The organism is Variovorax defluvii (assembly GCF_039541515.1).
Taxonomy (GTDB): Bacteria; Pseudomonadota; Gammaproteobacteria; order Burkholderiales; family Burkholderiaceae_C; genus Variovorax; species Variovorax defluvii.
Window position 1 is genome coordinate 110,813 of the sequence record NZ_BAABGJ010000021.1, and the last position, 55,396, is coordinate 166,208.

Below are 55,396 nucleotides of genomic sequence, written 5' to 3' on the forward strand. Positions count from 1 at the left end.
TCGTCAACCACGGCACCTGGATGATCGTCGGCCCGGCCTTCGATCCCGCCCGCGTCGCGCCCAGCGAGGACGCCGAGTCGGACTACGACCCCTTTGCCGATCCGCTGCGCGGCCACGGCCTGCGCCTGGCCAGCGACGACCTCTACGACTGTCGCTGGGAGGCCACGCACGAATTCCGCCTGCCGGAGAATGCCCGGCCCGGCATTTACGTGGGCCGAATCCGCTTCGAACACGAGGGCCGCGAGGCCGACTACGACATCAGCTTCGTCGTGCGGCGCCCCGCGCACGCCGCGCCGGCGCCCATCCTGGTGCTGTGCGCCGTCAGCAGCTGGCTTGCCTACGCGAGCACGCCCTTCGCGAAGAATCGGGTCGACGATCCCGTCTGGCCCCGCCGCGCGGAGGGCCTGGAGAACTGCCACCCCGACGCGCCCGCCTTCTGCAGCTATACCTACCACCGCGCCGGCCAGCCCTGCTACCAGGTCGGCCTGCGCATGCCCTGGCCCAACGCCAGCCCCAATGCGCTCTACGACCCCGCGGGCAGCGGCTTCTGCCAATGGGTGCGGCTGGAGCGCCACCTGCACGTCTGGCTGGAGCGCGAGGGCTATGACTTCGACATCGCCGCCGATATCGACCTGCACCGCGATCCGGCGATGCTCGCGCGCTACCAGACCGTCTTCGTCAACGGCCACAGCGAATACTGGTCCACGCCCTGCGTCGATGCCCTCGACGACTATCTGCGCCGCGGCGGCAGCGCCGTCGTGCTCTCGGGCAACACCATGTACCTGCGCGTGAGCTACGACGAGGACATGACGGTGATGGAGCAGCGCAAGGTCAATGGCCCCGCCCACGACGAGAGCGCGCCGCCGCTGGGCCCGCCCGCCGGACCCTTCGGCGAGCAGTACCACAGCCAGGACTGGGCGCGCGGCGGCCGGCTCAAGGCCACGGGCCGCGCCGCCGGCGCCCTCATCGGCCTGGAGACGGCGGGCTGGGGCTTTGCCGACGGCGAGGACTTCGGCGTCTACCACGTGGTGCAGCCGGCGCATGCGCTCTTCAACGAGCCGCAGCCGCTGGGCCTGGCCCACGGCCAGACCTTCGGCCACGCGCCGGGCGGCGGGCTGCCGCGCGCGATCGGCCACGAATGGGACCTCACGCTCGCCACCCTCGCGCGCATGACGCACACCGTGCCGCCCGGCGCCATGCTGCCCGATCCGCCGGCGGGCATCGAGGTCATCGCCCACGGCATCCGCCGCGTGCCGGGGCGGCTCGACGCCTACCTCGACTACTTCTCGAACCTGAGCGAGTCGATCGACGGCCTCTCGGCCGAGATGATCTACTGGGAGCGCCCCCAGGGCGGCCGTGTCTTCCACGCCGGCGCCGTGGGTGCGGCCTGGGTGGTGGACTGCGATCCGGTCTTCGGCGGGCTGCTGCGCAACGTCCTGCACCGCTTCGGCGTGACATGACGCTCTCCCCCAGGCTCCCCCACTTCGTGTGGTCCGCCAACCCCCTCACCGGGGGTGCACCCAGAGGCCCGGCAAAGCCGGTTCCTCGGAGGATGTCGCTCTCCCCCAGGCTCCCCCACTTCGTGTGGTCCGCCAACCCCCTCGCCGGGGGCGCACCCAGCGGCCCGGCAAAGCCGGTTCCGCGGGTGCTCCCGAACGGGCCGGCTTCGCGGCCTGGGTGTCTGGTGCGTCGCGGGCTGCGCGATGGCGCGGTGGAAAAGCGGGTCTGTCCGGAATCTCAGCCGGCGAGCAGCGTCCCCAGGCGCTCCAGGTCCACGTTGCCGCCGCTGATCAGCACGCCCACGCGCAGCCCGGCCAGCTGCGCCTTCATCGCGCGCGCCGCCGCGAAGCCCAGGCAGCCGGTGGGCTCCACCACCAGCTTCATGCGCGAGGCGAAAAAGCGCATGGCCTCGATCAGTTGCGCGTCGGTGGCGGTCAGCACGTCGTTCACGTCGCGGCGGATCACCCCGAAGGTGTACTGCCCCAGGTGCTGCGTCTGCGCGCCATCCGCGATCGTCTGGGGTGTGTCGATGTGCACGATCTGCCCGCTGCGGAAGGACTGCTGCCCGTCGTTGCCGGCCTCCGGCTCCACGCCGTAGAGCTTGCACTGCGGCGACAGCGCGTGCGTCGACAGCGCCGTGCCCGACAGCAGCCCGCCACCGCCCAGCGGCACGAACAGCGCGTCCAGAGGACCGACCTCCTCGAACAGTTCCTTCGCCGCCGTGCCCTGCCCGGCCATCACGTCCGGATGGTCGTAGGGCGGGATCAGCGTCATGCCGTGCTTGTGCGCCAGCTCGCGGCCGATCTGCTCGCGGTCGTCCTTGTAGCGGTCGTAGATCACCACCCGGCCGCCATAACCCTTGGTGGCCGCGACCTTCGCGGCCGGCGCGTCGTGCGGCATCACGATGGTGGCCGGCATGCCCAGGATGCGCGCGGCCAGCGCGATCGCCTGCGCGTGGTTGCCCGAGGAGAAGGCCACCACGCCGCCCTGGCGCTGGCGCGCGTCGAACTTGGACAGCGCGTTGAAGGCGCCGCGGAACTTGAAGGCGCCCATGCGCTGCAGGTTCTCGCACTTGAAGAAAACCTGCGCACCGAGCTCTTCATCCGCCGTGCGCGAGCGCAGCACCGGCGTGCGGTGGGCATGGCCTTCGAGGCGCTGCGCGGCGGCGATGACGTCGTCGTAGGTGGGAAGGATGGGAGTGCTCATCGTCGAATCCTGTGTGCCTGAAAATTTCGTCAAAGCCCCTCGAACCAGCGGTCCGCCCACTGGTTCAGCGGCTTGAGGCGCTTCACCAGCTCGGCGCCCGATTCGGTGAGCGCATAGCCCTGCTCGACCAGCGCGACGATCTGCAGCGCGCGCAGCTCCTTGAGCCTGTCGTTGAGCACGGAGGGCGACATCTCGTCGGCGTTGCCCTGCAGCAGCCTGAAGCTCTGCGGCGTGCCGTCGCGAAGCTCCCACAGGATGCGCAGCGTGCCCTTGCGGCCCAGCTGCTCGAGCAGGGCCATGATGGGGCGGCGGGCCGTGAGATGGGCGCCGTCGGGCGCGGAGGCGGGCATGGTCGCAAAGGTGACGAAGATGTTCTTGCGCTACGGAATCCGTAGCGATAGAGTGCATCGAACGCTACGGATTCCGTAGCGAATTCGACCGCCATTCTAGTCAAAGGAGCAGCCCATGGAAGCGCTGACGGAACACACGGCCTCGCCCCGCATCACGCCGCTGGCGCCCCCCTATCCCGAGGCACTCGGCGCCCTGCTCCAGAAGATGACGCCGCCCGACGCGCCCGACATCCTGGCCCTGTTCCGCGTACTGGCGCTCAACCCCGCGCTGGCCGAGCGCTCGACCGCCTGGGGCGGCTACCTGCTAGGCCGCAAGGCCAGCCTGCCGCTGCGCGACCGCGAGATCGTGATCCTGCGCGTGTGCGCGCGCTGCGGGGCGGAATACGAGTGGGGCGTGCACTGGACGGCCTTCGCGCAGGCCGCGGGGCTGGGGGACAGGGAGCGCGAGGCGATCGTCGCGCACGAGGCCCGTCGCGATGGATTGGCAGCGCGCGATCGACTGCTGATCGAGATGGTGGATGCATTGCACGACAAGTCCGACATCGACGATGCCCTGTGGGCCGCTCTCGCCGCCGAATGGACGCCGCCGCAGCTGATCGAACTGCTGATGCTGGTGGGGTGGTACCACGCGATCTGTTATGTCTGCAATGTCGCGAGGGTGCCGTTGGAAACATGGGGCGAGCGTTGGTGAACCGGCGCTGAGCCCACGGCGGCATATTCAATGGCTGAATCCATTGCGACGTCGGGGAATGGGTAGCGGACGCGCATACCTCTTGTCCTGCGGTACTTGCAGGTCGGAGTAACAGGTCCACGCCGCCGGCAGGGATGTGCGCTTCAGGCGGTGCCGCCCGTTCCCTCCAGCAACCGTCGCAACACCCCGTGGCGCATCGTCTGCGGCCGCGCCTGCTCACCCGTCAAAGCTTGCGTCATGAGTTCACGGCTGGTGGCCTGCTGCAGATTCACCTCCCGCACCACCTGCCCGTGCTCGTAGACGAAGGCCACGTCGGCCAGGGCGATCACGTCCTCGGCGTCGTGCGTGATCATCAGCACCGGGATGTTCCAGCGCTGCCGCACCTGGGCCAGCTCGGCCCGCAGGGCGCTGCGCAGCATCGGGTGCAGGGCAGCGAAAGGCTCGTCGAGCAGGAGCACCTGCGGCCGGCAGGCCAGCGCACGTGCCAGCGCCACGCGTTGCTGCTGCCCGCCGGAGAGCTTGGCCGGCCGGCTCGCGGCCAGGCTTTCCAGGCCGAAGTTCTCGAGCAGCGCCTGCACCTGGGCGTCCTCCTCGCGGCTCAGGCGCCGCCGGTGCCAGGACTTCAGGCCGAAGGCCACGTTGTCCCGCACCGAGAGGTGCGGAAAGAGCGCGTAGTGCTGGAACAGGTAGCCGATGCGGCGCTCCGGCGCCGGCACGTCGATGCCGCGCGCGGCGTCGAACATCGTGCGGCCATTCAGGCGCACGTGGCCCGCATCGGGCCGCAGCAGCCCGGCGATGGCCTGCAGCGTGAGCGACTTGCCGGCACCGGACGGGCCGTACAGCGCCGCGAAGGGCGCATCGGTCGAGAAGCGCGCCGCCAGCTCGAAGCGGCGGCTTCGGTCCTCGACGGCCAGGCGGATGTCGACGTCGATCATGGCTTGCCGAACCCGTAGCGCGCCAGCGTCTGCTGCGCGGCCTCGCCGCCGAGGTAGTCGACGAAGGCGCGCGCCAGCGCCTTGTTCCTGCTGTCGGCCACCACCGCCACCGGGTAGGTGACCGGCGTGTGGCCGCCGGGTGCGAGCGCGATCTTCACCTTGTCGCCGGCGATGGCGGCATCGGTGCGGTAGACGAAGCCGGCCTCGGCCTCGCCGCGGCCGACGTAGTCCAGCACCTGGCGCACGCTGTCGGCCTGCACGAACTTCGGCTCCAGCGTGCTCCAGAGCTTCGCGTTGTCCAGCACCTCCCTGGTGTAGCGGCCCACCGGCACGGTGGCGGTCTTGCCCACCGCGATCCTGCGGACCGCCGGCCCCGCCAAGTCCTTCAACGACTTCAGGCCAGAGCCGCCCTGCGCCGGCTCGACCATGACCAGGCTGTTGCTCACGAAGTTGCGCCGGCTGTCGGTCTCGATCAGCTTCTGGCCGGCGGCGCGGTCCATGGTCTCCTGATCGGCGCTGGCGAACACGTCCACCGGCGCGCCCTGGCTGATCTGCTGCAACAGCACGCCCGAAGCCGCGAAGTTGAAGCGCACGGTGGCACCGGGCCGGGCCGCCTCGAACTGGGTGCCGATCGCCTTCAAGGCATCCGTCAGGCTGGCCGCGGCCGAGACGGTCAGCTGCTGGGCGGCGGCGGCGCAGGGCAGGGCGGCGGCGAGGGCGAGGGAGGCAACACGGCGGGACAGGCGCATGGCGAGGATTCCTTGGCAGCTCAGCGAAGCGAGAAGAAGCGGTTGGACAGCACCAGCACCGTGATCGACAGCGCCGAGGTCACGATCACCAGCACCAGCGCGCGCTCGTCCTGCCCGGCCTGGGCGGCGTCGTAGATGGCCATCGACAGCGTCTGGGTCTGCTTCGGGATCGAGCCCGCCACCATCAGCGAGGCCCCGAACTCGCCCATGGCGCGCGCGAAGGCCAGCAGCGTGCCCGCCAGGATGCCGGGCCAGGCCAGCGGCAGCGTCACACGCAGGAAGACGGAAAAGGGCGACTGGCGCAGAGTGCTGGCTGCAGCCTCCAGCGCGCGGTCCACGCCTTCGAAGGCGGCGCTGGCCGACTTCAGCACCAGCGGCAGCGCCACCACGGCGGAGGCCACCACGGCGCCGTGCCAGTTGAAGATGATGGTGTAGTCCAGGTGCTCGCGCAGCCAGGCGCCCAGCGGACTGTGCCGGCCCGCCGCCACCAGGATCGCGTAGCCGATCACTGTGGGCGGCAGCACCAGCGGCAGCATGAACATCGACTCCAGCACCGAGCGGCCGAAGAAGCGCCTGCGGGCGAACACCCACCCCAGCGCCACGCCGGCCACCAGCGCGAGCACGGTGGCCACGCCGGCGACCTTCAGCGACAGGACCAGGGGCGACCAGTCCATCGCTTCGAGCAGGGATTTCGTTGTGTTCATCGGAATACTGCGCATTCTTGCACAGGGAACCGGTCGAAGCGGATCCCGACACGCCGGTTCAACGGTACGCCAGGGAATTCGGAACCCACCGGGGCGCGAGCCGACACCAGCTCGCCGATATCCCGCTCGATACAGCGGCCGGGCTGCGGCCAGGGCCAGGGGAGGCCCGGACGGTCAGGGCGCCAGCAGCCGCGTCAGCGCCGCGATGTCCGCTGCCGCGCTCACGCGGGCCGTGCTCTCGATGGCGCGGTAGTGCCGCACGATCTGCTCGCCCACCGGGGTCAGCGCGGTGCCGCCGCCGTGCGAGCCGCCGGCCGCCGTGTTGACGGCGGGGCTGGCGAGCGCCTTGTTCATCTCGTCGATCAGGAGCCAGGCGCGGCGGTAGGACATGCCCAGCTGGCGGCCTGCCGCGGAGATCGAGCCCGTCTCGGCGATGGCCTCGAGCAGCGCGATCTTGCCGGGGCCGATGGCGATGCTCTCGTCGCGGTAGATGCGCAGGCGGAACTGCACTTTGGATTTCATGCCGGGCGTCTGGAAGTCAGGGCCGAAGGGTAAACGATGCGTCGCCGCCGCAGTCTTCGTGCCTTGCCCTGTTCGGAGAGGCCCGTCCTGCCGATACACAGCCATGAGCACGCGGAAGCCAGCGCCGGAGAGTGCGCCCAGCTACAGGATCGCGCAGCGCGAAGGCTGCACGATCCTGTATGGCCACATGCCGCTGGGGGCCTGGCTGCGCCTGTTGCGCGGGGCGAGCGACATGCACGTGCTGCACGCCGACGTGGCCCGCATGCTGGGCGCGACCGCCGTCATCGGCCCCGCCGACGGCCTGGCGCGCTTGCGCGCCCAGGAGACGGCGGCCGCCATGGGCCGGGTGCGGGCGCAGCTCGGCCGCGCCGCGCGCCGCCTCGACCCCGAGGCCGTGCGCTGGCTGGCCGCGGGCGAACAGGGCCTGTCCAGCCTGGCGTTGTTCACGCTGCTGACGGGCGTGCGGCCGCGCCACTACGGCGGCTCGAATCTCGACCTGCCGCGCGACGCCCAGGAGCTGCGGCGCTGCCGCCTGCTGCTGGAACAGGTGCCTTCGCTCCAACGCGGGCTGCTCCGGCTGGCGCGCCGCGTGTCCGATCCGGAACTCGTCACCTGGGCCGCACTGGCCGAGGCCTGGCCGGACCTGTGCCGGCAGATGGATCACGAGTGGCCGTGGTGGCGCGACCAGCCGGGGCGTGCGCCGGGCGTGGACGCGATGCTGGAATGCTTCCGGCAGGTGGAGACCGATCGGGCGGTGCTGCAGTCGACACGGATGGGGGCCCTGTCCTGGCCGATGCCCTATCCGGAGCCTCTGGTTCCGCCCCGCCACGGTGCGTCGCACTGGCTCGGTTAGGGACCTTGCGCCTCTCACGCCCGCGGGCGGCCGACCACCGACTGGATCGCTTCCAGGTAGGCCGTCCCCAACTCCTCGTCCGGCTCCAGGTAGGTGCCTTCGGCCCACTCGTTCCAGGCGTTGATGAAGATGAAGGGCGTGCCGGCCCGGCTGGCCTTCTCGTAGAGCCGCGAAAAGCCGTCGCGGAAGGTCTGGACGTCCACGTTGCGCATCACCAGGCTGGCGTCCAGCCGCCGGCGCGGCGTGTTGTCCCAGTCGACGAAGGCCCCGGGGTAGTGGCCCGGCGGCAGCGGCCGCTCCGCCATGGCGCGCCACATCGCACGGTAGTCGCTGCTGCGGGGCGCATAGGGGCCGCGGCCCAGGTAGCGCCAGCACAGCCGGCTGACGCCGTTGGCGAGCTTCTCCGACACTCTCAGGTGCGCGGGCAGGTGCGCGCGCGTGTAGAAAGGCTCGAACTCCACATAGGCGTCGAACAGGTGGCTGCGCTCGTCGCGGCCGAACACGGTCAGCATGCTCGCCACATGCAGCCCCGGGAAGCCGCTGCGCAGCGCCAGCTCGCGCCAGCAGTCCAGCATCGCTTCGCATTCGGCGATGCTGGCGCTGCGGTAGATCAGGATCACCGGGCAGCCGTCGACGCGGATGTAGCGCGGGTCCAGAAAGGCCTTCTCCAGGTAGCGGTAGTGCGCGATCCAATCGTCGCGGTGGCCGTAGTCCTGGGGCATCAGCACGTGGCGGTCGCCCCCGTCCCAGGTCCGCGTCCACGGCTCGTTGGCCCAGGTGATGCAGAAGGGGAAGTCGGGCGCCCGCCGCTGAAGCAGCGCATCGAGCGGGCGCTGCAGCAGCTGGCGGCCGGCGAACCAGTAGTGGTAGTAGCAGAAGCCGCCCAGCCCATGGGCGCGGGCCAGCTCGGCCTGCCAGTCCTGCGTGCGCGGATCGGAGAGGTCGTAGTAGTGGTCGTGCAGCGGCACGCGTGGCTGCCGGTGGCCGCGGAAGTGCGCCCGCGCCTTCCTGACGTTGGTCCACTCGGTGAAGCCTTCGCCCCACCACTGGTCGTTCTCTGGAATGCGGTGGAACTGGGGCAGAAGGAAGGCCAGCACGCGGGTGTCGCTGGGGCTGTCGGGGCGGGGCGCCAGGGTGGCGGAGGTGGCGCTGTGGTCGGGGTCGATTCTCATGCTCGCGTCGGCCGTCCGGCCCGGGCAGGGACTGACGGGTGTCTGGGTCTGGCGTCGATCGGGCAATGCCCAGACCCATCCTCGGACACCCGGGCGCGCGCTTCGGTAGGTTCGTGCCTACGGCCTGTAGGCCGATGCCTGACGAGCAGGCCTTCGCCGCCACTTCGGCAGTGCCTGCCACGAATCGACTGTGACGTCCCCCTAGGCCAGGCGCACCACGGCTGAGTCGCCCGCATGCGCGGCATGCAGCCGCTCCACCTCCGCCGCGCGGCGGCTCAGCACCGCGCGCTGGTTGATGTAACCCTTGTCCGTGATCTCGCCCGCATCGATGTCCGGCGGCGTCGCCAGCACCAGGGCGCGCACCGGACATTGCGAGGAGCCCGCGCCCGCCTCGCGCATCGCCGCCATCGTGCGGTGCAGGGCTGCGGCCAACGCGTCCGGCGGCATGGCCGCGGCCTGCGCGCTCGGGAAGACCAGCATGCCCACGCAGTCACGGTCGTGTCCGGTGATCACCACGTCCTGCGCCAGCGGCGCGAGGCGCGAGACCAGCTCCACCCGCAGCGTGCCCACCGAGACCCAGGTGCCGCTGCCGAGCTTGAAGTCCTCGGCCACGCGGCCGTTGAAGATCACGCCCCGCTCGGGCCGCGCCGCATCCGCCAGGTAGCCCGCGTCGCCGATTCGGTAGTAACCCTCCTCGTCGAAAGCCCGGGCGCTTTCCTGCGGCGCGTCGCGGTAACCGGGGAACACCGAGACGCCTTTCACGCGCATCTCCAGCTTGTCGCCGTTGGGCACGAACTTCAGCTCCAGCCCCGGCAGCGGCGCGCCGATGCAGCCGGCGCCGTCGAGCTTCCAGTGCGCGGAGGTGATGGCCGGCGAGGTCTCGGTCGCACCCCAGGAGGTGGTGAGCCACAGCGGCTTGTCCGGACGCGCGCGCTGCGCCACCGCCTCCAGCCGTTGCCAGGTCGAGGGCGCGAGCGCGGCGGCGGCGTAGAAGCACAGGCGCAGCCGCGACATCGACTCGGCTGCGAGCGCGCCGTCGGCCTCGAGGAAGGGCAGCAGCATGTCGTACCCGCGCGGCACGTTGAACAGCAGCGTGGGCCGCACCTCGCGCAGGTTGCGCACCGTCTTCTCGATCAGGCCCGGCGCCGGCCGGCCTTCGTCGATGTAGAGCGCGCCGCCATGGCACAGCACCATGTTGAAATTGTGATTCGCGCCGAAGGTGTGGCTCCAGGGCAGCCAGTCCACCAGTACCGGCGGCTCCTGGTCGAGGAAGCGCCAGGTCTGCGCGATCATCTGCTGGTTGGCGCACAGCATCCGGTGCGTGTTGATCACGACCTTGGGCTTGCCGGTGGAACCGGAGGTCAGCAGGTACTTGGCATGCGTGTCGGGGTGGATGGCCTCGAAGGCCTGCATCACCGCCGGTGTCTCGGCGGTGGCGAGCAGGCGCTCGAAGGGGATCGAGGCGGTGTCGGCGTTGCGGCTGAACACCCTGATCGCCTCCACGCCGCAGCCGGCGATCGCGCTGCCGTACACCTTGGCGTCGGAGGCATAGATCAGCGCCGGTTGCAGCGCCTGCAGCATCGCGTGCAGCCGCGAAGGGTCCTTGGCCATGCGCGAGTAGGCGCTCGACAGCGAACAGGCCGTGCGGCCGATGTGCATCGTCGCGAGCATCAGCACGGCATGGTCGATCGCGTTGTCGGAGAGGATCACCACCGGCTTGTCCGCCGGCACGCCCAGGTCCAGCAGCCCCTGCGCCACCGATCCCACGGCCCGGCGCAGCGCGCGGTAGTCGAGCCGACGCCAGCCCTGGCCGTACTCGTCGCGCTCGGCCAGTGCCACTGCATCGGGCGTCTCGCGTGCCCAGCGCTCCAGCCATTCGCCGATGCAGCGCGCGTAGGGCTTCAGTGCCACCGGCGAACGCAGCGCGAAGGAGCCGTCGTCGAAATCGATGCGCAGGGTGCGCGGCGGGGCGAGCTGGGTGTCGTCGTCGAAGAAGCTCTCCGTGGCTGTCATCGCTTGTCTCCGGGGATTCGCCTCGTTGCGGATCAGTCCAGTGTGCCGGTGGCGGCCTTGGCGCGAATCAGGTCCAACAGCAGGGTGTCGCGTGCGGCCTCGAGTTCCGGCATACGGCGATCGCCGAGTTCGGCGGCAACGCCCTCGGTCACCTGCTGCCGGAGTGCGTCGGTCATCGCCGGTGCGCCGAGGTCCTTCCACCAGTCCTCGATCGGCCCGCCCAGGTGCGCCAGCACATGCGCGATGCCGCCCGCGCCGCCCGAGAGATGCAGGTTCATGAACGGACCCATCACGGCCCAGCGCAAGCCCGGGCCGTGCGCGATGGCCGTGTCGATGTCGCCCACCGAGGCCACGCCCTGCTCGACCAGGTGAAAGGCTTCCCGCCACAGCGCCGCCTGCAGCCGGTTCGCGATATGGCCCTTGACCTCGCGCTTCACGTGGATCGGCCGCTTGCCGATCGCGGCGTAGAAGGCCATCGTGCGCTCCACCGTCTCGGCCGAGGTGCCTTTGCCGCCGATCACCTCCACCAGCGGGATCAGGTGCGGTGGGTTGAAGGGATGCCCCAGCACCACCCGCGCGGGGTTCGCGCAGCCCGACTGCATCCCGCTCACCGTCAGTCCCGAGGAGCTGGACGCGAGGATCGCGTGCGGCGGCGCCGCCGCGTCCATGCGGCGGAACAGATCGACCTTGAAGTCCAGCCGCTCGGGCCCGTTCTCCTGCACGAAGTCGGCCTCGCGCAGCGCCTCTTCCAGCGTGGCATGGAAGCGCAGCCGCGCCATCGAGGCCCCCTCGGCCAGCCCGAAGCGCGTGAGCGTGGGCCAGTGCTGCGCCACCGCCTCGCGCAGGCGCGCTTCCGCGCCCGGCGAGGGGTCGGTGGCATCGACGTCCAGGCCGTGTGCCAGAAAATACGCGGCCCAGCTGGCGCCGATCACGCCGGTGCCGACCACCGCCACGCGTGCGATCGCCTTGTGCATGTGCATCCCTCCTGAAGACCCGCGTCGGGCGTCGCTCAGAGCGCGAACTCTGGCCGCGGCAGCCCGATGCGCGGCAGGCCCATCATGTCGCGCGCTTCGGCAGGCGTGGCCGGCTCCAGGTCCATCTCGCGCAGGATCCGCACGATGCGCTCGGTCAGCTGCAGGTTGGTGGCCAGCTCGCCCTGGCGGTAGTAGAGGTTGTCCTCCAGCCCCACGCGCGCATGGCCGCCCAGCAGCACGGCGCTGATGTTGGCCTCCAGCTGCGAGGGCCCGATGCCGCTCACGCAGAAGATCGCGCCCTTGGGCAGCGTGTCCACCATCATCTGAAGGTGGCGCGGCGAGAAGGGCATCGCGTTCTGGAAGTTGCGGTGCACGTTCATCACCAGGTTGATGAAATAGGGCGCCTCGTCCAGCCCTTCGTTGATCAGCGTGGTCGTGTCCTGCAGGATATGCGTGGGGCTGAACACCTCCCACTCGGGCTTGATGCCGCGCGCCTTCATGCCTGCCGCGAGCGCGCGGCCCTTCGACAGCGGCGTGTCCATCAGGATCTCGCGGCCCTCGAAGCTGAGGTTGAGCGTGGTCGCGTCCAGCGTGCACATCTCGGCGCCGGCGTCCATGCCCTTCACGCGTTCCTCGAAGGCGATTTCCCAGCGGCCGCCCGCGAGCGGCTTGACCATGTCGCCGTGCACGCCGCCCCCGGTGGAGTTGTTGAGCACGATGTCGCAGCCGGCATCGCGGATGCGCTGGTTGATCTCGCGGTAGACCGCAGCGTCGCAGGTGGCGCCGTCGTCGGGGCGGCGCGCATGGATCGCCGCGACGCTGGCGCCGGCCTTCCAGCAGGCCACCACGTCGGCCGCGATCTCGGCGGGCTGGGTGGGAAGGTGGGGGTTCTGCGACTTGTGCGCCATGCCACCGGTGGGGGCGATGGTCACGATCACTTTGCGCTTGGACATCGGTCTTGCTCCTGGATGAGCGCGCTATTATTTTTGGCCGCCGCCGGCCGCACAGTCATCGCGATGACATTTGGGCTCAGGGTTTACGCGGCGCACCAACGCGGATGCAGAACAAGCCCAGCCGGCGACCGGCACCCTCCCTGTCCATCCCCGAGCTGCTGCGGCGCTCGGTGTGGTTTCCCGCGCTCGATGCCGGGGCGCAGGCGCGTGTGCTCGAGGACATGCGCGAAAAGCCCGTGGCCGCCGGCGCCGCCCTGTGCCGGCGCGGCGACACGCCGCTGCACTGGTACGGCACGCTGGAGGGTCTGCTCAAGTGGTCCGTCACCTCCGGCGATGGCCGCTCCGTGACCTTCGGCGGCCTTTCGGTCGGCAGCTGGTTCGGCGAAGGCACCCTGCTGCGCGCCGTGCCGCGCTCGGCCGACATCATCGCCCTGCGCGACAGCCGCGTGGCGCTGCTGCCCCTGGAGACCTTCGAGTGGTTGCACCAGACGCAGATGAGCTTCAACCACTTCCTGCTGCGCCAGCTCAACGAGCGCCTGCACTGGTTCATGGGCAATTACGCGGCGCACCGCCTGCTCGACGCCGACAGCCAGGTGGCGAGGGCGCTGGCCGGGCTCTTCCATCCCTGGCTGCACCCCGACGTCGATGTGCATCTTCAGACCTCGCAGGAAGAGATCGCCAACCTCTCGGGCCTCTCACGCCAGCGCTGCAATGCGGCGCTCAAGCGCCTGCGCGGGGCGGGCTTGCTGCGCATCGAGTACGGCGGGATCACCGTGATCGATCTGGAGGGGTTGCGGCGCTTTGTCGAATAGCGCTGCGGCGGGTTTGTCAGTGCTGCTGCTGCTGCTTCTTCACCAGCGGCTTGGCGCCGGGGCTTTGCTGCGGCTCGCCCTCCTGGGCGGGGCGTGCGGGGACCGGGCTGTCGGACTCGCGCGCATGGCGTTCGTGCGAGCGGGAGAGGGGTCGATCGTCGTGGCGATGAGGCGGATGTCTGAACATGAGGAGCTTCTCCTGTCTCGGAAGTTGCGCAGGCTTCAGAACTTGGGCGCCAGGCGCGGGGGTCGCTCCGGCGCCTCGCCGCTGCTTTCGTCGTCCACCCTGGCCAGGCGCAGGCGCGCTGCCTCGTGCTGCACGTGCAGTTGCGCGAAACGCTCCTGCGCCTCCGGGCGCATCGGCTCCTGCAACATGCAGGCGACGAAGAAGCGCGACTCCTCGGGGTTCAAGCCTTGCAGAACTTCCTCGCCGCGCGCATCGACGGCCAGGGCGTGGTGCTCCACGAGGGCGTTGCGCTGCGCCGCCGGCATTTCGAGGGTCTTCATGGAGTTGCAGTTCCTTTCAAGCGCCTGCCATTCATAGACTGCAGCCTGCGCGTCTACATCGACTCTGCGCCCTGCACGCGGCTACGGCGCCGGAAGAGGCCGCATTCGGTGGGTGGGCAATGGCTGACAGAACGGGTGAAACGCGGCGCAGGCGCCGCGTGTTGGTTCACGGTTTTTCAACCCCGCCGTGCGCCTGCAGCAACGCATCGCGGAAGGCCAGCGCCGCCCGGCTCGGCGCCGGCGAGCGCCGCATCACGCACACGAAACCGCAGTCGTAGCGGAACAGCGACGGCCGCACCGGCCGCATGCGCCCGTCCTGCTCGAAGATGCGCCCGTAGTGGTCGGGCAGGAAGCCCAGGAAGCGCCCCGAAAGGATCAGCGTTGCGATCGCTTCCTGGTCCAGCCCGGTCGCGGCGCGCTTCAGCCCCGCGCGGTGGCTGGCCTCCATGTTGGGCGAGTGATAGCCCAGCCCCGCAAAGCGGTGCGCGCGCAGCCCCTTCCAGTCCAGCCTGGTGTTGGGGCCCTCGAACAGCGGATGGCCGGCGCCGCAGTACAGCAGCATGGTCTCGTCGAACAGCAGGTCGTAGGCCAGGCTCTCCGACTGCCGGTGCGAGGGGATGATGCCCACGTGCAGGCTGCCGTCGATGAGCTGGCGTTCGATGGCGTTGATGGTGCCGATCTGGATCTGCAGTGCCACCTCCGGCGCGCGCTCCGTGAAGTCGGCGATCGCCTGGCCGATGTGCGCCTTCGGGTTGGTCGCGGTCTTGTCGAACAGCCCCACCTCCAACGGCCCGCCCATGCGCTCGTGGATGTCGTCCACGCTGCTGCGGAAGGCGTCCACCGCGCCCAGCAGGCGCAGGGTCTCCTCGTACACGCGCTGGCCCTCCACCGTCAGCGCGAAGCCGGCGCGTCCGCGGCGGCACAGCGTCAGGCCCAGGCGCGTTTCCAGGTCCTTGATCTGGCGGCTGATGGTGGAGGTGCCCACGTTCAGCTCCAGCTCCGCCGCCGTCATGCCGCCGCAGTCGGCCACGGCCTTGAAGACCTTCAGCATGCGCAGGTCCGATTCGCCGAGCTGGCCCAGGCGGGGGGCGGTGGAGGAGGTTGGCTTTACTTTCATGAGCCCGCAAGTGAACCGGGATATTCTGGCATTGGCCGAAGTATTGCGCCTGCCCAGAATCCGGCCATCGCCACCCTCACGCGCTGCCGCGCCTGCCTGCCATGAGCACTCTCGCCACCGACGCCCCCGGCCAAGCCGCCGTCCGCACCGACGCCGCCTGGCTCGATGCCCACTGGATGCCCTTCACCGCCAACCGCCAGTTCAAGGCCGACCCGCGCCTGATCGTGGAGGCCAAGGGCCTGTACTTCACCGACAGCGACGGCCGCAAGATCTTCGACGGTCTGTCCGGCCTGTGGTGCTCGGGCCTGGGCCATGGCCGCCCCGAGATCACCGAAGCCGTCAGCCGCCAGGTCGCGAAGCTGGACTACTCGCCTGCCTTCCAGTTCGGCCACCCGCTCTCCTTCGAGCTCGCCAACCGCCTGCGCGAACTCACGCCCGCGGGGCTGGACTACGTCTTCTTCACCGGCTCCGGCTCCGAATCGGCCGACACCTCCCTCAAGATGGCCCGCGCCTACTGGCGCGCCAAGGGCCAGGCCGGCAAGACCCGCCTGATCGGCCGCGAGAAGGGCTACCACGGCGTCAACTTCGGCGGCATCTCCGTCGGCGGCATGGTCGCCAACCGAAAGACCTTCGGCCAGACGGTGGAGGCCGATCACCTGCCGCACACCCAGCTCGCTGCCAACGCCTTCTCGCGCGGCGAACCCGAACAGGGCGGTGCCGAGCTGGCCGACCGCCTGCTCGACCTGATCGCGCTGCACGACGCGAGCAACATCGCCGCCGTCATCGTCGAGCCCTTCTCCGGCTCGGCCGGCGTCGTGATCCCGCCCAAGGGCTACCTGAAGCGCCTGCGCGAGATCTGTACCGCCCACAACATCCTGCTGATCTTCGACGAGGTGATCACCGGCTTTGGCCGCGCCGGCGCCATGACGGGCTCCGAGGCCTTCGGCGTGGTGCCGGACATCATGAACGTGGCCAAGCAGGTCACCAATGGCGCGCAGCCGCTGGGCGCGGTGATTGCGAAGAAGGAGATCTACGACACCTTCATGGCCACCGGCGGCCCGGAGTACATGCTGGAGTTCCCGCACGGCTACACCTACTCGGCCCACCCGGTGGCCTGCGCCGCTGGTGTCGCCGCGCTGGATGCGCTGGTCAAGGAAGACATGGTCGGCCGCGTCAAGGCGCTGGCGCCGCACTTCGAGGCCGCGGTGCACAGCCTCAAGAGCAGCAAGCACGTGACCGACATCCGCAACTACGGCCTGGCCGCGGGCCTGACGCTGGCCTCGCTGCCGGGCGAGCCGGCCCGCCGGCCCTACGAAGTGGCCATGGCCTGCTGGAAGAAAGGCTTCTACGTGCGCTACGGCGGGGACACCATCCAGCTGGCGCCGCCCTTCGCCTCGGAGAAGGCGGACGTGGAGCGGCTGGTCAGTGCGCTGGGGGATGCGCTGGCGGAGACGGCCTAGCTGCCCCAACTGGCCGCGAGCAGCGGCGACAGGCTGTCGCGGACGTCCGGCGCCAAGGTCGTCTGGCCCGCTGCCGGGGGCGCGAAGCTGGCCATGGCCTGGATCAGGCCCTGAACCTGGCTGTCGAACAGCATCTGGCCGTTGCTGGTCCTGAACTGCTCGACGTGGTGGGCGCTGCCGGAGTACCAGTTGTTGATGGTGAGCCTGTCGTCGGTGCCGATGATGCTCACCTGCAGGTCGTAGCCGCTCTGGCGAAACCACAGCTGGTCAGCGGACACGTCGCTGCCGAAGCTCACGATGTCGCTGTTGCCTGCCGCGGTGTCGTCATCGGAGATGCTGTCCTGGCCGCTGCCGCGCTGGAACACGTAGGTGTCGTTGCCCGAGCCGCCGTTGAGCGTGTCGTTGCCTGCGCCGCCATCGAGCGTGTCGTCGCCGCTGCCACCGCTCAAGCTGTCGTTGCCCAGGCCGCCGGCGATCGTGTCGCTGCCGGTTGTGCCCACCAGGCTGTCGTTGCCATCCGAGCCCGAATAGAGCTTGGCCAGCAGCGCAGCGGTATCCCAGCTAGTGCCGTCCTCGAACTGCACCTGCTGCAGCGTGTTGTAAGCGTTCGCCGGATTGGCGCCGTAGAAGAAGCCGTTGAGGGTGATCTTGTCGTTGGTTCCCGCGATCGAGAGTTCCAGCGTGTTGCCTCCCATCTCGTCGTCGTAGACCTGCTTGATTGCGATGTCGCCGGGCGCGACGCCGGCCTTCAAGCGCAACGTGTTCAGCTTGCCGGCCGTGTTGTCGTAGGTCACGCGAACCTTGTCCTGGCCATCGCCGCGACCGAACAGGTAGGTGTTGTTGCCCGTGCCGCCGTACAGCATGTCGTTGCCCGCGCCACCATCGAGCGTGTCGTTGCCGGCTTCGCCAGAGAGCGTGAGGGTGTCGATGCCGAAGAGCTCGCGGCCGGAGTCGATGGTGCCGTTGCCGTTGAGGTCGCGTACGAGGATGCCGTCATCGCTGCCGATCCAGCCGGTGCCGGTGCGGATGGTGTCGGCGTTGTGGTCGAAGAGGATGGCGCCGGAGGCGTGCTTGAGTTCCAGGCCATCGCCGTCGAGGTCGAGCATCAGAGGGTCGATGGGTTGGCGCCAAGCCCTAGCTTCGCGAAAACACATGTTGGTATTCGGCAGGATGTCCCATGGTTTAACGGGCCCAAGTTCTGGAAATAAGCGACCGATCTCCTCGTCCAAAGTTTTCCAGTCGGCCTCTTTCATTTGCCTGTGTTGTTCGTTGTACTCCTCAACATAGGGATCATCTAACGTTCCATCCGCCCTCTTTACGCCGTTTTTGTCATAGATATAAACGATACCCGGCGAGAGCTCTCTCGCATAGCTGGTTAGGTTCCATGCGATGTTGGAGCCCTTAAAAGCAAATTCTCCCTTACTCCAATCCATTGTGAAACCAGTCACCGATTCTTGGATCTTGTCTGCAAGCCAGAGGGCCGCGTCTTTAATTAATTCTTTCTCGTCAAATGCCATGATTCCCCCATGCGATATAAAGACCCAAAAGCACCCAGAAGACTATGTTGAGATTCCCCGGGCCTTTGTGATCGAAAAACCTCGAGTTGATCCAGTGAACTATTATTGCAATCAAGAAGAGAAACAAGACAGTTAAGTTGCTGAATATCAGTGAAAAAGCGTTGGAATGACTCATCGCCCAGGAGCGCAACGATCTTGCAAGACTACAAGAACTAATTCGGCCTTTGATCGGGCAGAAAATTCCCTTTCAAATTGAATAATCTTGCGAGGTGGAGTGGTGGAGCACGCAGTCATGGTCAGTTTTTTGGGTTTCAGCTTGAGCGCAGCATCTACAACAGGAGTCGCCAAGTCGGATCTTGTTGAATCAATGCTGTACGTCTCGGGGGTGATCATTACAACTACTTCCCGGTTGTTATCGCCACATCCACCGCTCACCAATGCGACTGCAAGGAGCAGACATAGCCACGATTTTTTATGAGTAAATGAATTCATTGTCCGACCACTTTGAAGTTTGAAGTTTGAAGTTTGAAGTTTGAAGCTCGACTGCACAGGCTGCGAATAGGGTGGAACTTGATGTTTCGGCGCACGGCTCTCTACTCGCAGGTAGTTTTCGCGACAATGAACTCATCGTATTTCGTTGAGCGCATCGGTGAGCGGGTGGCGCCGATGGCATGGAGCGCCATGGCATTAACCCAATCCTGCCCTTATGAAGCCTTGTCACCGAATGAATTCTTCGGCGGCAGAGAGGCCGTTTTGATCCAGGTCGCCCAAGACCATGACTTGGTTCGCCAGAGGGCCGCTTCCGTTAGGTAGCCGTCAATGCTTGCGCCGACATCGGTCGGGGTGTCGAAGCCAGCATCGGTGCCGTACTCATATCGCTTGTATGACAAGGGCTGTCCTGGATTGATTTCTAAAACGCCGGAGACGTGACGCGCCGCGCCGCGTACCGATGCAAAGCACACGGTTCCACCGGCGAAGCCCGGCACCCTACCCACTCTACGGGCGCTTTATTTAGGTCGCGACAGAATTCATCAGATTCGCGGCGCGATCAGCCCCACGCACTGACTCTTCACATTGCGGGAAGACCCGACTCATTCACCAAGCCGCCGGCAACTTCTTCAGAATCACCAGACGGCCTTCGCGCTGCCCGATGTACCCCCCGGCGGTCAGCTCCTTCATCACCCGGTTCACCATCTCCCGCGAGGCCCCCACGCGGTCGGCGATGTCCTGCTGCGTCAGCTTGTGCCGCAGCAGCCGCTCCTCCCCGGCCGGCTCCGAGAGGTCGGTCAGCACCCGCACCATGCGCCCGTAGACGTCCTGCAGGGCCATGCTGCGCACCTGCTCGGTCAGGCGCCGCACCATGCGGATGAGCTTGCGCGTCAGGTGCATCGCGAAGTCGGGGTGGTCGGCCAGGAACTGGCGCAGCTCCGAGCCCTGCACCACGCGGCAGGTGCAGGCCTCGATCGCCTTGATCGAGGCCGAGCGCGGCTCGCCGTCGATGGAGAGTTCGCCGAAGTACTCGCCCGGCCCGTATTCGTGCAGGACCAGCTCCCGCCCGTCGTCCGAGCTGGCGTAGATCTTCACCCGGCCCGACAGCAGGATGTACAGCGAGTCGGTGCTGTCGCCCTCGTTGATCAGGATCGCGTGGGCGGGGAAGTTGCGCGTCAGCCCGCGCGGGGCGATCGCATCCAGCAGATGCTGCGGCAGGCGGTCTTCGGCGTCGGTCATCGGTTCTCCGGTGATGCGCGTGCGGCCCAGGATGGGACGCACGATGGCGCGGGTGTGACGTAGTTCACATCCGCGCTGCGCACCGCTTCATCGAGAAAAACCCGGGGCTTCCCTAGATTTGCGTCATGGCCGGTGGGACCGTTTCCCCCGGCCCGGGAAGCGAAGCCAACCAGTCACCCGGAGCCCGCCATGACCGCCTCGTCCACCCGTCTTCTGCCGATCGCCCAGCGGGCCGGTCTGCGGCTGGCCGGCTGGGCGCAGGCCGTCCGGCCCACCCTGCTGGCCTTCGTGCTGGCGCTCAACGCCGTGCTGGTGGGCTGCGCCGGCCTGCCCGCCAACGTGCAGCGCCCCGTCTCCCAGGCCCGCGCCGACGTGACCGACACGCACCTGGCCGCCATCGCTGCCGCCTCGCTGCCCGCCGCCGCCGACGGCCAGCGCTCCGGCCTGCGCCTGCTGCCGGCCGGCGACCACGCCTTCGAAGCCCGCATCGCCCTGGCCCGCGCCGCCCAGAAGAGCATCGACGCCCAGTACTACGAGATCGCCGACGACGTCTCCGGCCGCCAGTTCCTGCGTGCCCTCGCCGACGCCGCCGCCCGTGGCGTGCGCGTGCGCCTGCTGGTGGACGACCTGCACGCCGCCGGCGAAGACGCGCTGCTGGCCGGCCTGGCCGCCCGTCCCAACGTCGAGCTGCGCATGTTCAACCCCCTGGCCGTGCGCAGCGGCGGCGTCGCCCAACGCGTGCTGCGCTCGGTCAACGAGTTCTCGCGCATCAACCGCCGCATGCACAACAAGCTCTTCCTCGCCGACAACCAGTTCGCCATCACCGGTGGCCGCAACGTCGCCGACGAATACTTCGACCGCAGCGGCTCCGACAACTTCATCGACATGGACCTCCTCGCCGCCGGCCCCGCCGTGCGCGCCCTGTCCGACGTGTTCGACGGGTACTGGAACAGCGAGCACGCCTATCCCATCCAGAGCCTGGTCGCCGAGTCGCTCACGCCCGAGCAAGCCCGCCGCCACTTCGACGCCGCCGTGCAGCAGTCCGAAGTGACCGACTTCCCGGTGACCGCCAAGGACCTGCTCGGCCAGACCAGCCTCGCCACCCAGCTGGCCACCGGCCGCGTGGAACTTCATGTCGCCGCCGTGCGCGTGCTCGCCGATGCGCCCTCCAAGGCCGACGTCGACGTGCAGCAGTTGAACGACGGCGCCGTGATGACCGGCAAGCTGGAGCTGGTGCAGTCGGCCCGCAACGAAGTCCTGCTGGCCTCCCCCTACTTCGTGCCCGGCCGCCGCACGCTCGACGTGCTGAAGCAGGTGACCGACAGCCGCGTGCGCGTTTCCGTCATGACCAACTCCCTCGCCACCACCGACGAGCCCCTGGTGCATGCCGGCTATGCCCGCTATCGCACCGCTCTGCTCGGCATGGGCGTCGCCCTGTTCGAGCTGATGCCCGGCAGCAACGGCGATGCCAAGGCCGCCGCCGTCGGCGAGCGCCATGGTTCGCTGGGCCGGCTGCATGCCAAGGCCGCGGTGGTGGACGGCCGCTGGCTCTACATCGGCTCCATGAACATGGACCGCCGCTCCGCCCATTCCAACACCGAGATGGGCCTCATCGTCGACAGCCCCGAGCTCGCCGGCCAGCTGGCCAGCCTGCTGCGCGGTGACCGCCGCCCGCCCGCCTACGAAGTACGCAGCGCCAACGGCGGCCATGGCCTGCAGTGGATCGCCAAGGACGGTGCAGAGTCCATCGTCTACGCGCAGGAGCCGAACCGCCGCTGGGGCGCGCAACTGCGCCTGTCGCTGGTCTCCGCCTTCGTCGACGAGGAACTGCTCTGAGCTGACCGGGTGAGCTCGCAGTACCATGGCCCGGCCATGGCCTGCCCCGCCTGCGGATTCGACGTCGACCCGGACTTCGCCTTCTGCCCGAAGTGCGGAACCCGCCTCGCTCCCGCCGCCCCGGCTCCGCCGCCCCCCGAGCCCGAGTCCGACCGCCGCATGGTCACCGTGGTGTTCGCGGACCTCTCGGGCTTCACCGCGCTGTCGCAGACCCTCGATGCCGAGGACGTGCGCGCGCTGCAGACCGAACTGTTCGACCTGATGTCCGGCGCCGTCAAGCGCTTCGACGGCTTCGTCGAGAAGTACGTCGGCGATGCCGTCATGGCCGTGTTCGGCGCCCCGGTCGCGCACGAGGACGACCCCGAGCGTGCCCTCAACGCGGCGTTGCTGATGCACCGCCAGGCCGCCAGCCTCAGCGAGCGCTGGGCCCCGCGCATCGGCCGGCCCCTGGACCTGCACATCGGCGTGCACAGCGGCCCGGTCGTGGCCGGCCAGCTCGGCAACCGCGACGACGGGGCCTACGCCGTCACCGGCGACACAGTGAACGCGGCCTCGCGCCTGCAGAACGCGGCCGGCGCCGGCGAGACCATCGTCAGCCGCGCCACCTGGGACCTCACCCGCCACGCCTTCGAATTCGACGCCGCGGGCGAGCTGACGCTCAAGGGCATCGCCCAGCCCATGCCCGCCTGGCGCCTGCGCGCCGCGCTCGCCGCGCCCCAGCCCACCCGCGGCCTGCACGCGCTGGGACTGGCCAGCGGCCTCGTCGGCCGCAGCGCCGAAATGCAGCGCCTGCGCGAGGCCTTCGAGCAGATGCGCGCCGGCCAGGGCGGCCTGCTGCGCATCGTGGCCGAGGCCGGCACCGGCAAGACCCGGCTCCTGACCGAACTCATGGCGCAGCTCGACGCCGAGGGCCGGCTCGACGGCGTGGTGCAGCGCCGCGCCGCCTGCTCGTCGCTCGGCGAGCGCGCCTACGGCGTGCCGGCCGCGCTGCTTCGAGACGCCTACGGCCTCAAGCCGCAGGACCCGCTCCCCGAAGTGCGCGGCAAGATCAGCGCCGCCGTCGCGGCCATGGGCGCGGGCGAGGCCGAGCAGCAGCAGCTCTCCGCCTTCCTCGGCTACGTGCTGGGCCTCGAGGGCGAAGACACCCGCACCCGCTATCTCGACCCCGAGCAGCTCCGGCAGCAGATCTTCGCCGCCGTGCTCGCCGTGGTGGAGCGCCGGCTGCAGCAGGGCGTGGCCGCGGTGATGATGATCGTCGAGGACCTGCACTGGGCCGACGCTGCCTCGCTGGAGCTGCTGCGCTACCTGCTGGAGCGGCTGCGCGGGCGCCCCTTCATGCTGCTGGTGACCCAGCGCGCCGCGCCCGCGCTCGAAGCGTGGGCCGAAGGCGCCGGCGCCCAGACCGTGCTGCGGCTGGAGCCCCTGTCCTCGCAATGCAGCGAGGCCCTGCTCGATGCCCTCTTCGGCAGCTCGGCCCAGGCCCTGCCCGAGTCGCTGCGCCGCCGCATCGTCGAGCATGCCGGCGGCAACCCGCTCTTCATCGAAGAGATGGCGCGCGCCCTCATCGCCGACGGCCTGCTCTCGCGCAAGTCCGGCGCCTGGGTCTGCAGCCCGCGCGCCACCGCGGCGCGGGTGCCCTCGACCATCCACGGCCTGCTGCTGGGCCGCATCGACCACCTGCCCTCGGGCGCGCGCCGCACCTTGTGCGAAGCCGCCGTCATCGGCCCGCAATTCAGCGAGCCGCTGCTGCGCCAGGTCGCGACCCTGCCGCAGGCCCTGCCCGATGCGCTGGAGACGCTGGTGGATGCCGGCCTGCTCGCCGCCATGCCCTCACCCGAGGGCCCGCGCTTCCGCTTCCGCCACGGCCTGTTCCAGGAGGTGGCCTACCAGAGCCTGCTGCTGCGCCGCCGCACCGAGCTGCACACCCGCATCGGCGAGGCGCTGGAGCGCCAGTGCGGCGGCACCCCGCATCAGCTGGAAGACCTGCAGGCCCTGGCCCACCACTTCCGCCTGGGCACGGACAAGGCGCGCGGCGCGCACTACCTGGTCGCCGCCGCCGACTGGGCGCGCGGCGCCTACGCCAACGAAGACGCCATCCGCGACTACCAGCTCGCCCTGGAAACACTGGAGGCCTGCGCCGCCCCCGAAGCGCCCCGCCTCGCCGTGCGCGAGCGCCTGGGCGACGTGCTCGCCCCCGCCGGCCGCATCGCCGAGGCCGCCCGTCACCTCGAAGCCGCGCGCGAAGGCCAGGCCCGCGCCGGCGACCGCGTCGCCCAGGCCCGCCTGCTGCGCAAGATAGCCGCCCTGCGCTGGGAGACCGGCGAACGCGCCGAGGCGCAGGCCTGCCTGGAAGCCGGCCTCGCCCTCATCGACGGCGACGCGCCCCACATCGAGCGCGCCTGGCTCTACGAGATGATGGGCGAGCTGCACTTCCGCACCGCCGACAACCACGGCGCCCTGGCCTGGACCCAGCGCGCCCTGGCCCACCTGGAAGCCCTGGAAGCGCAGCCCCCCGCCGACGAAGAACAGCGCCGCGACCTGCGCGCCGCCCTCGCCCTGGCGCACAACACCCAGGGCGTGGCCCTGGCCCGGCTCGACCGCCTCGACGAGGCCGTGGCCCAGCTCGAGCGCAGCGTCGCCGTCGCCCGCGAGGCCGACCTGCCCCAGGCCGAGTGCCGCGCCCTCTCGAACCTCGGCGTGCTCTACAGCTCCAGCCAACCGCAACACGCCATCGAGGCTTGCGAGCGCGGCCTCGAAACCGCGCGCCGCATCGGCGACCTCGGCCTGCAGTCGCGCCTGTCCGCGAACCTCGCGGTCGCCTACTGCACCCTCACCAACCGCTGTGACGAGCGCGGCGTCGGCGCGGCCCACACCGCCATCGAGATCGACCGCAGCACCGGCCAGCTCGACCACCTGGCCGTCTCGCTGGTGGTGCTGGCGCAGATCTACCAGTGCCACGGCGAGGCCGGCCGCGCGCTGCGCCACTACCAGGAAGCCCTGGCCCTGGCCGAGAAGAGCGGAGAGCCGCAGTTACTCTTTCCCTGCTACGAGGGGCTTGCAACCCTGTACCTCGACGTTGATGATGCAGTGCAGGCCGAGCGGTACATGACGCTCGCGCAGGACACCTGCCAGCGCGCGGGCCTGGACCCCGATGCGCTGGTCGTGCTGCCGTTCCTTTGCTGATTGCACTCCAGGAAGGAGGTCTTCCATGTCCATGACGATGAACCCCGTGGCGCCCGGCGAAGCGGCGCCTGGCTTCGCCCTCCCGGCCATCGCCGGCCCGGGCATCATCTCGCTCGACGACTACCGCGGCCGCAGCCCCGTGCTGCTGAGTTTGATGCTGGGCCTGTGGTGCCCCTTCTGCCGGCGCCAGCTCGTGCAACTGGCCGGCTTCGAAGGCAAGCTCAAGGACATGGGCGTCGACAGCCTGGCCGTGGTCGCCACCGCGCCGGAGAACGCGCGGCTGTACTTCAAGTTCCGGCCCACCAGGCTGGCGATGGCCTCCGACCCGGAGCTCTCGACCCACCGCGCCTACCGCATCCCCAAGCCCGTGCCCACGCCGGAGGTGATGCAGGCCTTGGACACGATCCGCATCAACCCCTTCGGCGACCTGCCCGAGCCGCTGCCCATCTCGCAGGCCGGCCAGGTGATGGCGCAGAAGGACGGCTACGCCATGACGCCGACCGACCAGGGCGACGTCGAGCGCCAGTGGCCGCAGCTCAAGGGCCTGTTCATGATCGATCGCGGCGGCATCGTGCGCTGGGCGTATGTGGAGTGCCAGACCGAGGGGCTGGCGGGGCTGGGCAAGTTGCCTTCGGAAGAAGAGATCCTGGAGGCTGCGCGCAGCTGCGCTGCCTGAAAAGCGCGTTGCCTCAGGCGTGCACCTTCCCCGACAGCGCCGCGCGCAGCCCGCCGAAGCGCCGCCGATACTGCGGCGGCGTCAGGTTGACCTGCCGCCGGAACAGCCGCCCGAAGAAGGCCGCGTCGTCGTAGCCCACCTCCTGTGCCACCGCCGCCACCGGCAGGTCGCCCGTCTCCAGCAGGTGCTTGGCCTCCTCGATGCGCATCGTGTGCACGTACTCCAGCGGCGCCATCCCGGTCGCCTGCCTGAAGCGGCGCTGGAACGAGCGCGCCGGCAGCCCGCTCAGCTGCGCCATCGCCGCCACCGGCGCCGGGTCGGCATAGTGGTCGGCGATCCAGGCCTGGCAGCGGCCGATCAGCGCGTCTTCCGTCTGGCGTGAGCGTGCCACGCGTGCGAAGGGCTGCTGGCCCACCTGGTGCCAGTCGATCAGCATGATCCGCGCGACCTGCATCGCGGTCTCGACATCGACGCAGCGCGCGATCACATAGAGCCCCAGGTCCATCCAAGAGCTGCCGCCGCCGGCCATCACCAGCCGGTGCCCCTCGCCGGTCACCATCAGCGCGCGCTGCGGCTGCACGCGCACGGCCGGGTGGCGGCGCTGCATCGTCTCGCAGTAGGCCCAGTGCGTGGTCGCCTCGTGGCCGTCGAGCAGGCCGGCCTGCGCCAGCAGCATCGCGCCGGAACAGGCGGCCGTCATCAGCGAGCCGGCGGCATGGCAGCGGCGCAGCCACGCGGCCTCGCGCTCGAACGTCCCGGTCGCCCTCTCGTCGAGCCCCAGCATCGATTCGGGCACGCAGACCACGTCCGGCACGGGGCAGTCGGACATCGGCATGTCGACGCGGATCGGCAGGCCGTTGCAGGTCGTGATCGGCCCGGGCTGCGCGGCGACGATGACCGGGTCGAGCACCGACTGGCCGAACTGCCCTTCCACCACCACGGGCCAGTCGCGACCGGCGCCCTTGAACATCTCGTACAGACCGTAGACCACCGAGGCCGAGCTCAGCGGCGTGGCGACGATGGCGATCCGCGGGAGCGGTGACGCAGTGGTTCTCGTTGGCCGATCCATCAGTCTTGTTGCCGGAATGGCTTCGCGCATCGAGGTGCGGCGAATTTACGCTGGAGCCGGCATCTGCTCAACCCATCAACCCACAGGAGTTTCACCATGGCCACCACGCTGCGCGATGCGCACGGAGAAGCGCTTTCCACCACCGATCGCACGTCCCTCGCCGCTTACGACCGGGCGCTCGAACTGTTCCACGGGTATCGGCTCGACCCGCTCGCGGTGCTGATGCCGGCGCTGGAGCGCGACCCGGGCTTTGTCTCGGGTCACCTCCTGATGGCGGGCATGGTGCTCGGTGCCTTCGACGGATCGCTGCTCGGCGTCGCGAAGGCGAGTGTCGATGCCGCGGCGGCCCACGCGTCGCGAGCGAACGCGCGGGAGACATCGCTGATCGGCGCGCTGGGTGCGTGGAGCGGCGGCGACATGCTGCGGGGCAATCAGCTGCTCGGCCGCCACCTGATCGACCACCCCCGCGATCTGTTCGCACTGCAGATCGCGCACGCGAGCGACCTCTTCCTCGGCCATTCCTTCATGCTGCGCGACCGCGTCGCGCGCTCCCTGGCCCGCTGGAGCGCGGAGGACGAAGGCTACGGTTACGTGCTCGGCATGTACGCCTTCGGCCTCGAAGAGTGCAACGAGTATGGGCGGGCCGAAGACATCGGCCGGCGCGCCGTCGAGCTGCATCCGCAGGACAGCTGGGCCGTGCACGCCGTCGCGCACGTCTGCGAGATGCAGGGCAGGGCGGCCGACGGCATCCGCTGGCTGAAGGCGACGCAACCCGACTGGGCGACGGACTGCGCCATGGCCGTGCACAACCACTGGCACCTGGCGCTGGCGCACATGGGCGCGGGCGAGCTGGGCGCGGCGCTGACGCTCTACGACAGCGCGGTCACGCCGGCGCCCGAGGCGGTGGCGCTGAACCTCAACGATGCGACGGCGCTGCTGTGGCGCCTGATGTTGCGCGGCGTCGACGTGTCGTCGCGCTGGCAGCCCTTGGCGGCGCGTCGGGCCGCGCAGGCGGCGTGGGGCTGCAATGCGTTCAACGACATGCACACCGTGATGACCCTGGCGGGGGCCGGCGACGAGGTGGCGGCTGCGGCGGGCATCGAGGCGATGGCCCAGGCGCGGCGCTACCCGGGCGCGCACGACTGGGACGTGGCGCTGCAGGCCGCGGAAGGGCTGCAGGCCTTTGCGGAAGGGCGCAACGCGCGCTGCGTCGAGCTGCTGCTGCCCTTGATCGATGCGAGCCTCCCGCTGGGCGGGAGCCATGCGCAGCGGGATCTGCTGCACCTCACGCTCATCGAGGCTGCGGGGCGGGCAGGGGACCGGGCGCTGGTCAGGGCGATGGAGGATGAGCGCGCGGCGCGGAAAGTGCCAACGCGGGCCGTCGCGCGAACGGAAGAGGCGATCGCGGCCTGAGCATCCCTCGGAACACGGGCAAGGGCGCCGGTCAGCCGGGTGGTGCAAGACTTTCGTGTTGCGCGCTTTATCGGTCAAGGCCAGTATCTTGTATATATCGTCTTGAGGCGATAAAGTGCGTTCACTGGCTACCGCCGATAAACGCACGCCTCATGGACTACGCGATCCGACTCACAGACCAACTCAAGCCGCACCTTCGCGCCCTGCGCAAGCAGCGCGGCCTGACCCAGGCCCAGCTCGGGCAACGGCTGGGCCTTGGCCAAGCGCGCATCGCGGAGATCGAGGCCAAGCCGGGTTTGATCAGCGTCGATCAACTGGTCCAGATGCTGTCTGCACTCGGCGCCACCCTTGTCCTGCGTGACCTCGCAGACAGTGGCACGTCCTCAGCCGTGTTGGCGCAGGAGCCTCCGCCGAAGACCTCGCCCAAGCCACCCGCCAAACGGACTGCGACCCGGGCCCAGGCCCCATTGCGCGTCATCCCGCCGAAGAAGGGCTCCTGGTGAGCACCCTCGGCATCTGGATGAACGGCGAGCCCGTCGGGCACTGGAAGGTCGAGCGCGGTACCAGCACGCTGACTTACGCCAACGAGTGGCTGCAATCCGACAAGCGCCGTTCCCTGTCGCTGTCGCTGCCCATCACCGGTGCGCGCGTGATCCGCGGGCAGGTGGTGGACAACTACTTCGACAACCTGCTGCCCGACAACGACAAGATCCGCGAACGCCTGAGCCGCCGCTTCGGCACCCGCGATGCCGATGCCTTCTCCCTGCTCGAAGCCATCGGCCGCGACTGCGTGGGTGCCGTGCAGCTGCTGCCGGAAGGCATGGCGCCGCAGGGCTGGGACCGCATCGAGGCCGAGCCCCTGAGCGCCAGGGACGTGCGCAAGCTTCTGGACGCCGTGCCTTCCGAGACGCCACTGGGGCAAGGCGTGGACGACGAAACCCTTTTCCGCATCTCCATCGCTGGCGCGCAGGAGAAGACCGCATTGACGCGCGTCGGCAAGCGATGGTGCCGGCCGCACGGCGCGACGCCGACCACGCACATCTTCAAGCTCCCGCTGGGGCTGGTGGGCGGATCACGCCGCGTCGACCTGTCCGACTCCGTCGAGAACGAATGGCTCTGCGGGCAACTGCTCCGTGAACTGGGCCTGCCGGTCGCCAACACGGAGATGGCGGAGTTCGACAGTCGCAAGGTCTTGATCGTCGAGCGCTTCGATCGAGCCTGGATGGACGGCAACACGTGGATCGCGCGCTTGCCCCAGGAGGATTTCTGCCAGGCGCTCGGTCGTCCGGCCGCGAAGAAATACGAGAAGGACGGCGGGCCGGGCATGCAGGCTTGCCTCAAGCTGCTGGCGGGCAGCAGCGATGCGCAGGAGGATCGGACGACCTTTGTTCTGACACAGCTGGCCTTCTGGTTGCTGGCTGCGACGGATGGACATGCCAAGAACTTCTCGATCTTTCTGGGGGCGGGCGATGCGTATGAGATGACGCCGCTGTATGACGTGATCTCGGTCTTTCCGTATGTCGGCGATCGTGCAGATCAGTTTCGGTGGCGCACGGCAGGGTTGGCGATGGCCTTGCGCTCGAAGAATGCGCACTACGCGCTGCATACGATCCAGACCAGGCATTGGCAAGCGTTGGCGATGAAGAACGGCGGCCCGGCCGTCTGGGAGGCCATGCAGGCGATGGTTCAGGAAGCCGAAGCGGCCATCGGACGGGTGGAGGCTCGGCTTCCAGGCTCCTTTCCTGAAGTGACCTGGGAGCGCATCGCCAACGGCGTGCGTTCACAGGCGCGGCAGTTTGCGGTCGGGCTTCGGTAGCTGCCCTCACTTGCCCTTCTCGCGAATCGCCTTCCACTTCTCCTCGTACTCGTCGATCAGCCGCTGGTATTCGCTGAAGCCCCACGCAGCGATCTCGTCGCGGCGGGCTTCGAAGTCGGGGCTGCGCTCCTCGAACTCCAGCCGCGCCTTGAGGTTCTCCAGGTTGCCGCAGTGCTGCATGATCACCACCCACAACTCGCGCGGCGTGTAGAACCCGCCGGCCAGGGTGATGAGCGTGATGATCGCGCTGATGACCAGCACCACGTTCATCGCCACGATGCTCTGCCCGGCCGCCACCGTCTGGAAGCCCATGATTACCGTCACCAGCGCCGAGAGCCCGGCCGCGGACATCTGGTAGCCGAAGTTGAGGCGGCGGTACCACTTGGCGAGCTTGAGGCGGCGGGTGTAGGTGCTGTCGATCTGGCGGTGGACGAAGGCGAGCTGCGTCTCGGGGTGCTGACGTTGCGGGGGCTGGGGCTGCTGAGGCAGCTCCTGGTCGGCTTGTCGTTGTTGTTGCTGCTGGGAGAGGCTTTCCTCCGGCTCGAAGGCCGGCTCGAAAAGCTGGTTGCTTGCGTTGGGCAGGGCTGACATGGGCACGGTCCTTTCGCTGCAGTTGCCGTATCGCATCCCTCATCAAGACGTGAGGGATTGCTGGTGCGGGATCATGCAGCAGGTGGGACCGAAGTGCTGCCCTTGTTACTGCACGAAACGGTTGCCGTGCGAGGGGTGGTCAGGTGCCGCGTCGTGCTGCCATCGGGGCTTGCCGCCGTTGAGCGGCGTCAGTGTCTCGGCGGTGCGACGCCCTAAGCGAGTTGTGCCGGCTCACCGAGATACAGGCCCGTGATCTCCTCAGGCGGTTGAAGTCAGCGGGCCGGATCGCGCAGCACGGTGAACGGCGCTGGGCGTTCTACACGGTGGTTGATGAGGAGCGTTGACGCCAGGCTATGGACGTCTAAGGACGTCTATGAACCCCTATGGAAAACTATGGACGCGAGGGGGAGGGTGCGTGCTCGGCAAATCAATCGCTTAGCGGTGCTGCTAAAGATCGGTATGGATATTGGAGATCAAATCCACTCCATAGGCGGCAGGCGTGCCACCGATACGGACCGTGAGGTTCGTCACGTGGAGCAAGCGTAGGGCACCCCATCGTGGTCCAGAATTGCGCCGGGGCGACCGGCGTCATCGGCGTCGATGCCATCGCGAAGGCGAGCCGAATGGCTACGATCAGCGTTGCATCCAGTCGCGCGGATCTCCCCGATCACCCGCCAGGTCTCCGCCAAAAAACACCGCGTCCATGTCGTGCTCCACCAGCAGGATCGCGTCCACGCTTCCACCAGCGCCGCCTGGTCCGCTCACCTCGGCCAATAAGCCGAAAAGTCAAATGTCAGCTGACGGTGATGTCGGATCGACAGCAAATAGACCGTGTTGTTGGCCTCCATTGCCGTGTACAGCAATAGGTAGTCACCGTGCAGGTACTCCCTCAAGGAATCAGCGGCACCCGGCGGTAGCGCACTGAATTGGGCCAGCGCCTCGGCCGACTGCGGCGGGTTGTCCAGATAGCGGCGCCCGATGCGTGGAAAGCGGCCCAAATTCGGAATGACCGTGGCGCGCAATGCCGCCAACAGGTTGTCGAACGCAAAGGCCGCATCCGCCTCGGCCAAGAAGGCTTCGATGGTGTCCAGGCGCTCCAGGAAGCTCGCTGCCAGCTCGACCCGGTAGGCGCCTTCAGCCACGCTTTCTCACAACGGTGGCGGTACTGGCCCGACGAGGGGCCGCCTTCGCTGTCGACCCTTTCCGGCGTTGCTGAAGCTGGGCGATGGCGGCATCCGCCTCGTAGGTGCGTCCGGCCGCAATATCTGCGAGGCCGCGCTTCGCGTCCTCGATCAAAAGCAGGTGAATGCGCTCGCGCTCTAGGCGGTGGTAATAGTCCAGGCGGTCTGCGTCGATCAAGGCGACATAACTCTCGCCGTTCTTCGTGATGATCTTCTCCGCACCGGCCTTGGCTTGTTCAGCCAGTTCGGAGAGATTGGCACGTGCCTGGGTGAAAGGCACAACATCACTGGTCGAAAAGCCCATGGCTGCTCCAATGAGGGAGATGACAGAATTCTGTGCAGTCTACCTGCAAATCCGGTCTACACCGCCAACAAGTCCCGCCCCCTTCGCGTGGTGACTCTGCTGGGTGGGCTGGTGACTTTGTGATCAGGGCTGGTGACTTTGTGAGCCGACCTGGTGACTTTGCGACTCGGCCTGGTGACTTTCAGAGGCGCATGCACCTCCCCGGTGCCGCCGCCTTCACACCCCCAACAACTCCTCCAACACCTTAGGCTCCGCCAGCAGCCCGGCAGACGGCCCCTGCCTCACAATCCGCCCCTTCTCCATCACCACAGCCTGCTCTGTATTCCCCAGCACCTTCCGCCAATCCCGGTCCACGATCAGCGTCGCAATCCCTGTCGCGCGAATCTCCCCGATCACCCGCCAGATCTCCGCCACGATCAACGGCGCCAACCCCTCAGTCGCCTCATCCAGAATCAGCAACCGCGGATTCGTCATCAACGCCCGCCCGATCGACAGCATCTGCTGCTCCCCGCCCGACAGCTGCTGCCCCCCATGCGACAAGCGTTCGGTGAGTCGCGGAAAGGTCGTCATCACCCGATCGAAGGTCCACTCCCGCTTCCCGTCGATGCCTGCCCGCGCGCTCATCACCAGGTTCTCGCGCACGGAAAGATTGGGAAAAATCCCCCGCCCCTCCGGCACATACCCGATCCCCCGCCGCGCCATCTTCTCGGGCGCCCAGCCGGTCACGTCCTGCCCGTCCATCTTCACGCGCCCCGACGCCGGCCGCACGTAGCCCATCAGCGACCGGATCAAGGTGGTCTTCCCCATCCCGTTGCGCCCCAGCAGCCCCACCGACGTCGCCGCAGGCAGGCTCACATCCACACCCCGCAGGATGTGGCTGTCCCCGTAGTAGGTATTCAGCCCTTCGATCTGCAGCATCTCAATGGTCCTCGCCCAGGTAGGCCGTGCGCACTTCAGGGTTCGTGCGGATCGAGCCCGGGTCGCCGCTCGCGATCACGGTGCCGTTCACCATCACCGTGATGCGGTCGGCAATGCGGAACACCGCATCCATGTCGTGCTCCACCAGCAGGATCGCATGCGTGGTCTTCAGGTTGGACAGCAGCGCGAGCATGCGCTCGGTCTCCTCCGCCCCCATGCCGGCGAGCGGCTCGTCCAGCAGCAGCACGCGCGGCTTGGTGGCCAGGCACATCGCCACTTCCAGCTGCCGCTTGGCGCCATGGCTCAAGGTCCCGGCAACGCGCCCGGCCACATTGGCCAGCCCTGCCGCCTCCAGCGCCTCGCGCGCGGCCGCATTGCTGTCGCCGCAGCTCGCCGACGATTGCCAGATGGCCCACGGCTTCGGCGTGTTGGCCTGCGCCGCGAGGCGGCAGTTCTCCAGCACGGTGAACTCCGGGAAGATGGTGGTGCGCTGGTAGCTGCGCCCCACCCCGGCCAGCGCGCGGCGAAACTGCGCGCGCCTCGTGATGTCCTCGCCGTCCAGCGTGATGCGCCCTTCCGAGGCATCGATCTCGCCCGAGAGCATGTTGATCAGCGTGGACTTCCCCGCCCCGTTGGTCCCGATCACCGCGTGCACCTCGCCGAGGTGCAGATCCAGCGTGACCTTGTTGACCGCGACCAGCCCGCCGAAGCGGCGGGTCAGGCTGTCGACTGCCAGCAGCTTCGTGGTGCTCATGCCGTGGCCTCCTTCTTCGGCGCGAGCCGCACGCGCAGCCCGACGATGCCCTTGGGCAGCAGCGCGACGAAGGCGATGATGCACAGGCCCAGCGTCAGCTGCCAGTGGTCGGCCAGCGGCCCCACGATGGCGTGGGTGGACAGCAGCTCCTTCAGCAGCGTGAAGGCCACCGCGCCGATGACCGCGCCGCGCAGGTGGCCCAGCCCGCCGAGGATGATCATCAGCAGCACCTCGCCCGAGTTGTGCCAGGCCAGCAGCTCGGGGTTGACCACGCCGTCGCGCGAGGCGACCAGAAAGCCCGCCAGCCCCGCCAGCGCACCCGCGATGACGAAGGCCGCGAGCTTGTAGCCATACACCGGAAAGCCCGCCGCGCGCATGCGCTGCTCGTTGACGCGGATGCCCGCCAGCGCCGCACCGAAGCGCGAGCGGCGGATCAGTGCCAGCAAGCCATACGTGAAAACCAGCGCGCCGAGCACGAAGTAGAACTGCACCTTGCTGTTCTCCAGGTCCAGCGCGCCCAGCGCCGGGCGGATGTACATGTAGATGCCGTCGCTGCCGCCGCCCACCGGCGTGTCGTGGAAGACGAAGAAGGCCATCTGCGCGAAGGCCAGCGTGACCATGATGAAGTACACGCCGCGCGTGCGCAGGCTCAAGGCGCCGGTGACCAGCGCGTACGCGGCCGCGCAGCCCATGGCCAGCGGCAGCAGCACGGCGATGTTGCCGCCTTCCTTGCCGGAGGCCAGCACGGTCGCATACGCACCGATGCCGTAGAAGGCCGCGTGGCCCAGGCTCACCAGCCCGGTCATGCCGACCAGCAGCTCCAGGCTGAGCGCGAAGATCGACAGAATCATCACCTTGACGACCAGGTCGCCGAGGTACGGCCCGAGGAAGGGGCCGAGGGCCGCGAGCGCGATGGCGCAGATCAGCGGCAGAAAGTTGGAAAGGCTCTTCATGTTCAGGTCTTCTTGCCCATGAGGCCTTCAGGGCGCCAGATCAGGATGATGGCCATCAGCACGTAGATGCCCATGCCCGCCAGGTCGGCGAAGAAGACCTTGCCGAAGGTGTCGACGAAGCCCACCAGCAACGAGGCCACCAGCGCCCCGGTGATGGAGCCGATGCCGCCGATCACCACCACCACGAAGCAGATGATCAGCACGCTCGCGCCCATGTTCGGATACACCGAGGACATGGGCGCGGCGATCATGCCGGCCAGCGCGGCGAGCGCCACGCCGGCGGCGAAGACGATGCGGTACAGGCGCCGAATGTCGATGCCCAGGCCCCGCACCATGTCGCGGTTGCTCGCGCCGGCGCGGATCATCATGCCCAGCCGCGTGCGGTTCACCACGTAGTAGAGGCCGATCGCCAGCACGATGCAGGCGGCCGACGCGAACAGTCGGTACCACGGGTAGCTCATCAGGCTGCCCAGCGCGAAGCTGCCGTCCAGCCACGAGGGCACGGGCACGCCGTGCACGTCGTTGCCCACCAGCAGCGAGCGCAGTTCTTCGAAGACCAGGATCAGGCCGTAGGTCATCAGCACCTGCTGCAAGTGGTCGCGCTGATAGAGGTAGCTGAAGAACGCCCACTCCAGAACGTAGCCGAAGAGCGCCGTCAGCGCCACGCCGGCCAGCAGCATGACGATGAACTGGTTGCCGAAGAGCGGCGCGAGCGCGAAGGCCATGTACGCGCCGATCATGTAGAAGCTGCCGTGGGCCAGGTTGATCACGCCCATGATCCCGAAGATCAGCGTGAGCCCCGAGGCCACCAGAAACAACAGAAGCCCGTACTGAACGGAGTTCAGGCACTGGACGAGGAAGGTACCGAAATCCACGTTGATCTCAGCTTTCTGGAAGGGAGCAGGTGCGAAGCGCCGCGATGTTCGGGAGACACCGCGGAACCGGCTTTGCCGGGCCGCTGGTGTCGCCCCCTTGAGGGGGGAGTCGAGCTACACGAAGTGAGCGAGGGACGGGGGTGGTCACATACGGCAGCCGCGCGCGGGATCGGCGAGGCCCTTCACGGCGACGTTCACGACCTTGTTTTCCTTGCCTTCCACCTTGCGCAGATAGATGTCCTGCACCGGGTTGTGCGACTTGCCGACGGTGAAGGTGCCGCGCGGGCTGTCGATCTTGGCCTTCTCGATGGCGGCGGCGAACTCGGCTTTCTTGCTGATGTCGCCCTTGGTCGCACCCAGGCCGATGGCGAGCATCTGCGCGGCGTCGTAGCCCTGCACGGCGTACACGTCGGGCTGCAGCTTGAACATCTTGGCGTACTCGGTGCGGAACTTGTTGTCGCGCGGAGTGTTGAGGCCGTCCGCGTAGTGCAGCGTGGTCAGCATGCCCTGGGCCGATTCGCCCTGCGCGTCCAGCGTGCCGTCGGTCAGGAAGCCGGGGCCGTAGAGCGGGATGTTCTTGTTGAGACCGGCCGCCGCGTAGTCCTTGACGAACTTGACCGCGCCGCCGCCCGCGAAGAAGGAATACACCGCATCGGGCTTGGCCGCCGCGATCTCGGTCAAGAGGGCCTGGAACTCCACGTTCGGGAAGGGCACGGTCAGCTGCTTGAGCACCTTGCCGCCGCCCTTCTCGAAGCCTTCCTTGAAGCCGGCCACCGACTCGTCGCCGGCCGCGTACTTCCAGGTGATGGTCATCGCGGTCTTCTTGCCCTGCTTGGCCGCCACTTCGCCCATGGCGTAGGCCGGCTGCCAGTTCGAGAAGGAGCTGCGGAAGATGTTGGGCGCGCACATCGGGCCCGTCACCGCGTCGGCGCCGGCGTTGGGCACGATCAGCACGGTGCCGCTTTCCTTGGCGGCCTTGGCCATGGCCATCGCGACGCCGGAGTGCACGGTGCCGATGATCACGTCGACGTTGTCGCGCTTGATCAGCTTGTTGACGTTGTCGGTGGCCTTGGCGGGGTCGGACTCGTCGTCCACCTTGATGTACTCGATCTCGCGGCCGCCCAGCTTGCCACCGTGTTCCTCGACGTTGAGCTTGAAGCCGTTCTCGATGGCGACGCCCAGCGCGGCGTAGGTGCCGCTGAAGGGCAGCATCAGGCCGACCTTGAGCTTGCCCTGCTGGGCGTTCGCCAGGGTGGCGACGCAGGCCAGCGCAAGGGCCGTCAGGGTGGTGCGTGCTGCGATGCGGGTGGTCATGGAGATCTCCTTGGGTTGGTAGTTGGAACGAAGGCCATCGGCCGCCCGACTGGGCATCGGGAAAGAAAGTACTTTAGCGCTAAACTATTTACGGCTTAAATACAGACTTTCCCCGGGGTTGGCGATGAACGAAACGGCCGCCACTATCGCCTGTTCGGGCTGATCGCGGTGCGGGGAATGCCCGCAGTGCGGGATTTCCAGCAGCTTCGTCCCCGGCACACGCTCGGCGATGCCGCGGATCTGGGCCAGGGTCCCGTATTCGTCGTCGATGCCCTGCATGGCAAGAACCGGGCAACGGATGGCATCGAGCTCGGCCTCGATGTTCCAGTCGCGAAAGGGCGGGTGCAGCCAGATGCGGTTCCAGCCCCAGAAGGCCGAGTCGACATCGGCGTGGTAGCGGCTCAGCTTCGTGGGCAGATCGGTCTCCAGGTAGGCCTTTCGCGCCAGCTCGATGTTGGCGACCGTCACGTCCTCCACGAAGATGTGCGGCGCCAGCCCCACCAGGCCGGCCACCCTGTCCGGGAAGCGTGCGGCGTACAGCAGCGAGATCGAGCCACCGTCGCTGTGGCCGAAGAGCCAGGGCTTTTCCGTGAGGCCGATGGCTTCGAAGAAGGCAGGCAGCACTTCGTGCGCCTGGCGGTGCATGAAGTCCACGTCCCAGAACTCGTCGGGCTCGCGCGGGGTCGACTGGCCGTAGCCGGGGCGCGAGAACACCAGCCCGCGAAAGCCGCCGGCCTCGCACAGGCGCTCGGGGAAGTCCTTCCACATCGCGACGGAGCCGAGGCCCTCGTGCAGGAACACCACGAGCGGCGCGTCGGTGCGTTCCGGCGCAATGCGCACGTATTCGACGCGCACCTCTCTCCCCCGCCACGGAACGGCGGCGAATCCGGTGGACGCGCTCACGCAGCCTTCTCCGGCATCTCCCGCTCGCGCAGGCGGAAGCGCTGGATCTTGCCGGTGGCCGTCTTCGGCAGTTCGTCCACGAACTCGATGAAGCGCGGGTACTTGTAGGGCGCGAGCCGCTCCTTCACGAAGGCCTTGAGTTCCTCGTCCGTCACCTGCTGGCCGGCCTTGCGCACCACGAAGGCCTTGGTCTTGGTCAGGCCGTCGGCGTCTTCCTTGCCGATCACCGCGGCTTCGAGCACGGCGGGGTGCTGCATCAGCGTGGCTTCGACCTCGAAGGGCGAGACGTAGATGCCGCTGACCTTGAGCATGTCGTCGCTGCGGCCGGCGTAGGTGTAGTAGCCGTCGGCATCGCGCGAGTACTTGTCGCCGCTCTTGGTCCAGCCCTCGCGGAAGGTCTCGGCGCTCTTCTCGGGATTGTTCCAGTACATCACGGCGGTGCTGGGGCCCTTGATGTACAGGTCGCCCACTTCGCCCACGGGCACGGGCCGGCCGTCTTCGCCGCGCAGCTCGATCTCGTAGCCTTCCACCGGGCGGCCGGTGGTGCCGTAGCGGATGTCGCCGGGCCGGTTGGAGATGAAGATGTGCAGCATCTCGGTGGAGCCGATGCCGTCGATGATCTCGCAGCCGAAATGCTGCTTGAAGCGCTGCGCCAGTTCGCCCGGCAGCGCTTCGCCGGCGGAGGAGCACATGCGCAGCGACACCGCCTCGCGCGCCGGCAGGTTGGGGGAGGCGAGCATGCCGGCGAAGCCGGTGGGGGCGCCGAAGAACACGGTCGGCTTGTGCTCGCCGGTCCAGCGCTTGAAGGTCGCGTCGGGCGTGGGCCGCTCGGCCATCAGCAGCACGGTCGCGCCGACCGAGAGCGGGAAGGTCAGCGCATTCCCCAGGCCGTAGGCGAAGTAGAGCTTCGCGGCCGAGAAGCAGACGTCGTTCTCGGTCAGGCCCAGCACCGGCTTGCCGTACAGCTCGGCCGTCCACCACGGGTTGCCGTGGGTGTGCACGGTGCCCTTGGGCTTGCCGGTGGAGCCGGAAGAATAGAGCCAGAAGGCATGGTCGGTGGGCGCGGTCGGGGCGGGCTCGGCCAGCGGCGGTTGCGCGGCGAGCGCGGCCTCGAACTCCTGCGCGCCCTCGGGCAGCTCGCCGGCGGGCTGAGAGACGAAGAGGGCCTGCAGCGCCTGGCCGCTCTTGCGCTGGGCCCTCACCAGCGTCTCCGCCAGTGCACCCGAGACCAGCGCACCCTTCGCCTCGCTGTTGGCGAGCATGTAGGCGTAATCGTCCGCGGTCAGCAGCGTGTTGACCGCCACCGGCACCACGCCGGCGTAGAGCGATCCGAGAAAGCTCACCGGCCAGTCGCCGGTGTCGAGCATCAGCAGCAGTACGCGGTCCTCGCGCTTCACGCCGGCGGCGAGCAGGGCCGCGGCCAGGCGGCGCGCGCGTTCTTCCAGCTGGCCGTAGCTCAGGGTGCCGCGGTCGTCCACGTAGGCGGCCTTCTGCGCGCGGCCGCGGTTGAGGGCGAACAGGTGTTCGGCGAAGTTGAATTGGGCAGGCAGGCTCATCGTGTCGTTCCTCAGGTCCCCGTCATCTCGTGTTCCGTCGTGGTAGCGCGGTGGTGGCTCAGGCCTGCGCCAGGCCCAGCTGGCCCAGCACGCCCGGCGCGGCCTGCACCGCGGCGCGGCGATGGTAGAAGTCCAGCGCCCGCAGCCCTGCCAGCTCGGCGCCGCCGCCGGCGCGGCCCGGTCCGCCATGCAGTGAATGCGGCATCACATTGCCGTGCCCCGTGTGGGCCTGCGCCACCTCGGGCGTGATCACGTGCACGCGGCCGTGGCTGGCGGCCAGCTGCACCGCGGCCCGGCCCAGCGCGGCCTCGTCGGCGCCGTAGAGCGAGGTGACGAGCGAGCCCTGGCCGCGATGCGCCAGCGCGATCGCGTGGTCCAGGTCGCGGTAGGGCAGCAGGGTGGAGACGGGGCCGAAGACCTCCACGTCGTGCACCACCTGCGCGGCATCGGCATCGCGCGCGCCCAGCAGCACAGGGCCGATGCAGGCGGCCACGGCCGGGTCGGCATCGACCAGCCTGGCCTGGCTGCCGTCGTACAGCACGGCGGCCTGCGCCTTCAATGCATCCAGCCCCTCGCGCACCGCGTTCAGCTGCGCCTTGCTCACCAGCGAACCCATGCGCACGCTCTCGTTGCGCGGATTGCCGACGGTGACGCCGGCCAGTTTCGCGCCAATCGCTTCGGCCGCCGCGTCGTAGAGCGCGGCCGGCACCAGGATGCGGCGGATGGCGGTGCACTTCTGGCCCGACTTCACCGTCATCTCGCGCACGACCTCGCGCACCAGCAGCTTGAAGGCCTCGCTGTAGGCCGTCGCATCGGGCAGCAGCAGGGCGGAGTTCAGGCTGTCGGCCTCGATGTTCACCCGCACCGAGCGCTGCGCCACCGCGGCATGCGAGCGGATCACCGCGCCCGTGTCGGCCGAGCCGGTGAAGGACACCACGTCGAAACCCTGCAGCTGATCCATCAGACCGGCGGAGCTGCCGCAGACCACCGACAGCGCGCCGGCTGGCAACACGCCGGCCTCGACCACGTCGCGCACCATGCGCTGCGTCAGCCAGGCGGTGGCGGTGGCCGGCTTCACGATCACCGGCACGCCGGAGAGCAGCGCGGGCGCCGCCTTCTCCCACAGGCCCCAGGATGGAAAGTTGAAGGCGTTGATGAAGAGCGCCACGCCGCGCGTGGGCACCTGCAGGTGCTGCGACTGGAAGAGGGGCTCCTTGCCCAGCTTGACCGCATCGCCGTCGCGCAGCGCGTGCACATCGCCCAGCGCATCGCCCCACTTGGCGTACTGGCCGAGCGTGAAGATGCCGCCGTCGATGTCCACCGCCGAGTCGTTCTTCACCGTGCCCGAGTTCGCGGTCGCGATCTCGTAGTACGTATCGCGGTGGGCCTGAAGCACCTTGACGATCGCGCCCAGCAGCCCGGCGCGCTGCTTGTAAGTGAGGGCGCGCAGGGCGGCGCCGCCGGTCTCCCGGGCGAACGAGAAGGCTTCGCCCAGGTCCAGCCCGCCGGCGTCGACGCGGACCAGCTCGGTCCCCAGCACCGGGTCGAAGAGCGGCGTTCCGGCGCCGCTGCCGGCCTGCCAGCGGCCGGCCACGTAGTTGGAGAGAAGTTCGGTCATTGCATTGGCTCCGGTATCTATTCGGGGAACACCGCGGAACTGGCTTTGCCGGGCCGCTGGTGTTGCCCCCGGTGAGGGGGCTGGCGGCTACACGAAGTGAGCAAGCCTGGGGGAGAGCGTCATCTCAAGCCTGGGCGAGAGCGTCATTTCGTGAATTGGATCTGGCCTTCGGGGAGGAGGTAGAGGACCAGGGCGCGGCCGCTGGCCACCGTGGGGTGGTGCGCCGAGCCGGGCGGGTACACGCACCATCCGGCCGGCCGGCCGTCGAAGGTCGCATCGCCTTCCAGCGGCATGATCAGATCGATCTCGCCGTTCGGATGCGTGTGGTGCGGCCCCTGGATGTCCTGCATGTCCACCACGTCGACCGAGAAGCCGGCTAGCGCGGCTTCGGGCCTGAAGACCCGGCCATACTTGATGCCGCCCCCTTCGCGATCGCACAGCCAGCCTTCGGCCACGCCGTCGATGCACGCCTCTTTCAGGCGCTGGTAGCTTTCGCTGCCGGGCCCGTGCACCGTGTTGAGCCAGCGGTCGAGCTCGTCGTTGAGCGGGCGGCCGGCGATCTGCGTGGTCACGTCGGCGACGATCTGGTGGAAGGATTCCTTGGACATCGTGGGGTGCTCATGCATGGGTTGGAAACTCGAACTTGCGGCAAATCGCTGCGTGCAGTATCTTGCCTGTGCATGAACCATAAGCACCGGCATAAAAGGTGTCAAGCAATATAGTGCATATATGGTGTTTACCCTAATGATGGCAGGACGACATGAATGACCGAGCCGAGGCGGTGCTGATCGCGCCCGCCGACGCGGCCCCGGCGGCCGACGAAGCGAAGAACCCGCTCCTGGTGGCCCTGGGCGAACGCGTGCGCAACCTGCGGGCGCGCCGCGGTCTCACCCGCAAGGCGGTGGCGCAGGCGGCCGAGGTGTCCGAGCGGCACCTGGCGAATCTCGAATACGGCATCGGCAATGCCTCCATCCTGGTGCTGCAGCAGGTGGCGACCGCGCTGCAGTGCTCGCTGGCGGAGCTGGTGGGCGATGTCACGACCAGTTCGCCCGAATGGCTGCTGATCCGGGAGCTGCTGGAGCGCCGCAGCGAGGCCGACCTGCGCCGCGCCCGCATCGCCCTGGGCGAACTGCTGGGCACCGCCGCCGGCGACCCGGCGCGCCACCGGCGCATCGCGCTGGTGGGCCTGCGCGGCGCCGGCAAGTCCACGCTCGGCCAGATGCTGGCCGACGACCTGGACGTGCCCTTCATCGAGCTCAGCCGCGAGATCGAAGCACTGGCCGGCTGCAGCGTGCGCGAGATCCACGACCTGTACGGCACCAACGCCTACCGCCGCTACGAGCGCCGCGCCCTGGAAGAGACGGTTCAGATCTACGCGGAAGTGGTCATCGCCACCCCCGGCGGCGTCGTCTCCGACCCGGCGACCTTCAACGAGCTGCTGACGCACTGCACCACCGTCTGGCTGCAGGCCGCGCCCGAGGAGCACATGGGCCGCGTCGCCGCCCAGGGCGACACCCGTCCCATGGCCGCCAGCAAGGAGGCCATGGACGACCTGCGCCGCATCCTGGCCGGCCGGGCCGCGTTCTATTCCAAGGCCGACATCAGCGTGGACACCAGTGGGAAGGACCTGCCTCACAGCTTCCAGGCGCTGCGCACCGCCGTGCGCGAGGCCATGAGCCGGGGCGGTTGAGTTACCTACCAGTTTTTGCGAGGGAGGGCACCTACCAATATTTGTAGCTACCAATTCTGGTAGCTACAAACATTGGTAGTTGCAAAAAAATTCGCGTTGGGCTTGACGCGCTCATTAACATGCATGATGATGCATGTCATGGCGTCAGCCAAGTGCATTATTGTTCATTCACCCCCAGGCCCTTCCGCAGGAGACCGCGCATGACCGAGACCGCTGCCCACCCCGCCCGCGTCGACTACCGCACCGACCCGACCCAATACCGCCACTGGAAGCTCAGCGTCGAGGGCCCCGTCGCCCGTCTCTCGCTCGACATTGCGGAAGACGGCGGCATCCGCCCCGGCTACAAGCTCAAGCTCAACAGCTACGACCTGGGCGTGGACATCGAGCTCAACGACGCGCTCAACCGCGTCCGCTTCGAGCACCCCGAAGTGCGCTCGGTGATCGTCACCAGCGACAAGGACCGCATCTTCTGCTCCGGCGCCAACATCTTCATGCTGGGCGTCTCCAGCCATGCCTGGAAGGTCAACTTCTGCAAGTTCACCAACGAGACCCGCAACGGCATCGAGGACTCCTCGAAGCACTCGGGCCTGAAGTTCCTGGCCGCCGTCAACGGCGCCTGCGCCGGCGGCGGCTACGAGCTGGCCCTGGCCTGCGACGAGATCCTGCTGGTGGACGACCGCTCCTCCTCCGTCTCCCTGCCCGAAGTGCCGCTGCTGGGCGTGCTGCCCGGCACCGGCGGCCTGACCCGCGTCACCGACAAGCGCCACGTGCGCCATGACCTGGCCGACATCTTCTGCACCAGCGTCGAAGGCGTGCGCGGCCAGCGCGCGGTCGACTGGCGCCTGGTCGATGCCATCGCCAAGCCGGCCCAGTTCGCCGCCGCCGTGCAGGAGCGCGCCGCCAAGCTGGCCGAGGGCAGCCCGCGCCCCGCTGGCGCCAAGGGCGTGCAGCTCACCCGCGTCGAGCGCGAGGACGGGCCCGACAGCATCCGCTACGAGCACGTCACGGTCGAGATCGACCGCGCCCGCCGCACCGCCACGCTGACCGTGAAGGCCCCCACCGGCGCACAGCCGACCGACGTCGCCGGCATCGAAGCCGCCGGCGCCGCCTGGTGGCCGCTCGCGATGGTGCGCCAGCTCGACGACGCCATCCTCAACCTGCGCACCAACGAACTCGACATCGGCACCTGGCTGCTCAAGACCGAGGGCGACGCCCAGGCCGTGCTGGCCAGCGACCAGACGATGCTCGCCCACCAGGACCACTGGCTGGTGCGCGAAACCATCGGCGCCCTGCGCCGCACGCTGGCCCGCCTGGACGTGTCCTCGCGCAGCCTGTTCGCACTGATCGAGGCCGGCTCCTGCTTCGCCGGCACGCTGGCCGAGCTGGCTTTCGCGGCCGACCGCGCCTACATGCTGGCCCTGCCCGACGAGCCCGAGCGCGCCCCGAAGCTCCAGCTCGACGAGTTCAACTTCGGCTTCTTCCCGATGGTGAACGACCAGACTCGCCTGCAGCGCCGCTTCTACGAAGAGAGCGCCCCGCTCGAGGCCGCCCGCGCCGCCGCCGGCAAGGCGCTCGACGCCGACCAGGCCTTGCAGCTCGGCCTGGTCACCACCGCGCCCGACGACATCGACTGGGAGGACGAGATCCGCATCGCCATCGAGGAGCGCGCCGCCATGTCGCCCGACGCCCTCACCGGGCTGGAAGCCAACCTGCGCTTCGCCAGCCAGGAAAACATGCTCACCCGCATCTTCGGCCGGCTCACCGCCTGGCAGAACTGGATCTTCAACCGCCCGAACGCCGTCGGCGAGAAGGGTGCCCTGAAGGTCTACGGCACCGGCCAGAAAGCCGGCTTTGACCTGAACCGCGTCTGACCCTCGGAACTCTTTGCAAGGAACCACGATGAGCACGATCAACTACAGCGAGAAGATCCCCAACAACGTCAACCTCGGCGAAGACCGCACGCTGCAGCGTGCGCTCGAAGGCTGGCAGCCGAACTTCATCCACTGGTGGGACGACGTCGGCCCCGAGGGCTCGACCAATTACGAGGTCTATCTGCGCACCGCCGTCAGCGTGGACCCGCAGGGCTGGGCCCAGTTCGGCCACGTGAAGATGCGCGACTACCGCTGGGGCATCTTCCTGAATCCGGGCGATGCCAGCCGCGAGATCCACTTCGGCGACCACAAGGGCGAGAAGGCCTGGCAGGACGTCCCCGGCGAGCACCGCGCCAACCTGCGCCGCATCATCGTCACGCAGGGCGACACCGAGCCGGCCTCGGTCGAGCAGCAGCGCCACCTGGGCCTGACGGCGCCCAGCATGTACGACCTGCGCAACCTGTTCCAGATCAACGTGGAAGAGGGCCGCCACCTGTGGGCCATGGTCTACCTGCTGCACAAGCACTTCGGCCGCGACGGCCGCGAAGAGGCCGAGGCCCTGCTGCAGCGCCAGTCGGGCGACGAGAACAACCCGCGCATCCTGGGTGCCTTCAACGAGAAGACGCCGGACTGGCTGGCCTTCTTCATGTTCACCTACTTCACCGACCGCGACGGCAAGTTCCAGCTCTCGGCCCTGGCCGAGAGCGCCTTCGATCCGCTGGCGCGCACCACGAAGTTCATGCTGACCGAGGAAGCCCACCACATGTTCGTGGGCGAGAGCGGCGTCTCGCGCGTGCTCACCCGCACCGCGCAGGTGATGAACGACCTCAAGACCGACGACCCGGCCAAGGTGCGTGCCGCCGGCGCCATCGACCTGGGCACCATCCAGCGCTACCTGAACTTCCACTACAGCGTCACCATCGACCTCTTCGGCGCCGACCAGTCGAGCAACGCCGCCACCTTCTACAGCTCGGGCCTGAAAGGCCGCTACGAAGAAGGCAAGCGCACCGACGACCACGTGCTCAAGGGCCAGACTTACAAGGTGCTCGAAGTCCAGAACGGCCAGCTGGTCGAGAAGGACGTGCCCATGCTCAACGCCCTGAACGAAGTGCTGCGCGACGACTTCATCAAGGACTCCGTGGCCGGCGTGAGCCGCTGGAACAAGGTGCTGGAGAAGGCCGGCATCCCCACCCGCCTGACCGTGCCGCACAAGGCTTTCAACCGCCAGATCGGCGCGCTCGCCGGCATCAAGATGTCGCCTGAGGGCCGCGTGGTGAGCGAGGCCGAGTGGGCCGCGAAGAAGGGCGAGTGGCTGCCCACCGGCGAAGATTTCGCCTTCGTGGCATCGTTGATGGGCCGTGTGGTCGAGCCCGGCAAGTTCGCCAACTGGATCGCACCGCCGGTGATGGGCATCAACCGCCAGCCGGTCGACTTCGAGTACGTTCGCTTCGGCTGACCCGAAACTCCCTCTCCCGCCGGGGAGAGGGCAGGGGTGAGGGGCGGCGGGCCCGCGACCGGCGCCGTAGCCCCTTACCCGACCCTCTCCCCGAGGGGAGAGGGAAAGGAGAAAAAACAATGGACATGGCCACCATCCAAGTCGGCGTCATCAAGCAGCACTTGATCGACCCCGAGATCTGCATCCGCTGCAACACCTGCGAGGCGACCTGCCCGGTCGACGCCATCACGCACGACGACCGCAACTACGTGGTGCGGGCCGACGTGTGCAACGGCTGCATGGCCTGCATCTCGCCCTGCCCGACCGGGTCGATCGACAACTGGCGCACCATGCCCGCGGCCCGCGCCTACTCGATCGAGGAGCAGTTCACCTGGGACGAGCTCCCCGCCGAACTCACCTCCGAGCAGCTCGAGGCCGAGGGCGTGGCCTCGGCCGACGAGGTGGTGATCCAGGCGCAGGCGCAGGCCCAGCCCGCGGCCGTGCCCCAGCCGGTGGCCGCGCCCGGCGAGGTGCCCTTCAACTCCGCACAGTACGGCGCGACCGTCCCGCCTTGGTCGGCCGCGCATGCGTACACCAACCTTTTCCCGCCGAAGAGCCCGACCACCGCGACCGTGGTCGGCAACTTCAACTGCACCGAGGCCGGCTACGAGAACCAGACGCACCACATCGTGCTGGATTTCGGCAGCATGCCTTTCCCGGTGCTCGAAGGCCAGTCCATCGCGATCATCCCGCCGGGGCTGGACGCCAACGGCAAGCCGCACTTCGCCCGCCAGTACTCGATCGCCAGTCCGCGCAACGGCGAGCGGCCCGGCTACAACAACATCTCGCTGACGGTGAAGCGCGTGCTGCAGGACCACCAGGGCAACCCTGTGCGCGGGGTGGCCAGCAACTACGTGTGCGACCTCAAGGTGGGCGACAAGGTGCAGGTCATCGGCCCCTTCGGTACCTCCTTCCTGATGCCGAACCATCCGAAGTCGCACATCGTGATGATCTGCACCGGCACCGGCAGCGCACCCATGCGCGCCATGACCGAGTGGCGCCGGCGTCTGCGCAAGAGCGGCAAGTTCGAGGGAGGCAAGCTCATGCTCTTCTTCGGCGCCCGCACGCAGCAGGAGCTGCCTTATTTCGGACCGCTGCAGAACCTGCCGAAGGACTTCATCGACATCAACTTCGCCTTCTCGCGCACGCCGGGCCAGCCCAAGCGCTACGTGCAGGACGCCATGCGCGAGCGCGCCGCCGACCTGGCCGCGATGCTGAAGGACGGGCAGAGCCACTTCTACGTCTGCGGCCTGAAGAGCATGGAAGAGGGCGTGGTGCTGGCGCTGCGCGACGTCGCCGTGGAAGCCGGGCTCGATTGGGACACCGTCGGCGCCTTGCTCAAGCGCGAAGGTCGCCTGCACCTGGAGACCTACTGAACATGCTCTCCCCCAGGCTTCGCGCCGCGGTGTTCCTTGCACAAGTGGGCTTTTCGCATAGGCTCGGAGGATGAAATTTGCCGAGTTCCACGAGGGCCAGGTCATCGAGGCCGGCCCCCATGTCGTCACCGAGACCGAGGTGCTGCAGTTCGCCAACGCCTACGACCCGCAGTGGTTTCACACCGATCCGAGCGCAGCGGCCGAGGGGCCCTTCGGCGGGCTCATCGCGAGTGGCTGGCACACCGGCGGCATCGCGATGCGCCTGGTGGCGAAGGCCGCATTGGAAGGCTCGGAGTCCTTCGCCTCGCCGGGGCTGGCCTACGTCAAGTGGCCGAACCCGGTGCGGCCTGGCGACTCGCTGCGGCTGGTGGCCGACGTGATCGAGGTGCGTCGATCGGAGAAGCGGCCGACGCTGGGCATCCTGCGCTGGCGCTGGCGGCTGTTCAACCAGCGCGATCAGCTGGCGCTGGACCTGGAGGCGACGAGCCTGTTCAAGCTCGCGGCGCACTGAGAGGTGGGACTACTCCCTCAGCAGATCTTCCTGGCTCTCGAAGGTCTTCATCTGCGCCTGGAGCGGTGCGCCGGGCGAGGCTTCGTCGATCTCCACATAGTTCAGCGAATAGGGAAAGGCGGACTCGTCCCGCAGGTCGTCCAGCGTGAGCGGCTTGCCGGGGGAGACATCGGCGTAGCGCGTCCAGCTGCCGGGATTGAAGTAGCGCACCTTCGAGGTGACGAGCGCCTTGTCGGGCAGGTGCGTGTGGCCCATCACCACGACCTCGGTCGCCTCGATGGCGGTGGCCCGCTTGAGGGCCTCGTCGCGCAGCGATTCCTTGCCGAAGGAGGCGTTCATGATCAGCGTGCCCAGGCTGTTGGCGGCCTGGCCGTCGCCGGCCAGCGTGTTGGCGCTGGTGAGCTTCTTCCAATCCGGCATGTCGGCGATCTCGGGCCAGTGGACCAGCACGAACTCCGCGGCCTTGTCTTCGCTGAAGCCTCGCAAGGTCTCCACGCTCGTGCCGGTGCGGCGGCTCAGTTCCTCGGCGAAGGCGGTGTTCGTGCCCAGGCGTGAAAGCACCTTGGTGCCCATTGGTGTGGCCGCTCCCAGCGTCTTGGCGTGTCGCGCGGAGAAGCGCAGGAAGGCCCACGACACGACCGCCAGGCCCTTCTTGTCCCCTTCCTTCAGCAGCGCGGCCAGCCGCTGCACGGGATAGATGTTGTCCGCGAAGGGGTACTCCCGTTCGAGCAGGTTGACGAACTTCACCATGAACAGCGTTCCCGGGCACATTTCGAGGCGCGTGTTGTCGTGGCGGGCGAGGGGCTTGTCCCACGACTTGAAGGTGTTGACCGGGTCCGGCAGGTGGCCGTGCGCGATCTGCAGCTTGCCGCCGTAGCGCTCGACCCAGTCCTGGCCGATTGCGAAGGCCAGGCCGGGATGCACGGCATCCACCAGCGCCTTCTGCACCGAGGGCCAGTACAGGTCGACGTCATGGTTGCCCGCGGCCACCGTGACCTGGTTGCCCAGGGCCTGGAACGCGCCGAGCGCGCTGAAGATCTCCGGATGCCCGGCCAGGATGACCTCGAGCTTCTTCAGCGACTCCGGTTCGCTGCACCAGGCCTTCGAGCCCGTCGATCGGTGGACCTCCTGCGCCGTCTGCGCGAACTCCAGGAAGTCGCCGTTGATGAACAGCTCGATCCCGCCCTTCCGACCGGGCTCGCTCTCGCCCAGGCTGGCGATGAAGCGGACCAGTTCCCTCTTCTGGTAGACGTGGTCGTCGCCCGGGTCGCCGGGCCCGCCGCCCACGTGCAGATCGCTGATGACGATGGTGCGCTGCTTCATCCTGTGCTCCTGCAATCGGTCGTTGGTGGTCAGGCATCCAGCTGGCACTGGACGCTGTAGAACAGCGGCGCGAAGTTGCCCGTCTGCGCGGATGTCTCGCGAAGGAGCCGCAACTGCTCGGACAAGGGCGTGCCCCTGTTCAGACAGGCCTCGATCAGCTTGCCGCCGAATGCCGCGCCGAACATGATCGGCACGAAGAAGGTCGTCGTGATCAATCCGATGGCTTCCTTCTCCCGGTAGGCATCGAGGAACCCGTGGAAGAGCAGCGGCGAGGTCGAGCCGGCGTTGCAGGCATTCATGATGAGGACGGGCGCATGGGCGTACTTGGCCGAGCGCTGCAGGTCCGAGGGGCGCAACTCGCAGCCCTGGGTCAGCACCAGCGTTTCCTGCAGCCCCGCTTCGGCGGCGGCGGCCGCGCCGTGGCAATAGGTGTAGATCACGCTCGCAGTGGATTGCCCCGACTGCAGCGACTTGCGGATGGAATTGCAGCTGTCCTGCACGTCGCAACGGACCCCTTTGTCCCGCAGGGCCTGGGCGAAGGTCTTGTGGATCTGCGCCGGGCCGACCTCACCCTCGTCCTCGTCCTCGTCCTCGATCTTGATCGTCGGATTGAGGTTGATGGCCACCTCGGCCGGCGACTTCCAGTGCGAGAGGCGAAGCAGGTCGTAATCGCCCGAGCCAGCCCGGATCGTCTCGATCGCGAAGCGCACGCCCCAGAAAGAGGCCGGATCGATCTTGTCCCTGGGCCGCTCTTCCTCCATCCAGTTCTTCGAGAAAGGCTCGCTGTAGAGCAGCTCGACCGGCAGCGGGAAGCCCGTGGTGGCCACCGTGAGCCGGCTGCGCCTGGGCTGCGAACTCACGGCATCGAGGATCTCCTTGGCCTTGGCGTTCTGCGAGTTGTTGCACAGCGCCTGGTGCAGAAGCCAGCCCGCGCTGGCGAGCTTCTCGGCACAACGCAGCAGATCGGCGTCATCCCGCCAGTCGGGCCTGCCGGGGTCCACCCGGGTCCAGGCGTCCGCCGCGAAGAAGTCGCTGCCGATCTCCGCCCGGACGGCCTTCAGCAGCGCATCCACCTTGGACTCGGACAGCTCGACGCTGGCGCTGAGCGCCTTGCCGACCAGTCCGCTCCTGCCGTACTGGATCAGGGACAGCGCCAGCCTGTCCTGCTCCACCGAGACGGTCAGCAGCATGGCGTTCAAAGCCGGCCCGTCGGCAGCCACGGAGATCGCCTTGGAGGCGTCCAGCTTGAGCACCGGGACCTGGCGGGCCGCGGCTTCGCCCGGCGCCAGGCGGTGTGCCTCGTCCGTCACCGCCATCTGGAGCGGGACGCCGTACAGCCGCGTGCTCCCTGCGAAGAACTCGACCAGCAACTCGGCCTGATCCGGGCAGTCGTCGGAAGTCTCGAAATCGAATGCGACTTCATCCACGAGCACGCCCGCTTCGAAGCGGGCCACCGCCACATGGCTTGCCTGGACGACGATGCCCTTGGGCGCCGTGAGCACGAGCGTGAGGAAGGCGCGTTCGCCCTTCACCGCGTCGTCGAGCTTCTCGCCCTCGATGATTGCGTAGACCGTCGGTGTCAGCCGGTCGGAGAAGACCAGGCGCGCCGCGGACCCCCGGATGAGATGAGTCCCGTCGTGGCCGCTGCCCTCGAACCGGAAGTTGAATCCGCGTTGCGGCTCTTCCGGCGCCGGTGCGGCTGGCGCCTCGGGCAGCGCGGCGGAGGCGGGGGGGAGGGGCATGGCCTCGAAGCCCCCGTTGTCCTCCGTGCTTCCGGCGCTGCCAGGGCGTTGCACCTTGAACTCGCGCCGCAGTATTTCCAACTGCTCGTCGCTCAGCTCGATGTCGGGGGGCGCATGGCGAATCTCGATCGAGGGCGGCCGCCGGAGACTTTTCAGTGAAAACAAACCGGCGAGCCAGGCGACAGCACCGGCGCTCACGGCCGTGCCGACGACCAACAGGCTGCCGAGATGCCGTTCGAGGAAGCCGGCGAGGTGCCGTTCAAAGAAGCTGACGATGGCATTCCACATGGGTCGATCGCGCCGGTTGCAAGGAGTCTGAAGTCTCCGGATCAATGGGCGCCGCCGGCCTCAGGGTAAACACCTTGAAGTCTGCCCTGCCGCTGTGATTGAAGCGACGTGGCGCAAGGCGCCGCATGCTCACGGCGAAGATCCGCGGGCCCGCACGGTCCGTGCCTTGCCCGCCAGCACCAACCCGATCCCCCCGAGGATCGCCAACGAAGCCAGCGCCAGCCGCGGCGTGAGCGCCTCCGCCAGGAACAGCACCCCGCCGAAAGCCGCGATCGGCGGTACCGACAGTTGCACGGTGGCCGCGCGAAGGGCGCTGAGATGCGGCAGTGCGGCGTACCAGATCACGTAGCCCAGTCCGGAGGTGATCGCCCCCGAGGCGATCGCCAGCGCGATGCCCGCGGGGTCCGCATGGGCCTGCGAGAGGAGCGCCAGGCTCAGCACCAGCGCCATCGGCGCCGCCCGAACGAAGTTTCGCGCGGTCGCCGCCAGCGGATCGGCCACGCCACGACCGCGCAGCGAATACACGCCCCAGGCCACTCCTGCAACCGCCATCAGCGTCGCCCCCAGCGGCGGTGGCGCGGCCAGGCCCGGCGACACCAGGTACACCAGCCCGCCGACCGCCAGCACGAAGCCCGACCACGCGAGCGGCCCGAACATCTCCCCCGCCCTCAGGCCCGCGCCGAACATGGTGAGCTGCACGGCGCCGAAGAGGATCAGCGCCCCGGTCCCGGCCGAGAGGCTGAGGTAGGCGAAGGAAAAGAAGGCGACGTACGCGAACAGCATCGCCGCCGCGAGCCAGTCGGCGCGCGCCGCCGGCGCTGGCCTGGCGCGCAGCCGCACGATCAGCGCCAGGGCGAGCGCCCCGGACACCAGCCGGATGCTTCCGAAGCTGGCCGGGTCGATGCCGCCCTGCTGCAGCGCCAGCCGGCACAGCAGCGAGTTGGCAGCGAAAGCCAGCATGGCCGCCGTCGTGAGCGCGATGGTGGACAGGCCGGTCCGGCCGCCGCGCGCTTCAGCCATGGATGGCGACCACGACGAGCGCCCCGCCCAGCAGCACGGCGCCCAGCGGCGCGCTCAGGCGCCGGCCCCAGGGCATGTTCTTCTCGATGGCCATCACGGCCGCCAGCAGCAGCATCCAGCCCAGGCTGCCGGTGCCGAAGGCGAACATCAGCAGCATCAAGGCCCAGCAGCAGCCCACGCAATACAGGCCGTGGTGCGCGCCCAGCAGGAAGGCCTGGCGCGCCGGCGCCGGCCCGCGCCAGTGCTCGATGACGAAGCCCAGCGGCGTGCGGCACTTGTCCAGGCACTGGTGCTTGAGCCGGCTGAACTGGAAGGCGCCGGCCAGCGCGAGCGTGGCCGCGCCGATCAGCCAGCCGTGCCAGGCGAGCGTGGGCGATTTCGCCAGCAGCGCGAGCAGGCCGCCATGCAGCCCGTGGGCGATCAGGCCGAAGGCGCCCCACGCCGCCATGTAGCCCAGGCCCAGCAAGATCACCAGTCGCCCATGGTCCGCGCGCTGCGCCGTCATGCGGTCGAACACGTTGAACAGGGGCAGGGTGGTGGGCAGCATCATGGCCGCCGTCATCAGCACCCAGGCCAGCGCATAGAGCAGCCCCGGCAGCCACCACTCGCCGCCGGGCAGGGTGCGGCACAGGAAGGCGGCCGGACCCGAGGCCGTCCAGTCCTCGTGCTCGAGATAGCGGCCCCAGGGGCTGCGCGCCCAGGCCCACAGCGACGCCCAGGCCAGCACGACCAGCGCGGCCAGCAGCGGCAGGAACACGCGGCGATGGCGCGCCGCGCCCGCGATCGCAGCCATGACAACCCGCGCTCAGGCGTCGAACACGAAGGTGCTCTGCAGCGCGTTGTGATTCTGGATGTCGAGGTCGATGCCCAGCTTGGCATTCTTCGAGCGGTAGCTCGGCGCCTTGCCGACGAAGACCGGCGCGCCGGGCACGGTGGAGAACACGGTGTCGGACAGCACGGTCTGCCCGCCGGTGGCGCCGCGGTAGGGCTCCAGCTCGGCGTAGTAGTCGCTGCCGATCGTGAGCTTGCCGCTGCCCTCGTTCACGTGAAAGCCGATCTTCGCGCGCTCCACCGAGACCACGTTGCCGATCAGCTTGGCCAGGTCCGCGATCGGCCCGCCGGCCTGCCCCGTGTAGACCTTGAGCAGCGCCTCCTCCTGTTCCTTGGAGGCGTTGTCGTCCACGTAGATCGCGGCGCTCCAGTTGCCCTGCAGGATGTTGCCCGGCACGTGGGCCACGGCGGCGATGGTGTTGCCGCCGACGTCCAGGCCGTCGACCGTGCCCTTGTCGATGCGCCAGGCGACGATGGTGTCGCAGGTGCCGTTGTCCGGGTCCTCGCCGATCCAGCAGGGGCAAAGGACGTTGCAGTTGCAGACCTCCAGCAGGCGGCCTTCCAGGTGATAGCTCATTCCGACCTCCGTTCGAACGTTGAATGTCGAAGCCTCACTGACGCGGACTCACCGGCTTGCCGCCGCGGCCGGGCGGCAAGGGAAAACGATGCTACGCCGCCGGGCAGGCCGCGTCCATGTGCCGAACGGCCGAAGGGATCGGCGCGGGAGGGCTGCGGCTCAGCGTGCGCCGAGCAGCCGCGTCAGCAGGCTTTCGAGCTGCTCGACGTCCACCGGCTTGGTCAGGTGGGCGAAGAAGCCCGCCTCGAAGCTCAGCTGCCGGTCGCGCTCCTGCCCGTAGCCGCTGACCGCGATGAGCGGCGGCGGATGCGCGATCTCGGCACGGGCACGCTCCGCCACCTCCAGTCCGCTCAGGCCGGGCAGGCCGATGTCGAGCAGCACCAGGTCGGGCGCGAGTTGCTTGATCGCCGCCAGGGCCGTGATGCCGTCGTGCCGCACCGCCGAGCGGCAGCCCAGCGCGTCCATCAGCGCGGACATGGTCTGGGCCGCGTCCTGGTTGTCGTCCACCACCAGCACGAAGGGCCGGCCGTCGTGCTGCGCGCAGGCCGGCGCGGGCTTTTCCGGCGTCACCGGAGCCGGGCCCAGGGGCAGCCGCACCACGAACTCGCTGCCCTCGCCCGGCAGGCCCTTGCTGAAGGCGGCCACCTCGCCGCCGTGCAGCGTGACCAGTTGCTGCACCAGGCTCAGCCCCAGGCCCAGGCCGCCCTGCGAACGCGCGATGTCCTGCTCGCCCTGCTCGAAGAGGTTGAAGATGCGCTGCAGGTCCTGCGGCGCGATGCCGGGTCCGTCGTCGCGCACGCTCAGTTCCGCCTGGTCGCCGCGGCGGCCGGCGCGCAGGTGCAGGTGGCCGCCGGCCGGGGTGAACTTGATCGCATTGCCCAGCAGATTGCTGAGCACCTGGATCAGCCGGGCGCGGTCGCCCAGGGTCCACATCGCGTCGGGCTCCACCTCCACCTCCAGCCGCTGCGACTTGTCCGCCGCCAGCGGTGACATCGCCTCCAGGGCCTCGGCGATCACCGCTTTCAGGTCCACCGGCCGGGCCTCCAGCCGGATCTTGCCGCTGGTGATGCGGCCCACGTCCAGCAGGTCGTCCACCAGGCGCACCATCTGCCGCAGCTGGCGCGAGATGGTGTCGCTCGCCAATTGCAACTGCGGGTTGTCCAGCTTCAGGCGGTTCATCAGCGCCAGCGCGTTGGAGATCGGCGCGAGCGGATTGCGCAGCTCGTGGCCCAGCATGGCCAGAAAGGTGCTGATGCGCCGGCCTTCATCTTCCAGCGAGCTGACGCGGCGCCGCTCGGTCAGGTCGCGCGTCACCTTGGCGAAGCCGCGCAGCGCGCCGCTGGCGTCGTGCACGGCCGTGATGACCACGTCGGCCCAGAAGCGGCTGCCGTCCTTGCGCAGGCGCCAGCCCTCCTCCTCGAAGCTGCCGTCGCGGCGGGCGATGCGCAGCTCTTCGTCGGGCCAGCCGGTGGCCTGCACCTCGGGCGGGTAGAACACCGAGAAATGGCGGCCGATGATCTCGTTCGCCTCGTAGCCCTTGAAGCGGCGGGCGCCCGCGTTCCAGCTGATCACGCGGCCCGCCGGGTCCAGCATGAAGATCGCATAGTCCTTGACGCTTTCGACCAGCAGGCGGAAGCGCTCTTCGCTCATGCGCAGCTGCTCCTCCTGGCGGCGGCGCTCGCTCAGGTCACGGGTGATCTTGGAGAAGCCGCGGAACTCGCCCGCGGGCGTGATCAGGCGGGTGATGACCACGTTGGCCCAGAAGCGGGTGCCGTCCTTGCGCAGGCGCCAGCCCTCGTCCTCGAAGCGGCCGCTCAGGCGCGCCATCTTCAGCTCGTGCTCGGGCCAGCCGCGCGTCAGCTGCTCGGGCGGATAGAACACCGAGAAATGGCGGCCGATGATCTCGTGCGCCTCGTAGCCCTTGATGCGTTGCGCCCCGACGTTCCAGC

Annotated in this window: 51 protein-coding genes (2 of these 51 cut by a window edge); 16 read left to right on the forward strand and 35 right to left on the reverse strand. The window is 68.5% G+C overall.

Annotated features, from left to right (window positions below):
• On the forward strand, positions 1 to 1,460 hold the 3' portion of the coding sequence (locus ABEA07_RS12865; protein WP_345538280.1) for a N,N-dimethylformamidase beta subunit family domain-containing protein. 817 nt of this gene lie to the left of the window's left edge; only the last 1,460 of its 2,277 coding nucleotides appear in the window; the start codon falls outside the window, past its left edge; its stop codon occupies positions 1,458 to 1,460.
• Positions 1,461 to 1,737: 277 nt separating this feature from the next.
• On the opposite strand, the gene ABEA07_RS12870 is transcribed toward ABEA07_RS12865, so the two are convergent.
• The gene (locus tag ABEA07_RS12870; protein ID WP_345538281.1) at positions 1,738 to 2,706 is read right to left on the reverse strand and encodes a threo-3-hydroxy-L-aspartate ammonia-lyase; all 969 of its coding nucleotides are present in this window, start codon (positions 2,704 to 2,706) and stop codon (positions 1,738 to 1,740) included.
• Between the two features lie 29 nt (positions 2,707 to 2,735).
• Positions 2,736 to 3,056, reverse strand: coding sequence for a winged helix-turn-helix transcriptional regulator (locus ABEA07_RS12875; protein ID WP_345538282.1), 321 nt, complete (start codon positions 3,054 to 3,056; stop codon positions 2,736 to 2,738).
• A gap of 115 nt (positions 3,057 to 3,171) precedes the next feature.
• Here ABEA07_RS12875 and ABEA07_RS12880 point away from each other — a divergent pair, with 115 nt between their 5' ends.
• Positions 3,172 to 3,747, forward strand: coding sequence for a carboxymuconolactone decarboxylase family protein (locus tag ABEA07_RS12880; protein WP_345538283.1), 576 nt, complete (start codon positions 3,172 to 3,174; stop codon positions 3,745 to 3,747).
• 143 nt (positions 3,748 to 3,890) lie between these two features.
• Here ABEA07_RS12880 and ABEA07_RS12885 read toward each other — a convergent pair whose 3' ends face one another.
• The 4 genes from ABEA07_RS12885 to ABEA07_RS12900 all read right to left on the reverse strand — a co-directional run bounded on the left by ABEA07_RS12885 (position 3,891) and on the right by ABEA07_RS12900 (position 6,657).
• On the reverse strand, positions 3,891 to 4,682 hold the full coding sequence (locus ABEA07_RS12885) for an ABC transporter ATP-binding protein (RefSeq protein ID WP_345538284.1): 792 nt from the start codon (positions 4,680 to 4,682) through the stop codon (positions 3,891 to 3,893).
• Positions 4,679 to 5,431: a molybdate ABC transporter substrate-binding protein gene (gene modA, locus ABEA07_RS12890; protein WP_345538285.1), complete on the reverse strand. Its 753-nt coding sequence runs from the start codon at positions 5,429 to 5,431 to the stop codon at positions 4,679 to 4,681. The genes ABEA07_RS12885 and modA overlap by 4 nt, the downstream gene beginning before the upstream one ends.
• A gap of 20 nt (positions 5,432 to 5,451) precedes the next feature.
• Positions 5,452 to 6,135, reverse strand: coding sequence for a molybdate ABC transporter permease subunit (gene modB / locus ABEA07_RS12895; protein ID WP_345538287.1), 684 nt, complete (start codon positions 6,133 to 6,135; stop codon positions 5,452 to 5,454).
• A 174-nt stretch (positions 6,136 to 6,309) separates the two neighbouring features.
• Positions 6,310 to 6,657: a winged helix-turn-helix domain-containing protein gene (locus tag ABEA07_RS12900; protein ID WP_345538288.1), complete on the reverse strand. Its 348-nt coding sequence runs from the start codon at positions 6,655 to 6,657 to the stop codon at positions 6,310 to 6,312.
• A gap of 103 nt (positions 6,658 to 6,760) precedes the next feature.
• Here ABEA07_RS12900 and ABEA07_RS12905 point away from each other — a divergent pair, with 103 nt between their 5' ends.
• Positions 6,761 to 7,510, forward strand: a complete 750-nt coding sequence (locus ABEA07_RS12905; RefSeq protein WP_345538289.1) for a hypothetical protein — start codon at positions 6,761 to 6,763, stop codon at positions 7,508 to 7,510.
• A 14-nt stretch (positions 7,511 to 7,524) separates the two neighbouring features.
• On the opposite strand, the gene ABEA07_RS12910 is transcribed toward ABEA07_RS12905, so the two are convergent.
• The 4 genes from ABEA07_RS12910 to ABEA07_RS12925 form a co-directional block, all read right to left on the reverse strand.
• A complete protein-coding gene (locus tag ABEA07_RS12910) occupies positions 7,525 to 8,682 on the reverse strand; it encodes a glycosyltransferase WbsX family protein (protein WP_345538290.1) in 1,158 nt (385 codons plus the stop codon).
• Between the two features lie 201 nt (positions 8,683 to 8,883).
• Positions 8,884 to 10,695, reverse strand: coding sequence for a feruloyl-CoA synthase (locus ABEA07_RS12915; protein ID WP_345538291.1), 1,812 nt, complete (start codon positions 10,693 to 10,695; stop codon positions 8,884 to 8,886).
• Positions 10,696 to 10,727: 32 nt separating this feature from the next.
• Entirely contained in the window at positions 10,728 to 11,669 is a 942-nt protein-coding gene (locus ABEA07_RS12920) for a 3-hydroxyacyl-CoA dehydrogenase NAD-binding domain-containing protein (protein ID WP_425584128.1), read from the reverse strand.
• A 35-nt stretch (positions 11,670 to 11,704) separates the two neighbouring features.
• The gene (locus ABEA07_RS12925) at positions 11,705 to 12,622 is read right to left on the reverse strand and encodes a beta-keto acid cleavage family enzyme (RefSeq protein WP_345538293.1); all 918 of its coding nucleotides are present in this window, start codon (positions 12,620 to 12,622) and stop codon (positions 11,705 to 11,707) included.
• A gap of 104 nt (positions 12,623 to 12,726) precedes the next feature.
• On the opposite strand from ABEA07_RS12925, the gene ABEA07_RS12930 reads away from it, so the two are divergent.
• Complete coding sequence (locus ABEA07_RS12930; RefSeq protein WP_345538294.1) at positions 12,727 to 13,434, forward strand: Crp/Fnr family transcriptional regulator; 708 nt, start codon at positions 12,727 to 12,729, stop codon at positions 13,432 to 13,434.
• A 16-nt stretch (positions 13,435 to 13,450) separates the two neighbouring features.
• On the opposite strand, the gene ABEA07_RS12935 is transcribed toward ABEA07_RS12930, so the two are convergent.
• From ABEA07_RS12935 to ABEA07_RS12945, 3 genes are all read right to left on the reverse strand, one after another.
• Positions 13,451 to 13,621: a hypothetical protein gene (locus ABEA07_RS12935; RefSeq protein ID WP_345538295.1), complete on the reverse strand. Its 171-nt coding sequence runs from the start codon at positions 13,619 to 13,621 to the stop codon at positions 13,451 to 13,453.
• Positions 13,622 to 13,656: 35 nt separating this feature from the next.
• Entirely contained in the window at positions 13,657 to 13,941 is a 285-nt protein-coding gene (locus ABEA07_RS12940; RefSeq protein WP_345538296.1) for a hypothetical protein, read from the reverse strand.
• Between the two features lie 166 nt (positions 13,942 to 14,107).
• Positions 14,108 to 15,058, reverse strand: coding sequence for a LysR family transcriptional regulator (locus tag ABEA07_RS12945; protein WP_345538297.1), 951 nt, complete (start codon positions 15,056 to 15,058; stop codon positions 14,108 to 14,110).
• Positions 15,059 to 15,159: 101 nt separating this feature from the next.
• Here ABEA07_RS12945 and aptA point away from each other — a divergent pair, with 101 nt between their 5' ends.
• Complete coding sequence (gene aptA, locus ABEA07_RS12950; RefSeq protein ID WP_345538298.1) at positions 15,160 to 16,518, forward strand: omega-aminotransferase AptA; 1,359 nt, start codon at positions 15,160 to 15,162, stop codon at positions 16,516 to 16,518.
• Here the strand turns inward: aptA and ABEA07_RS12955 are convergent.
• The 3 genes from ABEA07_RS12955 to ABEA07_RS12965 all read right to left on the reverse strand — a co-directional run bounded on the left by ABEA07_RS12955 (position 16,515) and on the right by ABEA07_RS12965 (position 19,763).
• Positions 16,515 to 18,035: a calcium-binding protein gene (locus ABEA07_RS12955; RefSeq protein WP_345538299.1), complete on the reverse strand. Its 1,521-nt coding sequence runs from the start codon at positions 18,033 to 18,035 to the stop codon at positions 16,515 to 16,517. The two genes, aptA and ABEA07_RS12955, sit on opposite strands and share 4 nt — an antisense overlap.
• 704 nt (positions 18,036 to 18,739) lie before the next feature.
• Complete coding sequence (locus ABEA07_RS12960) at positions 18,740 to 19,021, reverse strand: hypothetical protein (protein ID WP_345538300.1); 282 nt, start codon at positions 19,019 to 19,021, stop codon at positions 18,740 to 18,742.
• A gap of 109 nt (positions 19,022 to 19,130) precedes the next feature.
• A complete protein-coding gene (locus ABEA07_RS12965) occupies positions 19,131 to 19,763 on the reverse strand; it encodes a Crp/Fnr family transcriptional regulator (RefSeq protein ID WP_345538301.1) in 633 nt (210 codons plus the stop codon).
• Positions 19,764 to 19,952: 189 nt separating this feature from the next.
• On the opposite strand from ABEA07_RS12965, the gene ABEA07_RS12970 reads away from it, so the two are divergent.
• Genes ABEA07_RS12970 through ABEA07_RS12980 form a run of 3 tightly spaced genes read left to right on the forward strand, consistent with a single transcriptional unit; the run spans position 19,953 to position 25,458 of the window.
• Positions 19,953 to 21,599: a phospholipase D-like domain-containing protein gene (locus ABEA07_RS12970; RefSeq protein WP_345538302.1), complete on the forward strand. Its 1,647-nt coding sequence runs from the start codon at positions 19,953 to 19,955 to the stop codon at positions 21,597 to 21,599.
• A 9-nt stretch (positions 21,600 to 21,608) separates the two neighbouring features.
• Entirely contained in the window at positions 21,609 to 24,782 is a 3,174-nt protein-coding gene (locus ABEA07_RS12975) for an adenylate/guanylate cyclase domain-containing protein (RefSeq protein ID WP_345538303.1), read from the forward strand.
• A gap of 25 nt (positions 24,783 to 24,807) precedes the next feature.
• A complete protein-coding gene (locus tag ABEA07_RS12980) occupies positions 24,808 to 25,458 on the forward strand; it encodes a redoxin domain-containing protein (protein ID WP_345538304.1) in 651 nt (216 codons plus the stop codon).
• A gap of 13 nt (positions 25,459 to 25,471) precedes the next feature.
• Here ABEA07_RS12980 and ABEA07_RS12985 read toward each other — a convergent pair whose 3' ends face one another.
• The gene (locus ABEA07_RS12985; RefSeq protein ID WP_345538306.1) at positions 25,472 to 26,527 is read right to left on the reverse strand and encodes a GlxA family transcriptional regulator; all 1,056 of its coding nucleotides are present in this window, start codon (positions 26,525 to 26,527) and stop codon (positions 25,472 to 25,474) included.
• A 96-nt stretch (positions 26,528 to 26,623) separates the two neighbouring features.
• On the opposite strand from ABEA07_RS12985, the gene ABEA07_RS12990 reads away from it, so the two are divergent.
• From ABEA07_RS12990 to ABEA07_RS13000, 3 genes are all read left to right on the forward strand, one after another.
• Positions 26,624 to 27,940 carry a tetratricopeptide repeat protein gene (locus ABEA07_RS12990; protein ID WP_345538308.1) on the forward strand — a complete coding sequence of 439 codons (1,317 nt, stop codon included), beginning with the start codon at positions 26,624 to 26,626 and terminating at the stop codon, positions 27,938 to 27,940.
• 152 nt (positions 27,941 to 28,092) lie between these two features.
• Positions 28,093 to 28,443: a helix-turn-helix domain-containing protein gene (locus ABEA07_RS12995; protein ID WP_345538310.1), complete on the forward strand. Its 351-nt coding sequence runs from the start codon at positions 28,093 to 28,095 to the stop codon at positions 28,441 to 28,443.
• Positions 28,440 to 29,756: a type II toxin-antitoxin system HipA family toxin gene (locus tag ABEA07_RS13000; RefSeq protein WP_425584129.1), complete on the forward strand. Its 1,317-nt coding sequence runs from the start codon at positions 28,440 to 28,442 to the stop codon at positions 29,754 to 29,756. Before ABEA07_RS12995 ends, ABEA07_RS13000 begins: the two co-directional genes overlap by 4 nt.
• Positions 29,757 to 29,762: 6 nt before the next feature.
• Here ABEA07_RS13000 and ABEA07_RS13005 read toward each other — a convergent pair whose 3' ends face one another.
• The 12 genes from ABEA07_RS13005 to ABEA07_RS13060 all read right to left on the reverse strand — a co-directional run bounded on the left by ABEA07_RS13005 (position 29,763) and on the right by ABEA07_RS13060 (position 41,331).
• Positions 29,763 to 30,347, reverse strand: a complete 585-nt coding sequence (locus ABEA07_RS13005) for an SLATT domain-containing protein (RefSeq protein WP_345538311.1) — start codon at positions 30,345 to 30,347, stop codon at positions 29,763 to 29,765.
• A gap of 761 nt (positions 30,348 to 31,108) precedes the next feature.
• Positions 31,109 to 31,489 carry a type II toxin-antitoxin system RelE/ParE family toxin gene (locus tag ABEA07_RS13010; RefSeq protein ID WP_345538312.1) on the reverse strand — a complete coding sequence of 127 codons (381 nt, stop codon included), beginning with the start codon at positions 31,487 to 31,489 and terminating at the stop codon, positions 31,109 to 31,111.
• Complete coding sequence (locus ABEA07_RS13015) at positions 31,482 to 31,832, reverse strand: type II toxin-antitoxin system Phd/YefM family antitoxin (RefSeq protein WP_345538313.1); 351 nt, start codon at positions 31,830 to 31,832, stop codon at positions 31,482 to 31,484. The genes ABEA07_RS13010 and ABEA07_RS13015 overlap by 8 nt, the downstream gene beginning before the upstream one ends.
• Before the next feature lie 216 nt (positions 31,833 to 32,048).
• Positions 32,049 to 32,750, reverse strand: a complete 702-nt coding sequence (locus tag ABEA07_RS13020) for an ABC transporter ATP-binding protein (protein ID WP_345538314.1) — start codon at positions 32,748 to 32,750, stop codon at positions 32,049 to 32,051.
• 1 nt (position 32,751) lies between these two features.
• Positions 32,752 to 33,504, reverse strand: a complete 753-nt coding sequence (locus tag ABEA07_RS13025) for an ABC transporter ATP-binding protein (RefSeq protein ID WP_345538315.1) — start codon at positions 33,502 to 33,504, stop codon at positions 32,752 to 32,754.
• Complete coding sequence (locus tag ABEA07_RS13030; RefSeq protein WP_345538316.1) at positions 33,501 to 34,457, reverse strand: branched-chain amino acid ABC transporter permease; 957 nt, start codon at positions 34,455 to 34,457, stop codon at positions 33,501 to 33,503. Before ABEA07_RS13030 ends, ABEA07_RS13025 begins: the two co-directional genes overlap by 4 nt.
• Before the next feature lie 2 nt (positions 34,458 to 34,459).
• Positions 34,460 to 35,332, reverse strand: a complete 873-nt coding sequence (locus ABEA07_RS13035; protein WP_345538318.1) for a branched-chain amino acid ABC transporter permease — start codon at positions 35,330 to 35,332, stop codon at positions 34,460 to 34,462.
• 144 nt (positions 35,333 to 35,476) lie between these two features.
• A complete protein-coding gene (locus ABEA07_RS13040) occupies positions 35,477 to 36,646 on the reverse strand; it encodes an ABC transporter substrate-binding protein (RefSeq protein WP_345538320.1) in 1,170 nt (389 codons plus the stop codon).
• Positions 36,647 to 36,730: 84 nt separating this feature from the next.
• Positions 36,731 to 37,549: an alpha/beta fold hydrolase gene (locus tag ABEA07_RS13045; protein WP_345538321.1), complete on the reverse strand. Its 819-nt coding sequence runs from the start codon at positions 37,547 to 37,549 to the stop codon at positions 36,731 to 36,733.
• Entirely contained in the window at positions 37,546 to 39,105 is a 1,560-nt protein-coding gene (locus tag ABEA07_RS13050) for a benzoate-CoA ligase family protein (protein WP_345538322.1), read from the reverse strand. The genes ABEA07_RS13045 and ABEA07_RS13050 overlap by 4 nt, the downstream gene beginning before the upstream one ends.
• Positions 39,106 to 39,163: 58 nt before the next feature.
• Positions 39,164 to 40,723, reverse strand: coding sequence for a 3,4-dehydroadipyl-CoA semialdehyde dehydrogenase (locus ABEA07_RS13055; RefSeq protein ID WP_345538323.1), 1,560 nt, complete (start codon positions 40,721 to 40,723; stop codon positions 39,164 to 39,166).
• Between the two features lie 143 nt (positions 40,724 to 40,866).
• Complete coding sequence (locus tag ABEA07_RS13060) at positions 40,867 to 41,331, reverse strand: 4-hydroxylaminobenzoate lyase (RefSeq protein ID WP_345538324.1); 465 nt, start codon at positions 41,329 to 41,331, stop codon at positions 40,867 to 40,869.
• A gap of 152 nt (positions 41,332 to 41,483) precedes the next feature.
• Between ABEA07_RS13060 and ABEA07_RS13065 the strand changes: the two genes are divergently transcribed.
• From ABEA07_RS13065 to ABEA07_RS13085, 5 genes are all read left to right on the forward strand, one after another.
• A complete protein-coding gene (locus tag ABEA07_RS13065; RefSeq protein ID WP_345538325.1) occupies positions 41,484 to 42,413 on the forward strand; it encodes a helix-turn-helix transcriptional regulator in 930 nt (309 codons plus the stop codon).
• Positions 42,414 to 42,613: 200 nt separating this feature from the next.
• Positions 42,614 to 44,284 (forward strand): 2,3-epoxybenzoyl-CoA dihydrolase, encoded by a 1,671-nt coding sequence (gene boxC, locus ABEA07_RS13070; RefSeq protein WP_345538327.1) that lies wholly within the window; start codon positions 42,614 to 42,616, stop codon positions 44,282 to 44,284.
• Positions 44,285 to 44,312: 28 nt separating this feature from the next.
• Positions 44,313 to 45,740, forward strand: a complete 1,428-nt coding sequence (boxB, locus tag ABEA07_RS13075; protein WP_345538328.1) for a benzoyl-CoA 2,3-epoxidase subunit BoxB — start codon at positions 44,313 to 44,315, stop codon at positions 45,738 to 45,740.
• A gap of 119 nt (positions 45,741 to 45,859) precedes the next feature.
• Complete coding sequence (gene boxA, locus ABEA07_RS13080) at positions 45,860 to 47,155, forward strand: benzoyl-CoA 2,3-epoxidase subunit BoxA (protein ID WP_345538329.1); 1,296 nt, start codon at positions 45,860 to 45,862, stop codon at positions 47,153 to 47,155.
• A 70-nt stretch (positions 47,156 to 47,225) separates the two neighbouring features.
• Entirely contained in the window at positions 47,226 to 47,666 is a 441-nt protein-coding gene (locus ABEA07_RS13085) for a MaoC family dehydratase (RefSeq protein ID WP_345538330.1), read from the forward strand.
• Positions 47,667 to 47,675: 9 nt separating this feature from the next.
• Here the strand turns inward: ABEA07_RS13085 and ABEA07_RS13090 are convergent, their stop codons facing one another.
• The 6 genes from ABEA07_RS13090 to ABEA07_RS13115 form a co-directional block, all read right to left on the reverse strand.
• Positions 47,676 to 48,989, reverse strand: coding sequence for a hypothetical protein (locus ABEA07_RS13090; protein WP_345538332.1), 1,314 nt, complete (start codon positions 48,987 to 48,989; stop codon positions 47,676 to 47,678).
• A 29-nt stretch (positions 48,990 to 49,018) separates the two neighbouring features.
• Entirely contained in the window at positions 49,019 to 51,019 is a 2,001-nt protein-coding gene (locus ABEA07_RS13095; RefSeq protein ID WP_345538333.1) for a hypothetical protein, read from the reverse strand.
• 129 nt (positions 51,020 to 51,148) lie between these two features.
• Entirely contained in the window at positions 51,149 to 52,039 is an 891-nt protein-coding gene (locus tag ABEA07_RS13100; protein WP_345538334.1) for a DMT family transporter, read from the reverse strand.
• The gene (locus ABEA07_RS13105; RefSeq protein WP_345538336.1) at positions 52,032 to 52,832 is read right to left on the reverse strand and encodes a DUF2182 domain-containing protein; all 801 of its coding nucleotides are present in this window, start codon (positions 52,830 to 52,832) and stop codon (positions 52,032 to 52,034) included. The genes ABEA07_RS13100 and ABEA07_RS13105 overlap by 8 nt, the downstream gene beginning before the upstream one ends.
• 12 nt (positions 52,833 to 52,844) lie before the next feature.
• Positions 52,845 to 53,447 (reverse strand): DUF1326 domain-containing protein, encoded by a 603-nt coding sequence (locus tag ABEA07_RS13110; protein WP_345538337.1) that lies wholly within the window; start codon positions 53,445 to 53,447, stop codon positions 52,845 to 52,847.
• A gap of 159 nt (positions 53,448 to 53,606) precedes the next feature.
• Positions 53,607 to 55,396, reverse strand: the 3' portion of a protein-coding gene (locus ABEA07_RS13115) for a PAS domain-containing hybrid sensor histidine kinase/response regulator (protein ID WP_345538338.1). Its footprint extends 151 nt past the window's final position; 1,790 of the gene's 1,941 nt are visible here — the last part of the coding sequence; its start codon lies off the right edge, out of view — the gene reads right to left on this strand; the stop codon is at positions 53,607 to 53,609.

Coding starts and splice junctions, on each gene's coding strand:
- ABEA07_RS13050 (WP_345538322.1), bottom strand. CDS start 39,105: ATGAGCCTGCCTGCCCAATTCAACTTCGCCGAACACCTGTTCGCCCTC.
- ABEA07_RS13025 (WP_345538315.1), bottom strand. CDS start 33,504: ATGAGCACCACGAAGCTGCTGGCAGTCGACAGCCTGACCCGCCGCTTC.
- ABEA07_RS13085 (WP_345538330.1), top strand. CDS start 47,226: ATGAAATTTGCCGAGTTCCACGAGGGCCAGGTCATCGAGGCCGGCCCC.
- ABEA07_RS12985 (WP_345538306.1), bottom strand. CDS start 26,527: ATGGATCGGCCAACGAGAACCACTGCGTCACCGCTCCCGCGGATCGCC.
- ABEA07_RS13105 (WP_345538336.1), bottom strand. CDS start 52,832: ATGGCTGCGATCGCGGGCGCGGCGCGCCATCGCCGCGTGTTCCTGCCG.
- ABEA07_RS12900 (WP_345538288.1), bottom strand. CDS start 6,657: ATGAAATCCAAAGTGCAGTTCCGCCTGCGCATCTACCGCGACGAGAGC.
- ABEA07_RS12965 (WP_345538301.1), bottom strand. CDS start 19,763: ATGACCGACGCCGAAGACCGCCTGCCGCAGCATCTGCTGGATGCGATC.
- ABEA07_RS12875 (WP_345538282.1), bottom strand. CDS start 3,056: ATGCCCGCCTCCGCGCCCGACGGCGCCCATCTCACGGCCCGCCGCCCC.
- modA (WP_345538285.1), bottom strand. CDS start 5,431: ATGCGCCTGTCCCGCCGTGTTGCCTCCCTCGCCCTCGCCGCCGCCCTG.
- ABEA07_RS12955 (WP_345538299.1), bottom strand. CDS start 18,035: ATGGCATTTGACGAGAAAGAATTAATTAAAGACGCGGCCCTCTGGCTT.
- ABEA07_RS12930 (WP_345538294.1), top strand. CDS start 12,727: ATGCAGAACAAGCCCAGCCGGCGACCGGCACCCTCCCTGTCCATCCCC.
- ABEA07_RS13055 (WP_345538323.1), bottom strand. CDS start 40,723: ATGACCGAACTTCTCTCCAACTACGTGGCCGGCCGCTGGCAGGCCGGC.
- boxA (WP_345538329.1), top strand. CDS start 45,860: ATGGACATGGCCACCATCCAAGTCGGCGTCATCAAGCAGCACTTGATC.
- ABEA07_RS12925 (WP_345538293.1), bottom strand. CDS start 12,622: ATGTCCAAGCGCAAAGTGATCGTGACCATCGCCCCCACCGGTGGCATG.
- ABEA07_RS12915 (WP_345538291.1), bottom strand. CDS start 10,695: ATGACAGCCACGGAGAGCTTCTTCGACGACGACACCCAGCTCGCCCCG.
- boxB (WP_345538328.1), top strand. CDS start 44,313: ATGAGCACGATCAACTACAGCGAGAAGATCCCCAACAACGTCAACCTC.
- ABEA07_RS13040 (WP_345538320.1), bottom strand. CDS start 36,646: ATGACCACCCGCATCGCAGCACGCACCACCCTGACGGCCCTTGCGCTG.
- ABEA07_RS12935 (WP_345538295.1), bottom strand. CDS start 13,621: ATGTTCAGACATCCGCCTCATCGCCACGACGATCGACCCCTCTCCCGC.
- ABEA07_RS12880 (WP_345538283.1), top strand. CDS start 3,172: ATGGAAGCGCTGACGGAACACACGGCCTCGCCCCGCATCACGCCGCTG.
- ABEA07_RS13020 (WP_345538314.1), bottom strand. CDS start 32,750: ATGCTGCAGATCGAAGGGCTGAATACCTACTACGGGGACAGCCACATC.
- ABEA07_RS12945 (WP_345538297.1), bottom strand. CDS start 15,058: ATGAAAGTAAAGCCAACCTCCTCCACCGCCCCCCGCCTGGGCCAGCTC.
- ABEA07_RS13030 (WP_345538316.1), bottom strand. CDS start 34,457: ATGAAGAGCCTTTCCAACTTTCTGCCGCTGATCTGCGCCATCGCGCTC.
- ABEA07_RS12920 (WP_425584128.1), bottom strand. CDS start 11,669: ATGCACAAGGCGATCGCACGCGTGGCGGTGGTCGGCACCGGCGTGATC.
- ABEA07_RS12970 (WP_345538302.1), top strand. CDS start 19,953: ATGACCGCCTCGTCCACCCGTCTTCTGCCGATCGCCCAGCGGGCCGGT.
- ABEA07_RS13065 (WP_345538325.1), top strand. CDS start 41,484: ATGAATGACCGAGCCGAGGCGGTGCTGATCGCGCCCGCCGACGCGGCC.
- ABEA07_RS13005 (WP_345538311.1), bottom strand. CDS start 30,347: ATGTCAGCCCTGCCCAACGCAAGCAACCAGCTTTTCGAGCCGGCCTTC.
- modB (WP_345538287.1), bottom strand. CDS start 6,135: ATGAACACAACGAAATCCCTGCTCGAAGCGATGGACTGGTCGCCCCTG.
- ABEA07_RS13095 (WP_345538333.1), bottom strand. CDS start 51,019: ATGTGGAATGCCATCGTCAGCTTCTTTGAACGGCACCTCGCCGGCTTC.
- aptA (WP_345538298.1), top strand. CDS start 15,160: ATGAGCACTCTCGCCACCGACGCCCCCGGCCAAGCCGCCGTCCGCACC.
- ABEA07_RS13060 (WP_345538324.1), bottom strand. CDS start 41,331: ATGTCCAAGGAATCCTTCCACCAGATCGTCGCCGACGTGACCACGCAG.
- ABEA07_RS13110 (WP_345538337.1), bottom strand. CDS start 53,447: ATGAGCTATCACCTGGAAGGCCGCCTGCTGGAGGTCTGCAACTGCAAC.
- ABEA07_RS12910 (WP_345538290.1), bottom strand. CDS start 8,682: ATGAGAATCGACCCCGACCACAGCGCCACCTCCGCCACCCTGGCGCCC.
- ABEA07_RS12995 (WP_345538310.1), top strand. CDS start 28,093: ATGGACTACGCGATCCGACTCACAGACCAACTCAAGCCGCACCTTCGC.
- ABEA07_RS12870 (WP_345538281.1), bottom strand. CDS start 2,706: ATGAGCACTCCCATCCTTCCCACCTACGACGACGTCATCGCCGCCGCG.
- ABEA07_RS13015 (WP_345538313.1), bottom strand. CDS start 31,832: ATGGGCTTTTCGACCAGTGATGTTGTGCCTTTCACCCAGGCACGTGCC.
- ABEA07_RS12940 (WP_345538296.1), bottom strand. CDS start 13,941: ATGAAGACCCTCGAAATGCCGGCGGCGCAGCGCAACGCCCTCGTGGAG.
- boxC (WP_345538327.1), top strand. CDS start 42,614: ATGACCGAGACCGCTGCCCACCCCGCCCGCGTCGACTACCGCACCGAC.
- ABEA07_RS13090 (WP_345538332.1), bottom strand. CDS start 48,989: ATGAAGCAGCGCACCATCGTCATCAGCGATCTGCACGTGGGCGGCGGG.
- ABEA07_RS13100 (WP_345538334.1), bottom strand. CDS start 52,039: ATGGCTGAAGCGCGCGGCGGCCGGACCGGCCTGTCCACCATCGCGCTC.
- ABEA07_RS12885 (WP_345538284.1), bottom strand. CDS start 4,682: ATGATCGACGTCGACATCCGCCTGGCCGTCGAGGACCGAAGCCGCCGC.
- ABEA07_RS12905 (WP_345538289.1), top strand. CDS start 6,761: ATGAGCACGCGGAAGCCAGCGCCGGAGAGTGCGCCCAGCTACAGGATC.
- ABEA07_RS12980 (WP_345538304.1), top strand. CDS start 24,808: ATGTCCATGACGATGAACCCCGTGGCGCCCGGCGAAGCGGCGCCTGGC.
- ABEA07_RS12990 (WP_345538308.1), top strand. CDS start 26,624: ATGGCCACCACGCTGCGCGATGCGCACGGAGAAGCGCTTTCCACCACC.